Genomic DNA, 43,447 nt, shown 5'->3' with positions numbered 1-43,447 from the left:
ATTAAATTGGTCGGCGAGAGAGGATTCGAACCTCCGACCCACTGGTCCCAAACCAGTTGCGCTACCAAGCTGCGCTACTCGCCGTCAGAAATTGCTTCACATTATAACTATAAAATGGGGTGGCTAATGGGACTCGAACCCACGACAACTGGAATCACAATCCAGGGCTCTACCAACTGAGCTATAGCCACCATAGAAGCAGGACGAAATATTACGCATAAAAAATAATATTGTCCAGCATATTTTTTAAAAATAATACCAATTGGTCATATTAAAAGCGTTAAAAGGTTATTCTTTTAGCATTTTTCAAAAAAATTAGGCTTTATGCGACATAATATCAATTATCTGAGTGTCAGTTGCTTTCATACTATTGCTAACAATCGCCCCTAAATTATTAATTGAAGTTTCAACACTATCACAAACAATACCTTCATTACCTGTAACACGAATTCGGTTTAGCGCCATTAATACAGCTTTAAATCCGGATGAAACCGAGGTTGAAACTTTCATTGCACAGCTATTTGACGCACCATCACAAATTATTCCAGACAAATCACCAATCATGTTACATATGGCCATATCAACTGCCTCATATTGGCCTTTACCCAGTAACCACGCCATACCGGCAGCCGATCCCATGGCTGCTGTTGAGGCTGCACAAAGAGCTGATAATGGCGGAAATTTACTATGAATATAAATGGCAATGGTATGCGATAAAATAAGCGCTCTCGCTAATTGTTCTGGCGTTGACTCTAAATAATCGGCAACAACAACGACTGGCATAGTTGCAGTAATACCTTGATTGCCTGAACCTGAATTACTCATAGCTGGTAACGTTGCACCACCCATGCGAGCATCTGATGCAGCAGTAGTACGAATAATCACTTTAGACAATAGATCATCAGCTAATAAGCCATTTTTAGTTTGTTCATGTAATGTCGCCGCAATACTTAAGCCATAATCTCGTCTTAAGCCTTCCTGAGATAAGGCATCATTTAATTCTGCTGAGTGTAAAATAAATTCGATATCAGCAAAATCAGCCTGCGAGGCAAATTCATATATCTGTTTTACCGACATCAATTTGATGATAGCCGCATCTTTCGAATCATCTTGCTTTTGGTTATCGGCTTTAAAAATTATTTCGTCATTTTTTTCAATCAAAATCACATTAGTATGTGAGCTTTCAATACAGACGCGGACATGATCATGATTAGTATAAATATTAGCTTCAGAATAAATAGCGGTATTATTATCGGCAATTTGCACATTAATTTTATGCTCATTGAGCATCGTTTTAGCTTGTTCGATCTGTTGCTCAGTAATATTTTTAAGGACTTCAAGGCCTGCCCCAGCATCACCACCAATGGCGCCGATGGCCGCTGCAATAGCTAATCCCACCATACCAGTGCCTGGAACCGTAACACCCATGCCATTTTTCATTAAATTGGGCGAGACATAAGCATCAATGTGGCTAATTTTATTTTTATCAATATATTGAGTTGCCGTAGCAGCAGCTAAAGCAAGTGAGATAGGTTCAGTGCAACCAAGTGCTGGCAAGACTTCATGTTTCACCAATTTGATTAATTGTTGCCACATTACTTGTTGTTCCATTTTTTATCTCCATATTACTAACCGTAATGTTAGCAAGTGAAACGTTTAGCCATGAAATTAAGTGATTATTTTATTCTATTTAACTTGAAAACTGAATGTTAAGCTCACATATTAAAGAGTAAGTGAACATAATTTATCAGTTCAATACTGATTTTATTAATACGTTAAACCACTATAAACAGATTTTTATTCAATCACTTTTTGTTTAAAACATACACGACAAAAATAGACTAAATCTGAAACATCTATACTTAACTGCATAGTAAATAAATTAATCAGGAATAGTTCAAAATATGTAATATTTTAGTAAAACCACCTGACTTTTTTTTTATTATTGCAATAATGTAACTATCAAAAATTAAATAATAATGGCGAGATATGATAAATATTTTATTAATTGATGATGATGTAGAATTATCACAAATGCTTAGCGAATATTTAACCAATGAAGGTTTTAATATTAAAAGTGTTTATTTAGGTAAGGATGGTATTGATGAAGCGCTATCAGGTAAATATCGTGCAGCAATTTTAGATGTTATGTTACCTGATATTAATGGCATTGATGTCCTAAAAAGCATTCGTCAACAATGTAATATGCCAGTTATTATGTTAACTGCCAAAGGTGATAATATTGATCGCGTATTAGGGTTAGAATTAGGTGCTGATGATTACATACCAAAACCATGTTACCCACGTGAATTATTGGCGAGATTGAGAGCGGTATTACGTCGGTTTGACGAACGTTCAGTCGAATTAGTTGATGAGAAAAAATATCATTTTAATGGCTTAACTTTAGATCTACCACAACGACTTTGTACTTGGAACGGTCAACCAATAGATCTCACCTCTACTGAATTTAACTTGTTAGTTTTACTCGTTAAACATAGTGAGCGAGTGGTAACTAAAGAAGAATTGTCTGAAATAGGTCTGGGTCGTGCTCGAGAATTATATGATCGCAGCGTCGATGTTCATATCAGCAATATTCGCCAAAAACTACATCAAGTAGCACAAAATGATGTGACCATTGAAACAATAAGAGCGGTTGGCTATCGTATCCGTTAATCAAGCCATAGGTTTGCTATGAATCGTCGATTATTTTGGAAAATACTGGTTATATTTTGGATAATTTTTTATCTTACTTTCCAATTAACTTGGATTGCTTTCTCTTATTACATAGAAAGTAGAAATCAACGATTCTTAAATCATATGCCGACTAAAGTGGATATGATTGCTCAATTATTGCATGTTGCCGGTGAAGATGAAACACTCAATTTTATTGCACATTTGCCCGAACGTGAGCGAGTTTTATTGTCAATAAAATTGGTGTCTCCGCAATATGATCAAGTTAATATCATCACAGATGAATTAGAACCTAGCTCTTATGTATATCAACGGATGGCTGTGGCACCGGATGGCACCCTCTATTCGGTATCATTTAAAGACGATAAAACCGATCACAGCAATAACAAAAATAAAACTTTATTTAATATGCCGACCCCTATTTTGTTAATGGGGATCTGTGTTGGTTTAGTATTCAGCCTATTTTTAGCATGGAACTTAACTAGACCAATGAAATTACTAAGACAAGGATTTTTCCGTGTATCGCAAGGTGATCTGTCGGTTCGGTTATTTAAAAAGTTAAAACCTCGTCGTGATGAACTGAGTGAATTAGGTAAAGATTTTGACATGATGGTTGAGCAACTCAACATCTTAATATCTGATCGTCAAGCGCTACTTCATGATGTTTCTCATGAACTCAGAACCCCGCTGGCCCGCTTACAACTGGCAATTGGTCTTGCCCAACAAAATAAACAAAATATTGATACAGCTTTAGCTAGAATTGAGTTAGAGTCGCAACGATTAGATCAATTAATTGGTGAGATTCTTAATTATTCACGTGCAGAAATGAATAATCGAACCGATGAATACTTTGACTTAAAAGAGTTAATTGGTGTAGTGGTTAATGATGCCAACTACGAAGCCAATCACCAATCTATTGAAGTAGAGTTTAACTTATCATCCATTAATCACTCTATTGTTAAAGGTAATTCTGAACAGATACGACGCGCAATTGAAAATATTATTCGTAATGCTATCCGCTTTTCTAATGCAGGCCAAACGGTTGAGGTATCATTAAAAGAAGCAGGAAAATATTTACAAATTGAAGTTAAAGATCGTGGTCCGGGTGTCGATGCCAGCAAATTATCGAGTATTTTTGAACCCTTTGTCCGTATTCAGTCAGCACAGTTAGGTAAAGGCTATGGACTAGGTCTAGCCATCGTCAGAAAGACCGTTATTATGCATAACGGCACTATTCAAGCTAATAATCGCGATGGTGGTGGTTTAGTGGTAACAATCAAACTACCTTATTGGCGAAAAAATTAATAACAATCCGGATTAACGGTTAATACATACTCTTTTACCAGACTTTCTAAGGTAATTTTATCGTAACCAGTAAAATTCAGATTTTGCATAATCATCTGTGGATTGCTATCAAGTATTGCTTTATATTCAGCAATATATTGTTTGGCGATTGGTTTATATGACCAATGCCACTCTTCTGGCAAATAGCCCCCTTTTCGTCCCTCACTGAATGGTTGACAAAAACCATATTTCGGTAAGTTTTCACGAAGCCATTGATACAAAATAATTCCCTGTTTATCATTTTTAAAATATTCAGACGATACACTAGTAATATCAATATCTGTTCCCCAATGATGTCTTGATGTACCAGGCATTGAAGATAATTTTAAAATTTGTTCAGCAATTTTTTGTGGATTATTCAACTTAGGTAATAATGCATCCCACTTACGTTGCCAAATACCATTTTGATAGGTGTAATTACGCGTAGCACTCACTACAATAAAAGGAATATTAGGATAAGATTTTTTAAAATCATTATAAGCCTTAATCAACTGCTCAGTTGGTTCCTTCTGTAAATACATACCTTTTTTGTTTACGGGTAATATTGTTGAGTCGAGAGCAATATAATTACTATCTTTTTTTTCATCAAATTGCCCAGTAAGTTTATTTAATGGAATAGATTGTGCCATAGCAAACGTTGAACATAAGAGTAAAGTTAAAGTTGAGCTAAAATGAGTAACTGTTTTCAATGTTATTATTTTTTTCATCATTTAGATTCTAATTAATATTATATTAGCCAGACAGGGTGAAAACCAGTATAATCCTTTCCCTAAAAATTGAAATAGCCATAATGTGTAAAAACGAGGCCATATGTTAACATCAGCTACACACAAATCGTCTGATAATTGTTTGGACGTGACAAATACAACTAATCAAAACACCATCAATGCAACTAACGAAAAAATAAACTTACTTAACTTTACCAGACAACAGTTAAGAGAATTTTTTATTTCGTTAGGAGAAAAACCATTCAGAGCGGATCAAGTGATGAAATGGATCTATCATTTTGGGATAGATGATTTCGATCTTATGACCGACATTAACAAAAAATTACGTGAGCAATTAAAAAAATTAGCTGAAATTAAAGCACCTAAAATTGCCATCGAGCAACGTTCATCCGATGGCACTATAAAATGGGCTTTAGATGTAGGCAATAATCAAATGATTGAATCAGTTTATATTCCTGAACGTGATCGTGCGACCTTATGTGTTTCATCACAAGTGGGCTGTGCTTTGGAATGTAAATTCTGTTCAACAGCGCAACAAGGTTTTAACCGTAATTTAACCGTATCTGAAATTATTGGCCAAGTTTGGCGCGCATCAAATGCCATTGGCGTAACAGGTAAATTAGCCGATCGACCTATCACTAACGTTGTTATGATGGGAATGGGTGAACCTTTACTTAACTTATCCAATGTCGCACCAGCAATGGAAATTATGCTAGATGATTTTGGTTATGGTTTATCCAAAAGACGCGTGACACTTTCTACTTCTGGTGTCGTACCCGCTTTAGATAAATTAGCTGGCATGATTGATGTAGCATTAGCTATTTCATTACATGCACCAAATGATGAAATTCGTAGTGAGATTATGCCAATTAACCAAAAATATAATATGGCAATGTTACGTGATTCAATTTTACGTTATCTTTCAACCTCGAATGCTAATCATGGTAAAGTGACCATCGAATATGTATTACTCAACCAGATCAATGATAGTGTTGAACATGCCCATGAGTTGGCTAAATTCCTGAAAAATGTACCAAGTAAAATCAATTTAATTCCATGGAATCCTTTCCCTGGTGCGCCTTATGCGCGATGTTCAAACACCCGAATTGATCGGTTTATGAAAACATTAATGGGGTATGGATTTACGGTTATCGTTCGGAAGACCCGTGGCGATGATATTGATGCAGCTTGTGGTCAACTTGCTGGCGAAGTTGTAGATCGTACCAAACGAACGCTTTATAAAAAGCAAAATCTTGTTCAACAAACCGCCTAAAATAACCGAGGAGTTGTACATGAAAAACGCATTAATAGCATTAAGCAGTTTGGTCATGCTAATGCTATCAGGCTGTCAAATGAATGGTCGTGAGGATTTTGACCCAGAAACCGCTGCGTTAGCAAGAATGCGATTAGGTTTAGGTTATTTAGCCAAAGCCAATGAATCTGAAGATAACGTTAAAGCAGCACATTATAATCTAAAATTGGCAGCTCAGTATTCACCCAATAACCCTCAAATCATGCTAGCAATGGCAATGTTTGATCAACATGTTGGTGAATATAATGAAGCAGAGATGATTTATAAACGAATCACATTAATGCAACCAGGTAATGGTTTATATCGTGTGCACTACGGCTCCTTTTTATGTGGTAGAGATCGTTACCAAGAAGCGAAACAACAATTTGCCAAAAGTCTAGAACTAGATCGGCACCGCTGGAAAGCAGATACCTATGAGCAATATGGTTATTGTGCTATCCAAAACGGCGATAAGAAAACGGCAGATCTAATGTTTAAACAACTTTTTGCATATGATGCCAGTCGTCGAAGTAATGTAGCAAAAACAGCCGAACTTTATAAAAATAAAGGCGACAACAAGATAGCTAACTATCTATTTTTAGTATCAAAAAAATAAATTATAAGTACAAAATTAAAATTAACATCACTGGAAGCAAGAGTATATATCATGAGTTTTTTGGCTATTTTACTGCTAGCATTAGCCATGTCTACAGATGCCTTTGCGGTAGCGATTTGTCGTGGCGTATCACTAAAATCAACGCCGTTTTTAGGCGCATTAAAAGTGGGGATCTTATTTGGTTTTGTTGAAGCCATCACGCCATTACTAGGCTGGTTAATTGGCTATATTGCCCTACAATATATTGAAAGATGGGATCATTGGATTGTTTTTACCGTCATGCTATTGTTAGGTCTAAACATGATTTATCATAGTTTTAAAGAAGATAACGATGACAACTGTGATGCAAAACCACTTCCTTCATCGAAAAAATCATTTCTACTATTAGTTCTTACTGCGATTTCAACAAGTATTGATGCATTTGCTGTTGGTGTCGGATTAGCACTTGCCAGCGTTAATATTTATATTGCCGCCACCATGATTGGACTTGCAACCTGTATCATGGTTACATTGGGCTTATTGCTAGGTAAAAAAATTGGCTGTTTAATTGGTAAACAAGCATCATTTATCGGTGGCATCGTTCTTATTGTCATCGGTTCAATCACATTGTACCAACATCTCGCTATATAATTTTATTCTTTATTAAACAAATTTAAATATAAAAAAACCACTCACATATTGGAGTGGTTTTTTATTTTGACGGGCTAAATAGGGGAATTACATCATTCCGCCCATTCCTCCCATGCCGCCCATACCACCAGCAGCACCTAAGTCAGCTTTATCATCTTTAGGTAAATCAGTAACCATACATTCAGTTGTGATCATAAGACCTGCTACTGATGCAGCATATTGTAATGCACTACGTGTTACTTTAGTTGGATCTAAAATACCCATGGCAATCATATCACCATATTCTTCAGTTGAGGCATTGTAACCATAGTTACCTTTACCGCCTTTAACCGCATTGACCACAACAGAAGCTTCTTCACCGCAGTTAGTAACGATTTGACGTAATGGCGCTTCCATTGCACGAAGAGCAACTTTAATACCAACGTTTTGATCTTCGTTTGCACCTTTAAGGTCTAAAATTGCAGAAGCAGCACGAACTAACGCAACACCACCACCAGCAACAACACCTTCTTCAACTGCTGCACGAGTCGCATGTAATGCATCTTCAACACGTGCTTTTTTCTCTTTCATTTCAACTTCAGTTGCTGCACCAACTTTAATTACTGCAACACCGCCAGCTAATTTAGCCACACGCTCTTGAAGTTTTTCTTTATCGTAATCAGAAGTTGATTCTTCGATTTGTTTACGAATTTGTTCAACACGTGCATTAATTAATGATTCTTCACCAACACCGTCGATGATAGTTGTGTTATCTTTATTGATAACCACACGTTTAGCTTGACCTAAATCTTCAAGTGTTGCTTTTTCAAGCTCTAAACCAATTTCTTCAGAAATTACAGTACCAGCAGTTAAGATTGCGATATCTTGTAACATTGCTTTACGACGGTCACCAAAACCAGGTGCTTTAACCGCTGCAACTTTAACAATACCACGCATAGTATTCACAACTAATGTTGCTAATGCTTCGCCTTCAACATCTTCAGCGATAATTAATAAAGATTTACCTGCTTTAGCAACAGCTTCTAATACTGGTAATAATTCACGGATATTAGAGATTTTTTTATCCGCTAATAAAATATACGGGCTATCTAATTCAACAGTCGCAGTTTCTGGTTTGTTGATGAAATATGGAGATAAATAACCACGGTCAAACTGCATACCTTCAACAACATCAAGTTCATCTTGTAAACCAGTACCATCTTCAACAGTGATAACACCTTCTTTACCTACTTTTTCCATTGCTTGAGCAATTAAAGTACCAACTGTTTCATCAGAGTTTGCTGAAATAGTACCAACTTGTGCAATCGCTTTAGAATCAGCACATGGTGAAGATAATTTTTTAAGCTCTTCAACAGCTGCAACTACTGCTTTATCAATACCACGTTTTAAATCCATTGGATTCATACCAGCAGCAACCGCTTTTAAACCTTCATTAACGATAGCTTGCGCAAGTACAGTTGCAGTAGTGGTACCGTCACCAGCTGCATCGTTTGCTTTTGAAGCGACTTCTTTAACCATTTGTGCACCCATGTTTTCGAATTTATCTTCTAATTCGATTTCACGAGCAACTGATACACCATCTTTAGTGATAGTTGGCGCACCAAATGATTTATCTAATACAACATTACGTCCTTTTGGACCTAAAGTTACTTTAACTGCATCAGCTAATACATTAACGCCTTTAAGCATTTTAGCACGAGCGTCATTTCCAAATTTTACATCTTTAGCTGCCATCTTCGTATTTCTCCTAAATTCTGTATATAAGTTAAATTATCTGCCAGTTATTCTTGAACAATGGCTAAAATATCGCTTTCTGATAAGATAAGCACTTCTTCGTTATCAATTTTTTCTGTTTTAACGCCATATCCTTCATTGAAAATTACGATATCACCAACTTTAACATCTAATGGTTGAACTTGACCATTTTCTAAAATGCGACCATTACCAACAGCTAAAACTTCACCACGTGTTGATTTACCTGCTGCTGAGCCAGTTAACACAATACCGCCAGCTGATTTTGATTCTACTTCTTTGCGTTTAATGATCACACGATCATGCAATGGACGAATTTTCATTAGTTATCTCCTAGCACTAATTTTTACTTAAGTAATTATTAACAATAAATCATAAAATTATGATATGTATCATATAGTGCATAATAGATGGGGATTAATTTATATTCTTCAAGAGAATAAAATAAAAAAATTTTCTAATTGATTAATTATTCATCATCCTTCCGTTCAAATTCTCCTTCGATCACATCATTATTTACTTGTACATTGCGACTAGAAGAAAATGAATAAACTTTAGTAGGAAGTTTTTTAACAATAAAGCGCACAATATATTCCTGAACATATGGAATTAATAAAATCCCCCCTAAGATATCCGTTAGAAAACCTGGAATAAATAAGAAAAAACCAGCAAATAATAGCGAAACACTGTTAATAATTTCTTCTTTTGGGTTTTGTTGATTAGCAATCTTTTGTTGCATAAGGCTTAAATTTTTTAACCCTTGCTTTTTAATTAATGAAAAACCAATAATCGAGGTAGCAATAATTCCGATTAATGCAAGCAATACCCCCACTGAATTAGCAATTGCGATAAAAAAACTAATCTCACAATAAACATAAATAAAAAATATAATAAAACCAATAACTCGCATACAAAAATTCCTCTAAATATAGAGCGACATTATTTTCAATTAGTTATTAAAATGGTGACAATTAGCTAAATTTCAACCAAACAGTATATATTTTTAAAAATATCTTACAAAAAGGATTGACGAATAATCTCTAATCGTGTTTAATACAGCTTCATTGTTGCCCGGATAGCTCAGTCGGTAGAGCAGGGGATTGAAAATCCCCGTGTCCGTGGTTCGATTCCGCGTCCGGGCACCAATCACCAAATTTTAAGACCTGCTTCTAGCAGGTTTTTTTATGTCTAAAGCCTTTTCCAATAAACCTTGCACCTTATTTCACTATTCAACCGAGTTCAACTTAATTAACCCAAAATCAAGTGAACAATGGCTTTGAACATATGGACTTCTCGACGATATTTTTTAACTAATACGATAAATTAATACCTAATTCCATGTAATATTAATCCTATAATAAAGTAAACCATAATTTATCATCATATTTATTAACCTTAATAAATAAAATCATTCGGCATAAAAACTTGAAGAGTTAAATTATGCTGAATTAGAAATTTATGAAGTAGTTATTGATGTCGGAGATTATGTTAATTCTATTACTGACTTAATTAATTTATCTGATAACTTAAATTGCAGAAAGTGGCTGTATAGTTTAAAAGAACTAGGTAATTTAAGTAACTACTTTGATTATGAACGTTACAGTCATGATATTACACGCTAAAAAAATAGTACATTTTATTCGGATAATTATATTTATTACACTGGTAAAAGTTTTTGTAATGATTATGATGAAAAATGTGTACCAGAAGAGTATTGTGGTGAAATCATTACAATATTTGTATATTTATTGCGAAATCGCCGCAAAAATGATACTGTATTTACTTACAGTGGCGGAGTATTAGGTCGTTTCCTAAGAAACCAAAGGTATAAATTTAACTTCGATTTAAATAACGTTTCTTATGTAACAGATATTAATCCACTATGTTAAATAGAATAGAATTAGATAAAGTGAAAGAACCATCGCCCGAGGTATTAAAAAAGCTATAGGCTCGTTATAAAATAAATTTACTAGAATTATATGAACTTTCAGAATAAATTGATAGTAGCTTATGTATATCTAAAAATCAGAATCCTTTTTATAATTGTGAATTATTGGGTGAGAAAAAATAAATTCGATTCAAAATATAATGAATCTTTTTGCTAAAAAAGATAGGCATGAAACTAATGGAGTTAAAATGCAGTATAAATTAGGTGAGCTATTTTGTGGTCCAGGTGGATTAGCTTATGGGGCAATAAATGCAAGTAGTTTAGACGAAAAACTTACTATAGTTCATGAATGGGCAAATGATTATGACAGAGATACTTGTGCTACCTATGCTCACAATATTTGTGATGGTAAAAGTAAGTCGGTATTTCATGAAGATATAAGAAAGTTAAATATGGAAAATTTAACACCTATTGATGCATTAGCATTTGGTTTTCCGTGTAATGACTATAGTATTGTAGGAGAACAAAAGGGGATTGATGGAGTCTATGGACCCTTGTATTCCTATGGAGTTAAAGCATTAAAACATTTTCAACCTGATTGGTTTTTGGCTGAAAATGTAGGAGGTCTAAGAAATGCAAATGATGGAAAAGCTTTTACGCAGATTTTATCTGAATTAAAAGATGCGGGTTATGTAGTTGTTCCACATTTATATAAATTTGAAGAATATGGTATTCCCCAAGCTAGACATCGAATAATTATTGTTGGAATTAGGTTGGATTTAAGTAAAACCGTATCTTTCAGAGTACCATCCCCTCGTCCTTATTTAAAAGTAGATAATACTTGTAAAAATGCTATAGAAACCCCCCCAATTCCTACTGATGCATTTAACAATGAAATGACAAAGCAGTCTAAAGTTGTTGTTGAAAGATTGAAACATATTTTACCTGGACAAAATGCTTTTACAGCAGATTTACCGAAAGCATTGCAATTGAATGTTAAAGGGGCTAGGATGAGTCAAATTTATAAAAGACTTGATCCTTCCAAACCTGCATACACTGTTACAGGTAGTGGTGGTGGAGGTACTCACATATATCATTGGGAAGAGCCACGGGCTTTGACAAATAGGGAACGAGCAAGATTACAAACATTTCCTGATTCTTATGAATTTTTAGGTTCCAAAGAAAGTGTGCGAAAACAAATTGGTATGGCTGTTCCTTGTCAAGGCGCAAAAATAATATTTGATGCTATTTTGAATAGCTTTGCTAAAATTGATTATGATTCTGTTGAACCTAATATAAGTGAATAGGTAAATGTTTAATCAGGATTTAATTAATAGGATATTGATAGAGCCAATTCGTAGAGGAGCCAATCGGCTATTAATAGTTTCAGGCTACGCTTCTCATACGATGGCATCTTGGCATTTAAAAAGAATTAAAGAATTAGGTTTACCAACAATTGATATAGAATTAATTGTTGGCATGGCCTTATATGATGGATTAAAGGAAGATATTCATCAAGGTTTCAAAGATATTCATGAAAATAACGATGATATCTATTCTAATTTTCAATGTCAGTACATAATTGAACACGCTCCCGTTCACAGTAAAATTTATATTTGGCTAGATAATGATTTACCAACAGAAGCATATACAGGGTCAGCTAATTATTCTCAAGCAGGTTTCAGTTTAGGGAGAAGAGAATATATGACACCTTGTGAGCCTTACCTGGCTTTTCAATATTATAATGGTTTGATTTGTGATGTGATGTTTTGTAACCATAATGAAATCGAAGATTATATTATGTTAAGAGCATCTCATCCTGTTTTAGAGAATGAAATCGAAAATTCAGCTATTATTTTTGATGACAGCATTGAAAATGTAACCCTTTCTCTCTTGGACTCAAAAACTGGTGAAACACACAGGCATTCTGGCCTAAATTGGGGACAAAGAAATGGTAGAGAGCCAAACCAAGCTTACATTCCTGTTCCTTCAAGAATAGCAAGATCTGGATTTTTTCCCCTAGAAAAAAGACATTTTTCAGTTTTAACTGATGATCATAAAAATTTGGTTTTAAGAGTCCAGCAACAAGGTGATAAAGCGATAACAACACCAATGAACAATTCGTTGATAGGAGAATACTTTAGAAATCGTCTAGGCCTTAACAATGGACAGTTCGTAACCAGACAACACTTAGAAGATTATGGTAGAACGGATGTAACTTTTTATAAATTAGATGAAGAACAATTTTATATGGATTTTTCACCGCATTAATAATCAAATTTGTTTCACGGAGAAATATAAGTGCTAAATTATTGGTGGGTAACACGACCTAAAAGACGTTTGAATTCAGTTCCAGAAGTATTGGCAACTTTTTCTGATATTTCATTAAATCAAGAATGGATTGGACAACGAGAAATTCATATGTCATTAGAAGACGCCCTCGAAGAAGCTGGATTAAAACGTACTGGAGATCGGCGAGATCAAACAGGTGGTGGAGGTAGAACCTATAAAGCTTGGTTAGTAAGTTTAGGTTTAATTTTTGTACAAGAAAATACTAAAAAAATAAAATTAACCTTAGCTGGGGAAGCAATAATGAATGGTGATTCTCCAGTTGAAGTATTAAAAAATCAAATTATCAAATACCAGTTCCCTTCTTCTTATTCATTAAGTAGCGGAGTAAATGTTTCGGTTCGTTTTAAAATAAGACCTTTCAAGTTTTTGTTAAAATTATTATCAGATTCTAGAATTGAAAGTTTATCAGAAGAGGAAATTGCAAAAATTGTCGTTGTTGAAGCAGAAAATGAAAGTGCTAAATGTTTTGAATATATTGTTCAACAAATAATTAAATTTAGAAATGATGGTGATGCAATTTTAGCTAAAAATTTTTTTGAAAAATATTCTTCAAGCCGAGGCTCAAAAAATAGTTTTGATCACCTATTAGACATTGCTAACACTATAATTAACTGGTTGGAATATACTCAATTAGTCAAAAGGGATACTGAAGACCATAGGATAAGAATTATTGAGGATAAAATAGATGAGATTAATCAACTGTTGTCTGATTCTCCATTCATTGACCGTCCTGAACAACATGAATATTTTCAAAGAAAATTTGGTGTGGATCCAAAACATCGAAAAGATACACGTAATTTGTTAAATATACATGGAATTTCAACGAGAGTTATTGCAATTAATAAAATCAAACAGGCATTTATTACTGAATCAGTAAAAATGCCAATAAGTAAAATTACTAGTACTCTCATAGACAAAATTTGTGAAAAAACAGGATTTTTACCTGATCTAGTCGAAGATTGCCTACAAGAATTATATCCACAAGGAGCTATTGGTGCTTTTTTGTCAGAATATTTTGAAATGGCTTTCAAAGGTAGAGAGCAAGCCACTGATTTTGAATTAGCAACGGTAGATTTATTTCAAAATGTTTTTGGTTTTACAGCTAGGCATGTAGGACCAAAAGGTTTGACACCTGATGTGTTATTACTTTCTGATGATGAAGGTTATTCGGCTATTTTAGATAATAAAGCATATAGTAAATATAGTATAACTAATGATCATCATAACAGGATGGTCTATAATTATATTGGTCAGCTTAACAATTATTATAATGGTACTTATCCACTTAGCTTCTTTTCTTATATAGCCGGGGGATTTGGCTCCAATATAAATATACAACTAAATAGAGTTGTTAACGAAACCGGTATTAATGGAAGTGCTATTAATATATCTACAATGATAAATCTAGTTTATGAGCATACAAGTAATCCTTATACACAACAACGAATTAGAGATATATTTAGTCTTAATAGAAGAGTATTACAAGCTGATTTATGAGTTAGTTTATTATTTTATCTTTTATTTTTATAAATATTTTATAAATTATTATAACATTGTTTTTTTAGTTTTTTTAATAAATGATTATTGGTAGCATGTATTTTTAGAGGGAATAATTGTGTCAATTATAGGCACCATAAATTTATCTCTATTGAGCTCAAAAACCGGGAAAACACATTTAAGTTTTGTTTTAAATTGGTGACATAGAAAAATAGAGGGCCAAACCAAGCTTACATTCTTGTACCTGTAAACATAGTAAGAACTAGTTTTTCCCCATCAAGTGATGAGCTTTTTGAAATATCATATGATGATGGAAAACGCCTAATATTGCGTTTAGAACAAGACAACGTTAAATTACTGTACAAGAAAATAGTTCAATTCTAGGTAAATACTTTGGAAACCACTAGGCCTAAACAATGGGCAATTCGTAACTAGACAATACTTATCAAAACTAGAGATAGTAAATTTCATTAGATTTTTCTAGGCTTTGAAATTAATTGTTGTCTTGCTGTTTATTTAAAAATGAATGGGATGTCCTACTGTCAATAAATAATATTTAAAATAAGATATCATCCTTGCATTTTTATAAATTTAAAAGAAACATTTTTATCCCAGTTGGGATGACATGATGTTTTTTGTAATAATAATTTCCCTGCTCTATTTATTCTTTCTTTACCTATATCACTGATATATTTAAATCTATTTTTAAATTTTTTGTTCTTAAAATTGCAATGCTCTGGTGATTGAATCATTATAAATTTTCTATTTCCACCATCTTCCGAATTCAATTCCAATGTAGCATGTGCAGTGGTTGCTGAACCAGCAAAAAAATCGAGAATAATATCATTATGTTTTGATGCTATCTGTAATATTTTTTTTATTAATGAAACAGGTTTTGGTGTATCAAAAACTAGTTCATTGTTAAATAAAGATGTTATTTCTTTATTAGCCTGTTGTGTGTGACCGACTTCATCGTATGACCAAAACGTTGTGGGTAGTACTCCTTGTTTAACCTCATTCAAATATCTTTTTAATTGTGGTGCACCAGTACCTTTTTGACCAAAATAAATTCGATTTTCTTGAAGCCATTTATTCATTGTTTCTTTAGATGCTCTCCAACTATTTCCATTTGGAGGATAATACTCTTTACCAGTATTAGGATTAACAATTGGATATACCCTACTAAGAGAAAATTTTTTTACTAATAAATTATCTTGTCGCCAAACACCTTTACCATCGCCATCATCGTTTTTATAAGGTTTATTAAGATTTTCATTCCTAGGCAATAAGTTGATTCTGAAATTACTTGTTTTTTGATAAACAATAATATATTCATGAACAGTGGACATCGTATAAGAATCATTGGATTGAGAATATTTTTTTTGCCAAATAATGTTAGCTATAAAATTTTCTTTGCCAAAAATGTTATCGCAAATTAAACGTAAATTAACTAATTCATTATCATCAATACTAATAAATATTGCTCCATCTTCAGCTAATAAACTTTTGGCTAACTCTAATCTTGGTGACATCATCTCAGACCATGTGAATCCTTTATAATCAGAAAAACAATCATTATATACATAAGAATTGCCAGTATTATAAGGAGGATCTATATAGATTAAATTGATTCTATTTTTATACTTATCAATCAAATGTTCTAATGCAAACAAATTATCACTTTCTATATATAAATGATCTTGATTTATTAATTTGTTAATTTTTTTCATATATAATTATCAAGTTATTAATGCAAAGCAGGTATATAACTATAATTTAATTTTTACACTCAAACCTCCAAAATAATTGAATATAACATTAAAAGCAAGCGAACTTTTGACAAAGAAAGATATACATTTTATGTTTATATTATCAAAACTTAAAAATCACCTTCCCCAGGATATAAATAACATAAGGAATGTTTATGAATAAAAATTATAAACTCCTTTTCCTTCTCATTAACCGATTATAAAAATTTATACTGTAAGCCAAGGTTGAACCTAATTTTTTTGCAATTGGTTCTCATAGTTTATATGAAAATTCTATTTCAAATTTGATGACACTATTTATTGAGCAGAATTCTCATATTCATCCATTCCTGACATGAGTTTTATTATCGCTTTTAGAGTTTCCTGAAATAAATTGTGTTTATCTCAGTGAACTATCAGTAAAAAAAGATGATGACAGATAAAGAGATTAAGTTCCTACGGATACAACTTCGGATACATTCCTCAACCTCAATTCCTCCAACTCAATAATACCAATGCTTTAAGCTGTATCTTCGATTCCGCGTCCGGGCACCAATCACCAAATTCTGAGACCTGCTTCTAGCAGGTTTTTTTATGTCTAAAGCCTTTTCCAAGCTACCTTTCAAGGGATTTTCTTTGTCAACTGACATCAACTGAGATCACCCCATATCAAGTGCAAAATCGGATACAAACTCGGATACATTTGGTTCGATAGTGACGTGTATCTATAAATATTGTTAACTAATTTAATCAGTTAAAACTTTATTAAGACGCTTATAATCTTGACGATAAGCATTGAGGTTTCTAACTAGATAATTAGCAGCAATGATTATTTAATACTATTAGTTGAAGAAATTAAATCTGATCAATTTGTAGTGATATAAATAATAGGCAATATTGATGTATATGTAGTTACTTCTATTACTCTGTTTTCATTGTCGAGACGTTAAGAATTCAAGCGGTATCATAAGTAACATGACATCAAAATTTCAGGGGTTTTGACTACAATTAGTTGTATTTACCACAGCCTTTTATCATCAAATAAACAATTAAAACTTGTTGTATTTGAGATTGGATAAGTGACATAAATCGCTTTGCTAGATTTTTTAGAAGGAAAGTTCATAATTTTAAGATTTTCATAAAACTGATACCCTAAAACATATCCCAATAGATAACCGATAAAGACTTTTTTGCCATCATCTGTTGTTACTTTGTCATTGATAAAAATTCTGGTGTATATATCTAAAGACGAATTTATTTCGGCATCGATTATTTCACTGTCTGATTTTTGTGACATAGAAATAATATTATTTTTAATCCAAGCTAAATAATCGCAAGTGTTATGAATAATATCACCATTTTTTCTATTGAACTTAGGATATTTAAATAGATCTAGTTGTCTAAGACGATTAATTAATGCTTGATGAGAAGTATATTTTCGTAAATTACAACTTTTTGATAAATAGATATTATTAGGGATCTTTGATGACTTTATCTCTACCAAATAAACGTTATTTGCTCGGCAAAACTCAATAGTATCATCAGTTAACATGCCATAATGGCTGGCAAGAATTGTTTCCGTTATTTTTTGCTTAACAAGTGCGATATTGGGATTACTTTTTTCATAGATAAGACCATCAAAAGGAGCATGTTTTTTAAATAAATCAGTCCTAAATTGGTCATAAGCCGTATATGATAATTGTCTCACATTATCATTTTGACAATTTTGGTACTCAATCAAATCAATAAATAATTCCTCAACAATTTTCCCTTGTAGGGTATTTTTATCTATCTCTTTTTGATTTCTGTTTGGTTGCCAAGTATTTTGCGTGTTTTTAGCAATTTTCTCTAAATTTAAGTTTAATTTTTCTAAATCATCCTGATAAGTAAAAATAACGATATTTTCATCAACATTAAAAAATTTAAATCGATTGGTTTCTATTATATTAACCATTGCAAAATTACTTAGTTAGTTCATGGGTTTAACCTTACTTTCAATAAAGTTAATTTCGTTTTCAGCTAAACTATATTTAATATAAAGTTGCTGATCGACATCTGAAATAGATCTACTCCAATCTATATCTGAATTTTTAGTAAAATTTTGCAGCGGAACTTTTGACCATGTGATCTTTGATTGATTATTCTGGGTTGTTTTCATAATACCTAGCATTGAACGAGCAAATTTTGACTTAAGGTATTTAAGTAATGCTTCAGCTTCAAACTCAGTATCAAATTCTCCTAGACTGACAAATGTTTGGTTATGTCCGATTGCGGGAGATCCAACAACTGGTGTACTCAATATCTCTCCAAACGCCCCTGTTCCATTAGCACCTGGCACAAAAACTTTCCATTTATCTAAATTAGCATGATTAGCAATATATTTTCTTTTCAACCAATAATATATACGGGCACCTTTTGTGCGACCGTAGATTTGAATATAATCCTCGTCATCATCTGGCTTGGTGGTAAAAAATATTTCTGGATAGCGACTAAATACACTAGAGGCGACAGCTTTTGCATGAGCCTTATCCGTTCGGCCAATCAAATAAGGATTTTCAATAAACAAACAATCTGTAAATCGATAACTATCGGGGCTATACACAAAATTACTCATATTTTCTTTAGTTATTGATTTAACTTTATGAAATATAGATCGCAATTCCTTGAAAGGAATAAAAGTATCAATTTCACCAAAAATTTTATTTTTATCTCTAAAAATAATTACGATACCGCCTTTAATATCAACATTTGGGAAAACTTCATCACTTTTAGCATTGAAATATTCAATATTGATATGTTTGTCAGTCAGCATTTTCTGATTCCACTTTTTCGGTGTTGCCCCTTGATTTGCCAAGAATCGAGCCGGCGAAATCAACGTGTATTTACTTGCGACCTTTTCAGCTAAATCATAAAAATAATGATATATAGGAACAGCTTGATTATTTTCGCCGACATTCATATCTTGATAGGGAGGATTACCGACAACCACATCGAATTTCATTATCTATCTCCTTCGCCAAAAAAAATCACTTCCCCTATATCCCAATTCATAATTTTTACACGCTTACCGTGGTTTTTAAGCAATTGTTGTGCATTGTTTTCTTGACTAAAAGAAGTTAACTGCTTGTCACACAATGAGGCTTGTTGTTCTGACAAAGGAATAATCTGTTGTAAAGCATCCATCTGGAATAAATTATAGCTAATAACTTCGGCCACATTTTTCAAAAATTCATATAATGGTTCTTCTTGCCACTTAGCAAAATAATAATCACAACATGTGTAAAATAAATTCTCTCGAGCTAATAAAAGCGAGTCGCCATTCCATTCAAAGCCATAACTGGCTTGATAAGCTTTGATAGCGAATCTTTGCCATTCTTTTTTATCATTTATTTCAGCATTGATACGTTTTAGTTTCCTATCAACAAAACCTACTCTTTTTTGCAGTGGTATCATTTGTCCAGAATTCATATCATAGCGAGTAACCATATACGGCGCTTCACCACATGATATTTCTAACCATTTTCGCTTAATATAAGTATCCAAATCATCATTAGCGTATTCTTTCTCAAGAATATCATTTTGTTTTTGCACAACCCAAATTGGTGTAAATACTTCCGCTTTTGATTTAGTTCGTTCTTTTTGCTGCTCTCGCGGTTTTAACGCCCGAGGCATGATGATTTTTGCCATGTTACCTGTGATTAACTCAGGTCTTATCTGAGCAGATGGTGAATAGGCTGTATGGTTATATTGGCTATAATTATCATTGGCCCAAATAATATTATTTATCTCATCAGCTGTAGATGTCGTTCTATCAATTAATAATATGTTGAATATTTCAGGCATTTTTTCTCTTATGTTGTTTTCTGAAATATCAGTAATCTGATAGTCACGATTCAATTGCTCATCCTTATATAACTTATTATTGGGATTAATTATTCTGTTTGGCATACAACTCGTTTCATCCAAAGATATAAATTTTAGATATGTTGATAATAGTTACAGTAATAGATCCTATAAATAAATCAGATTGTTGCTGTAATTTCCTCAAATGCTCCATGTTTTAGCATACAATATTTCATTTAAACTAAGTTTATAAATACTCAATTTAAGGATGCGTATAATTCACCAGTATAATCATTTAAAGCTAATTTATCTAATAACATTGCTTGTCGTGGCCTAGTGAAGGTGGATAATTAAAGGAGAAGATAACAATATTACTTAGTTGGTTGTTATTTCTGAAGAAATAACAACCTAATTATATATAATGCGAATAAATTAATTTTTAATTAATAAGTTTTTGGCGAGTAAAAAATTACCAATTGTTGCACTACCATTATTTTCAACTGACGGTGTTTTTATATATTTATCAATATTTTCAATGGTGACATAATTATTTAATAATCTTTTAAAATGCGTTTTTATTCGTTCTAGCATATGATTTTGGCTCATCACACCACCACCAACAATGACTAACTCAGGTCTAATCACTAAGGTCGCATTTAAAATAGCTTGGGCAATATAGTATGCTTGAATATCCCAAACATCTGAACTAGCATCTAATTCTTGGCCTTTTTTACCCGTTCTTGCTTCAATACTTGGCCCTGATGCTAGCCCTTCTAAACAATCACCATGTAATGGACAAACACCTTTAAAATTGACATCTAACGAATGTTTTTTTATTAATTGATGCCCCATTTCTGGGTGACCGACGCCACCTATAAATACGCCATTTTGAATAGCGCTTCCTCCAATTCCAGTGCCAATTGTGTAATAAACCAAATTATTACATGAGTTTAAATACATTTCACCATAAGCGCTTGAGTTAACATCCGTTGTAAAAAAGATAGGTATATTGAGTTCTTTCTGTATTGGTAAAACAATATTTACATTAGTCCAACCTTGTTTTGGAGTATTCAGTATACATCCATACTGGTCACTAGAAATATCAAGATCTACCGGCCCAAAACTGCCTATTGCTAAAGCATCAACACTATTTTGTTTAAAAAACAGAATGACCTTTTTTATCGTTTCTGCATAAGTTGTGGTTGGAATAGTTTCGCTAATAATTATTTCATTATTTTCATTGCCAACAGCACAAATAAACTTTGTTCCTCCCGCCTCAACACTACCATATCGTTTCATTATTTATCTCCATTAAATATTATTCATTACAGTCAATTAGGGTTATCTGCTAACCAAATTGAAATGTAAATTTTTCATCCTAGTAATTATTAAAATGCCTTACAGTATTTTTGTTTATTATATATTACTTAAATCAAAATGCAGCGACGTCGTAAAACTCTCTAATGGTGCTAAAATCAATCCCCCCTCTGGCTTATTCATTGGCCATCCTAAACCAGGTTCAATACCGAGAACATATTCATTTTGACCAAATTGATTCCACTGTGTCAGATAAGGGAGCTCAGTTGAGTCATATTGACAGTCCAGCGCAATACCAATAGTTTTATTTTCAACCCTAAAACGGCATTTTTTTTCTGGTTTTGGTCGATGAAAATAGACCTGCTCATCGAAAATAGCTTGAGGCGGTAATACATCAAGAAAATGCGCCAACCCCTTATCTGCGACTTCATCTCGGGGTAACGTGGTTACTGTGGGTAGCTTTATTGTCGTATCTGGTGATAATAGTGGATAACCAAAGTTAATATGATATAAAAGTTGAATATTTTCATGCCTAAATGCTTGGTTAGTGATTGTGTCAGTGATAGTAAAGGATGAAGATTTTAATGAAGTAGTTATTGTTCTTTGTAATTGAATATTTTCAGAAAAAAACACAGCTTGACGTATTTTACCCTTCAACTGAATAATATAATCATCATCATCCCAAAATTCATTAATAGAAAAATTTTCTGTACGTAAATTAGAAAATGGGCCATGTAAACCATTAATAGTCGATGGCGGACCAATATGCGTTAATCCACAAGTAGTTAATAAACCACAATGAAAATTTTTTAAAAACTCATATCCACTATTATTCACGCTCTCTGGATTTCTGATCCCTACTTTTGATATTGGCGCAATGGGTATGCCTTTATAACGACATGCTGAAATATCCATTCCTCGATCAGGTAATACAGTAAAACTTAACCCTGCTGCGGTATTAACCTCACAAATACGAGAATTAAAACCAGGGCCATCATTTAAAATAGAACTCGTTGCCCCAGCAATTTGTTTAATATCACCAACATACTGTAGCAACTCTTTAGCAGTCATATTTTTAAACCAACTCATAATAGGCCCCTTTATCATCAAGCAGTTAGAACTTTTATCGACCTTTTATATCGCTCAATATCCTTTTTATCAACAGTTTGAGTTGTTATTAAATAATCCACTTCTTTTAATTGTGCGAAACTGGATTTTGAATCAATATTGAATTTAGTTGAGTCAATTAGCGCAATAGATTGTTGGCATTTAGCTAAAAATCTTTTTTTGTCGACAACTTCATTGTAATTATAATCAGAGAACCCGTTTTTTAGTGAAACACCTGATGCTGAAAAGAAAAACTTATCAATATTAAAAGCATTAATAACGCTATCATCAAAAGAGTTTTGTATGGTATTTGATTTTGGTTTTAAAACTCCGCCAATGATAATAACCGTCAAATTCGGGTTTTCTTTTAGCTTAACAGCAATATTGATACCCGTAGTAATAATAGTAATTTTAATATCAATATTGACTAATTTATTCGCAATTTCATTACTAGTTGAACTAGAATCAATCAGTATTGTATCTTTGTGTTTAATTAAAGATATAGCCAAACTAGCAATGCTCTGTTTTTCTTTTAGATTAAGTGCTTTTCTTTCATCATAAGGGGTTTGATGTATAAATTTATTCGATAACACAATCCCACCATGCGTTCGCTCTATATCTGGATAATTTGCACAAATTATATCAATATCACTACGCACTGTAGGCATTGATACATCTAATAACTCTGCTAACTCTTTAACAGTAATCGATTTATTTTCTATTACTTTCTTTAAAATAATCTGTTGTCTTTCTTCAGCAAACATAATTAGCCACCTTATATTTTGATTTATCTGCATAATACACAAAAAACAAATTAAAATAAAACAAAAAAACAAATAACAAAAAGAAAATAAAAAAAATAATTGACACAAATAAGAAAAGATAAAATAATAAAAGAAAAGAAAGTAAAGGAAAGTATTAATAACAGCAAATTTAAGGAGCAGCTCATGTTAATCACTGGTAAAGAAATGCTAGATATAGCAAGAAAAAATAAATTTTCCGTCCCTGCGTTCAATGCTGGTAGCGGACAATTACTGACTGCCGTAATGGAAACAGCAGAACGTTTAAACGCACCATTTATGATGGCAATTCACCCCGATGAGCTTGCTTTCTTAAAAGACAGTTTTATCAGTCAAGTTATTTATGAATGTAACCACAGTAAAATACCCGTTTGTATTCACTTAGATCATGGTGCCAACATGCAACAAGTTGCACATGCCATTCAATTAGGCTTCACATCAGTAATGATTGACAGTTCACATCAACCATTTGATGAAAATATTAGAATTACTAAAGAAGTCGTAAAACTAGCACATAGCGTTGGTGTGTCAGTGGAAGCAGAGTTAGGTACCATTGGCGATACTGGATCCACCGTTGAAGGGGGAGCAAGTGAAATTATTTACACCGATCCATTAAAAGCCAAAGAATTTGTTGAAGAAACAAAAATTGATTCTCTTGCGGTAGCCATTGGTACATCACATGGTATTTATCCAAAACACTTAGTTCCTAAATTACGTTTAGATATTCTAGAAGAAATTTATAAGCTGGTTTCAATCCCATTAGTACTTCATGGGGGTTCTAGTAATGCGGATGATGAACTTGCTGCTTCGCTAGATTTAGGAATTGCCAAAATAAACATCTCTAGTGATATAAAAATCTGTTTTGCTAACAAATTACGCGAGATGTTAAATGGAGGCAATAACGAGATTAGAGAGCCTAATGTTTTATTCCCACCTTGCATGCTAGAAACGCAAAAAGTAGCAGAGCAAAAAATTAAATTATTTAAAGCAGATAATAAAGCATCATTATATTATCGATAAGTTTTAAGACTATATAAGAACAAATAGCTAAATGCTTGTTCATATTAATAAATGTAAGCTAAAAGCCGGTTAATTGTCGACCGGCAACAAGCAACGGATTATTACATTTAATAAGAGGAAGAGTTTATGTCATTAAATAAAATTTTAGATGAACAAGTCATTGCCACAAATATTGATGCAAAAAATAAAAATGAAGCATTACTGATTTTATCAGAGAAACTACTTAATGCTGGCTATATTAATGATATTAATTCATTTCTGGAAGATATCTATTATAGAGAATCATTGGGAGCAACAGGTATAGGTAATTATATTGCAATTCCTCATGGTCAAAGCGATAGCGTACTACGAAATGGTATTGCTATCGGGAAATTCAACCAAGAAATTGAATGGGAAACTCTTGATGATAAAGGAGTTAAATTAATATTTTTATTTTCGGTCAGCGCTAATAATGACGGTGCTAATGAACATCTCATGTTGTTAGCACAACTAGCCGGTAAGCTTGGTAATGATGATGTTATTGATAGATTGTTAGAAGCAAATGATAGTCAGGAAATTAAACAAATTTTCACTAGTTGCTAATAACAAATTTATCAACAAGGAATTGTAATAAAAATAGGACAAAGGCTATGAATATTATTGGAATCGCTGCCTGTACCGCAGGAATTGCACATACTTATATTGCAAAGGAAAAATTAATCACTGCCGCCAAAAATGCTGGGCATAACATACATATTGAAACTCAAGGTACGATAGGCGTGCAAGATGAAATTCCCGATGAGTTAATTGAAAGTGCTGATATTGTTATATTAGCTATTGATGTAAAAGTATCTGGAAGAGAACGATTTGCCAACAAAAAAATCATTGAGGTCCCCACAGAAATTGCCATAAAGTCCCCCAATAAATTAATTAAGAAGATCGAAGAAGCTATTTCTCAATAATCTTACAGGTGAGGTTGCACATGAAGATGTTCAAATTAATAGAGTTAAAGCGTCATGCTCTAACAGCTATATCATATTTAATACCCATTGTTGTCAGTGCTGGTTTTTGTCTCGCTATAGGTAGTTTATTTGGTGGGCAAGTAATGAATAGTTTCCATGATGATTTCCGATTAGTTGATGCGCTTTCAACTATGGGGGTTCTGGTTCTTGGAATGTTGCCGGTGGTGATATCTACGGGTATATCTTATTCAATCGCAGATAAACCAGGTATTGCTCCCGGTTTTTTGACTGGACTAATTGCGATTAATATCGGCGCAGGCTTTATCGGTGGTTTTATCGGTGGTTATATTGCTGGTTATATTGCTTTACTTCTCAGAGAAAAAATTAAAGTACCACATTGGGCGGAAGGGCTAAGACCGGTTTTAATTATTCCTTTATTATCGGCGTTTGCCATGGGTCTCATAATGTACTACGTTGTCGGCACCCCAATTGCTGCATTCACTGAATTACTTATGGACTACTTAAAAAATCTTAATACGAGTGAAAAAATTGTATATGGATTAATTATTGGTGTTCTTTCAGGAATTGATTATGGTGGCCCAATCAATAAAACCGTGGTCATGTTTTTACTTTCATTAGGTCCAAATGGTTATGAACCAATGGCAGTTATGATTTTAGCCTCAATGGTAACGCCTTTTGGAATGACAATCGCTTACTTTATGCAAAAAATATTTTCTAAAAATATTTATACCAACAATGAAGTTGAAACATTAAAAGCAGCATTTCCAATGGGGGTCTGCCAAATCACAGAAGGTTGTTATCCGATTATCTTTAATGACTTACTCAGATGTTTAGTAGCAACTGGTGTCGGTGGTGCTGTTGGTGGTGCAATTAGTATGGCGTGTGGTAGTGCTACACCAGCACCTGCTGGTGGGCTATTTGCAATGGTGACAATGGTCAATCCTATCCAATGGTTTATTGCCTTAATGGCTGGCTCACTTGCTACCGCAATTATATTATTTGTACTGAAAAAACGAGTCAATCTAGATGATAACAATGAACTCACTATTGATGACGAGAAAGATATTGACTTAGATTCAATCAAAATCAGCTAAGTCTATAAAAATTGGATGGTTATGGAGGTCATTATCGATTAAACCATAACCATCTAAATACTAAATATAGACTTAGTTTTAGTTATATGAGGTGTACTATGTTAGTTAGTGAAGATTATAAGAATAATGTCAAAGAGTTATATAAAAAATCTCAACTTATTCTAACTGAACAAGAGTTAAATAATATTGAGTTTGCTGATTTCGGTTTAAATAATATTGAAAATGAAGGTTTAAATTTAATTATTTATATTAATACTGACCGATATTGTGCCAAAGAAATGGTATTACTACCTAACCAAACCTGCCCTGAACATCGACATCCCGACATCAACAACAGCAGAGGAAAACAAGAAACATTTCGTTGTCGATGGGGTAAAGTATATTTATATGTTGAAGGTGAAAATAAGGGCAGTATATCTTGTACTTTACCACAGGGTGGTAATCAACAATACTATACTGCTCGCCAAGAGATTGAATTACTCCCCGGTGAGCAATATACCATCGACCCCAATATTAAACATTGGTTTAAAGCTGGGCCTGAAGGTGCTGTAATAAGTGAATTCTCATCAACCAGTTATGATGAATTTGATATTTTTACCAACCCAAATATCAATAGAGTTTGCCAAGACCAAATCACATAAGTGAAATAAACTTGTCATGATAATGACTTAAATTTTACCGTGCTATAAAGCAACCTAAGAACAACCATAATAAAGGGTTTATTTATCCTAATTATCCGTGAAAATAAGATTAAATAAACCCTATACACACCAGGTAACCAACAAATTAATAACATTAGCTACTAACTAAATCTGACTATAAACAATGACACTAAGCAATCAATCTAAAAACAAAAGACCAGCAATTCGCATTAAAAGTACTGCTGTATTAAAAAAATAACCGCCGATAAATCATATTAACAACATTCTATCTGTAAAATCTAATCAAGTTAAAACGTTATCCTCTTGGTAGCCTGTTTAAACTGTTTAAAAAACTTCTTTAATTATTATTCGAAAGGCAAATAGCTATTTATCCTTTGATAGTATTGAAAAACATTTTTAAAGCTACCTTCCAACAAATTTTCTGTGTCAGCTAATTGATAATGATCCAATATGTTTAGAACATAATAAAATTTGTTGGCTAAATATTAATGAACTAAATCATCTTGATTGGGCTGAAGCCGATTTACCGATTGTTTCATATTTGCAGAATATTGAAACAGATCCAAATGAATAATTAACCATCGAATATTAAAAGCAAATGATAAAGTTACACAATTTGCAATAATCTTCTATTTTGGTATTAATTATCGATATAAACATCAATGCTGACTTTTGTTTGCTTGATTTAATGTACAATACGAATGATATGTAGTATTAAATAGAGGATTTCTTCATTTGAAATCATGATATTGAGCTGATTAATCAAATATTTTTTAATGATATTTGCACATTTAAACTCATCTGGATATTGCCTAATCACCTGTTGAAAAACAAAATCATTATCAGATTGTAGCTGCTTCTGCTCAAAAATACGCTGAATAAAAAACTGCATATGAGTTAAAAAGCGTGAATAATGTAACGATTGTTTATCTATTCGAATTGCAAAATTAAATTGAATAATATTGAATATATCCTTCAACATTTTAACGGACAATAACGTATGCTGCATAGTTTGTTGATGTGATTGGCCGTTAACTAAATGAAAGGCTATGTTACCTGCTTCCTCCTCAGGTAAACTAATATTAAGACGTTGGTTTATATAGGTTATGCCATACTTTGCAACTTCAAACTCTTTAGGATAAAAGCTTTTCACTTCGTATAACAAGCGATTTTGAATAACCACTCCTGAATAATATCTTTCAATAGCATAATTGAGGTGATCTAATAAGGTAAAAAAGAGTGTTTCTCTAAAAGTCGTTTGTAATGTTTTGCTCGCATAGTCTAACAAAAATCTCGTTAACTCGATGTAATCATCAGGTAATGATTCAATTAAGTTAAGATAACCTTGAATATCTGTTATTTGTTGTAAAACAAAACATTTCTCAATCTGCTCAGCATCAAGCAGATCACCAACTTTAGCATTAAAACCGATCCCTTTTCCCATCAGGATCACCTCGTTATTATCACTATTTTTGGATAATACTAGGCTGTTATTTAAAATTTTATCAACTTTAAATGTTATCATAACGGTTACGTCAATTTATCCAACTGCCCATTAGCCTTAATTAATTTCTGATACCAAAAATAACTCTTTTTCTTGATACGTTTCATATCTTTTAAATCAAATTCGCCTCGATTAACATAGATAAAACCATAACGCTTACCATAACCTTGATGAGTACTTACCACATCAATAACAGACCATGGGCAGTAACCAATAAGTTCAACACCATCGGTGATAGCCAATTGCATTTGGGTTATATGTTGGCTAATAAAGTTGATGCGATAATCATCGTTAACAGTATTATCTGCATTAAGTTTATCTGGAGCACCAATGCCATTTTCAGTGATTAGAATTGGTAAATTGTAACGTTCATAAACTTTTCTTAAAGTTAATCTTAAACCAATAGGATCAATTACCCATCCATAAGCCGTTTTATCGACAAAAGGATTTTCCGCCGCTCGATAAACGCCCTGTTCACCCAGCATGATTTGTTGATCGCCAGCTCTGGCTGATATATCGGAAGCATTTCCTTTACTGGCGGCAATTGTTGCTGTTGAATAATAATTCATGGCAATAAAATCAGGTTGAGCATTTTTTAATACAACGAGATCCTCTGCCAAAATTGTTGGGCAAAGCCCTCTATCCTGTAAATAACTTAAAAATAACGCATTATAGCGCCCCAAAATAGCGGTATCGAGGAAACTCCAACATCGAATAGTTTCCCAATTATGAGCAGCAATAGCATCTTCAGGTCGGCAAGTTTCAGCATACATTGAAGTAATATTTAATGCTGGCCCAATTTTAGCATTGGGACAAAGAGTGTGGCATAGCTGCATAGCTTTAGCCTGAGCGATAAACATATGGTGATTTTGTTGATAAAGTGTTTTCTTATCTGGTAATTTACCATTTTCAGGAACACCAATTGCACCAGGATGAAGAATCATGGTGTTTTGTTCATTAATTGTTAACCAATATTTAACTTTTTTACCAAAATTTTGGAATAGAACTTCAGTATATCGGACAAAAGCATCAATGGTTGATCGTTCACTCCATCCACCTTGTTTGTCCAATTTATAGGGTAAATCAAAATGATATAGAGTTACTATTGGTTCAATATCATAACGTTTAAGTTCATCAATTAAGTTATGATAAAAATCTAATCCTTGTTGATTAACGTCACCAATACCATCTGGAATAATACGCGTCCAAGCAATAGAAAAACGATAGGCTTTTAAGCCTAATTCGGCAAAAAGTCGTACATCTTCTTTATAATGATGATAGTGATCACTTGCTACTTTAAAATCGGCTACATCTTCAGGATGGCAATACATATCGACAATTGATGGAGATTTTCCATCTTCATCCCATGCCCCTTCAAACTGATAAGCCGATGTTGATCCTCCCCATAAAAAATTTTGAGGAAACGGTTTTAATGTTTTATAGAGCATGATTATCACCTTGATTTGATTTTTTAACTAATATCAGATCCTCACCGATTGTGACCATATTTTTCTTAATATTTTCAACAAAATACTCATCTGAATATAAAATAATTATTGGGGTAGTTGTCATATAACCAGCTTGATTGATAGCCGCTAAATCAAATTCAATTAACTCATCACCAACATTAACCCGCTGACCTTGTTCAACTTTAGCTGTAAAAAATTGGCCACCTAACTTAACGGTATCCAGTCCTATATGGATCAAAATTTCAATACCCTGATCACTTTTTATACCGATCGCATGTTTTGATTCAAGTAAACTGACAACCTTACCGCTAATTGGTGCAACAACTTTACCTTGATTAGGCTCAATGGCTATACCATCACCTATCAAATTTTTTGAAAAAACATCATCTTTTACTTCTGATAGAGGTATTACTTTTCCTGTTAAAGGACTACTTAAGATAACATTACTCAAATCAGCAGCAACAAAGTTATTTGTTGATGATAATGTTGAATCTGTATCAATAGTTTTAATCAAATCATCCTCATCAATTGGATCATCAAATCCCATAAACCATGTCAATACAAATGTTACAACTATCGCAATACAACATGTCACCAGAGCATGAACAATATTCATCGGATTATCACCTATAAATGCCGGTAAACCAGCTAATCCTGGCGATACAAAAGCATAACGTAATAATCCAGATACCCCTGCATAAACGCCAGCAACTCCACCACCTATCATTGAAGCAATTAATGGGCGTTTTAGCTTTAAGGTTACGCCATACAATGATGGTTCGGTAATACCTAATAATGCGGTGAAACCAGCAGAATACCCAAGTTGTTTTAGATTTTTATTTTTAGTTTTGATTGCTACACATAATGTAGCTGCACCTTGTGCTATATTTGAGGCTAGCATACCAGGGCCATTAATCATTTCAGAACCATTACGACTTAACTGTCCTGTTGCAATTGGAGTCATTGCCCAAGCTGTACCAGTGATAATTAAAAATGGCTGTAACCCGCCCATTAACATTGGAATTAACCAACTAGCTTTACTATTTATATAACCCGCCCCTTGTGCAACTAAATCATTTAGTAAGATGCCAAATGGACCAATAATGACTAATGCTAATGGCCCTGCTATCAATAAAATAAGCATTGGTTTGATAAAAAATTTTATCATTGATGGAGTCACTTTTTCAGCAAAGCGCTCAATATAAGACATTGCCCATACGGTAATAATAATAGGTAATACAGAACCTGAATAATCGGCTAATTTAACCGGGATACCAATAAAAGAAACATCTTGACCCAACACCATTAATTTTCCTAAATTGGGATGTAACATTGCACCTGCAATAGTCATAGCTAAAATAGGATTACACGAAAATTTACTTGCAGCACCATATGCTAACAAAATAGGCATAAAGAAAAATGCCGCATCAGCCAACATGTCCAACAAATAATAGGTATGGCTATCTGGCGATAACACCCCCATTAATTTACATATAGCTAATAACGCTTTAATCATCCCCGCACCAGTTAATGCAGGAATTACAGGCGTAAATGAAGTGGATATAATGCCAATAATATATGAAAGTATCCCTTCTTTCTTTTTGCTTCTTACCTTGCCATGTTCTTGGTTAGATAAATTCTGACTAATAGCTTGATACACTTGTTGGACTTCGTTACCGATCACTACTTGGAACTGCCCCCCACTATCTACAATACTAATAACACCAGTTAATTTCATGATTGCATCACAATCAACGATATTTTTATCAAAAAGATCAAACCGTAAACGAGTTGCACAATGAGTCAAGGAATTAACATTATCTTTTCCCCCAACTAACCGCAAAATTTGTATTCCTAACTGTTGATAATCCATATATACACTCACTCTAAAAGATCCAAAAAAAAAGACCAAAACAAAAACTCACCTTCTAGATAAGTTTTTGTTTTGGTCCTGCCTGAATTAAATCAGTAACATGCCTTAATGGATCCGATAGTATATATAACTAATATTGATTTCAAATTAAAATTCAAGAAATGTGATCTATATCTTATTTTATACAACTTAGATAATTACATTGCTATGCGTTAATTAACCGCGAACTTTAATATTTTTGCTAATTTTTAAGGCGCCTTCAATTTCAGCTTTGTGCAATCAATTAAGCTCTTTATTTAATAAAATAACCCAAATAATCCACTGTGAATAATCACGAATTATCTCTAAATAACAATATTATGATTCAAATTAGAACAATCATCTTTTTACATAATTTTTCTTATCTTATCAGATAACAAATTGTGATATTAATGGTTTTGTGTTAGTTTCTCTGTCTTTACAAATTTACATTAGTCATTGACTTAGCAAGGTCTAACTATGCCCAATTCATCTGCTAAAAAAGTTGCTTTTGCTGCTTTTATTGGTACTACCATTGAATGGTATGATTTTTATATCTATGCGTTAGCATCAGTCTTAATTTTTGGTCAGCTTTTCTTTCCTTCAGATAATCAATTTGTGCAAGTTTTAGGGGCATTTGCCTCATTTGCAGTTGGTTTTTTATCTCGACCATTAGGCGCAATAATTTTTGGTCATATTGGCGATCGATTAGGGCGGAAAAAATCACTAATTATCACCTTGCTATTAATGGGGATTGCTACAACGTGTGTTGGTTTGTTACCCTCTTATCAACAAGCAGGCATCATCGCACCGATACTGTTAGTTGGATTACGTATTTTACAAGGTATTGCTGTCGGTGGTGAATGGGGTGGCGCAGTATTAATGGCTAATGAACATGCTCCCAAAGGCTTAAAAAACTTTTTCTCATCGTTTGCTCAGTGGGGGAGTCCGGCAGGTAATATTCTCGCATTATTGGTCTTTTCTTATATCATTAGCTTGCCTACGGATAAACTTATAGATAGCGGTTATTGGCGTATCCCATTTTTAGTCAGTTTTGTTTTATTAATTGTTGGTATTATTGCCAGAATTACCTTAACCGAGTCACCCGTATTTATCGAATCAGCTAAAAAGCAAGCTAGCTTGAAACAAAAAGAGTCGGTGCCAATTATTGAGGTGTTTAAACGGGCAACGCCAATACTGGTATTAGCCATATGCGCCAATGTACTGTCATTTAGTGGTATTTTTTCTAATACACTAATGATTGGTTATACAACAATGGCTCTAGGTGTTGAGAAGAAGATCATCGTTGATGCACTATTTTGGATTGCAATGGTACACTTTATTGCGCAACCATTTATCTCTTATTTTTCAGAAAAGTTTTCAGCAACACGCTTTTTAATTATTTCAGCAATATTAGCGATGGCATCCGTATTTTTGTTATTTCCCATTATTCAAGCAGGAACAAAAACTAGCTTTATTATTGGTATTTCATTAAATGTACTTTGTTACAGTGGTTTCTATGGGATAATAGCGGGTTATTTAAGCCGAATTTTCCCTGCTAGAATTCGCTATACAGGCTTATCCATGAGCTATCAAGGTTGCGCAGCTATTTTTGGTAGCCTTATTCCATTGATCGGGGGTTATATTATCTTTACCTACCAAACTTATTGGTTACCATTAGCGCTATTTTATTGTGGATTAGCAATGCTATCTATTATCAGCATCTATCTTTTAAGCCATTATCACTATTATGATGAATAAAAAGGCAACGACTTATGAAAACCGTTTTATCAATTCAATCTAATGTTGTTTATGGCTATGCAGGCAACAAAGTTGCCACATTAGCCATGCAATTACAAGGCGTTGAAGTCATGCCGATCCACACAGTACAACTATCGAGTAATACGGTTTATCCCGATTATGATGGTATTGTGCTGGGGGCTCAGCAAATTACACGGATCGTAAATAGTCTTGAAAAAATTGGCGTTTTAAAATCAATTGATGCCGTTATATCAGGTTACATCGGCCTTGCCGAACAAGGTGAAGAAATTATTGAAGCAGTAAAAAAGATAAAATATTATAACCCTAACGCCATTTATGTGTGCGATCCGGTTATGGGCGGAGACATTAATAAAGGAAGTTCGCTGCCGCAAAATATTATTGATTTTTTCACTAAGCAAGCGATTAAACATGCAGACTATATTACGCCGAATCTATTAGAATTACAGATATTATCGAATATCGAAATTAAAACTTTCAGCGATGTACAAACGGCAATCAAAAAACTGCAACATCAACCTATCCAAGCAATTTTAGTGAAAAATTTAGTCCATGCTGGCAAAACTACAGAATTGTTTGAAATGATATTAGCCACACCATCGCAAAGTTATCACCTTGCCCGTCCATTATATGATTTTCCTTATCGTCCATTGGGCGTTGGCGATTTAATCTGTAGCTTGTTCACTGCTCATTTAATCAATGGCAAATCACAATTAAATGCATTTGAACTAGCGGCCAATGCAGCGAATCATGTATTAGCTGTTACCAAACAAAAAGAGGTTAGAGAACTAGCGATTATTGATTCACAGGACTGGCTGAAAAAACCTGATTTACAGTATCGAGCAACACCATTATTATAAAAACAGCATTTTAAAAATAATTTGATTTAGATTATTGGCATAATTAATTAACAACACTAATAATAGATTAATATGTCATGTAAACAGGATGGATGAGATGAAAGGTTACCGAATTAGTTTGATTGCAACAGCGTGGTTGGCAACTATTGGGGTTGCTACTGCTTACGAAATTGATTGCCCAACCCGAATCAATATTAAATCCGATCATCCCGAACTTGAAGCAACTCCTGAGGGTTGGCAAGTTTCAATGAAAAAAAACCGTAGTTTACTACTCAGTGGTATTGGTGTTTATTCCGATGAGCCAGTTAAATTATTTGAATTAAAACCTGAAATTGGCATTATTGATGGCAAAAAACATGACCTCACATGGCAAATCAATTCAGCCTATGATGAAAATGGAAACTACGTTAAATGTAGCTATAATGGTGAGGAAGTCCAATTGGCAAAAAAAATCGATTCATCGATGAAAAGTTGCTGGGCGATTTATGCAAATGATGAAAATCAACACACAACAGCCAAACTTATCTGTAGTACCAGCAAATTGCAAGAAGTGGAATAAGTTTCACTATTTAATATTAAACCTTTGAATTTACGTATCTTCAATATAGCGTTTGTTATACTTAATCAATTTGATAATTGTATTATCACCTTATCAAATTTAGCATATTTTAATCTATGCTTAGATGTCATTAATTGAACTAATAAGAAATATATCAAGATTTGTAACAAGAAAATAAGATATTAGTAGTTTTAAACAATAAAAAAATTATACCTTTTCCTGTATTCATTATTTGTAAAAATAATTAAGGAGTCTATGCCATCAAAAGGTCAACGATCATGTATCATTCTCTATTACCAATTGAGCAACATTTTGCCGCTGAGCGTTTTTTGCTGGCGTTGCCAGATTTGGTGGCGACAACGCCTTTATGTCGACGATTTAAACCAGCTTCATTGTTCATAAATATTGCGCCAATGACGTTAAGCAATCAACCACATAGCTTTATTGCAGATAAGTTTAACCTTTCAGCGCGAGCAGCACGGCGGTGGGATAATGTTATCCGTCAGTTGTTAGCACAATATGAACCGGATCTTTATCAAGCGATTCTTAACCTTCCTCAAGCAAAACCAACAGAAGTTTTTCAGCAAGCTAAGGCTTTTAAGTTGTGGCTTACTGGACTACTTAAGACGGCTGTCATGCCTTGCGATTATTGCCACTCTTTGAATACTATTCGCATTGGCCATAGGCTTAATTTCCGTTGTAAAACCTGTCGACGAACCTTTAATCCACTGAAAAAATATCAACTTAATAAGTTATCTCACCATGAACGATGGTTGCCGTTTATTGATTTATTGCTGCAAGGTGAAACATATAAAACCATTCAGCAACAATTAGACATTAATACCAATACCGCAGCTAAATGGCAACGCTATTTTTTTACATTGATGGAAGAACAAGGATTTACACTTTTGGTTAACTATTGCCGAACAAAACGACGCCAGCGTTATCGTCAAACTTGGTTAGATATTAATGCGAATAGTCCACATATCAAAGCAAAATAATATTATTATATTTGTAAAAAATATTGAGGAGTCTATACCGTCTTATATTACATCGCTAACTAATCTAAATTTACAAATGAACCACAGACTTATAGTACATATGGTGGTCTATAAAAAAATACATTGATGCAAATAGCATTAAATCAAAATTTATTAAATTAGTTAGTTTTTTTAAGGTACAAATTTAACTTATTAATATTTAGATTTAATTTTCAATTAACTTCTTTCCATAACCCATAATTTTATCTTCTTTTATTTCATATTTTAATTTCCATTTTTGATTCAGTTCTTTTACTATTTTTTGATTTAAGGTGGTATCATCAAAACTTGGTCTTTTAAATATAAATAGATTTGAAAAAAGACTTTGATTTGTGGGATCTTGTTCTAAAATTTTAAATACTTGATAGGTTTCTTCAATATTTAACTGATTTATTTGGTTACATAACAAAATATATTTATCGTCTAGTGAAAACTCTGTAGTTTTTAGTAATTCGATTAATAAACTATAAGAAATTTTTCTAAATTCTAAAATTTCTTCCTGATATTCAACGCACAAATGCTTGATTGTTTCTTTTATTTCATTAGTTGTAGAATTATAAAATTGATGATTGGTTATATAAATTAGATCATCAACATCAAAATTATTTTTTAAAATATAGTTTTGTAATTTTATTGGATAGTTTCTACTTTTAATTGAAATTGGTTCTTTTGTTAGAGCTAATAATGAAAATTTCTTATTTAAGCTTATTTCTTCTGATAAAAGACTTATGATTTCTTCATCATTTATTAACAAAGAATCTTTATTTAGTTTGTTAATATAGTCGTTAAAATTATGGATAATAAATTCTTGAATATTATCTGGATAATTTTCTCTTATAAAATCTAAATCTTGTTCTTCTCCTAGACCAATAACTTTAAGCTGAATCAGCATTGATACGTTCTCTTTACTAACGTCTGTATCATTAAAGTTTGAACAACACTTACCATTAAACCATGCAATTAACATACTATATTTATCAGGATTTAAGACAGGATTTAGGATTATTTGTCTAAAGAATAAATTTAGATCATCTTCATCTGATATTAATTTTTCTAAATCAGCCTGTTGTGGTGATATATTTTCGTTATCATTATTAATGAAATCGGCTAGTTGAACATTGATTTTTCTTTCCTTATTTTCATCTTCATCTTCATCTTCCAATTCATAATTTAAAAAATAGTAAACAATATTCTCTGCTGAATATTCTATTTTTTGCTTTTCAAGTAGCTTATTCCAAACACCTTTATCGGTTACTTGTCTCAATAATTTAATAGTTAATAAATTTTTATCTATATAAGCTATTTTAACAGATAAAGATATTGCATCATGATTCAGAATAAATAATACGGTATCCTCATTATCATCAATTATAGAGATATCTGATTCAACAATAGATAGGACCAGTGGTTGAGGATTACTTTGAAAATATACTTTAACTGGCGCATCATCACTTAATGTTAATAGGGTTTGTATAATTTCAGAATCGAAAACTGTTAGAGTATATCTATTTTCTAATATATGTTTTACATTAACATAATTTAGTTCATAGTGATTGTTTGCTTCAACTAATGTTAAGAGTTCTGGGGTTGAATGCTCAATTTGTTTGAACCGAATATTCATTATTGAAAAAGCATCGATTATTTTGTTTAAATGATTTTGAGAATTATCAAGTAAATTAAAAACTCTATTCCATTCTTCATCAATACATAAAAAATCATTTCGCTCTTCAATAAACTCTTTTAGAGCAACCAGTCCATGCATTTTTTCTAATTCTATTAGTTGATTATGAATAAACGAAAGATAAACATAGAGTCTTGGGTCAAATATATCAATAGATTTCCATATATCCCATAATTGAATATTTATTTCTTTCACGAATAAACATAGATAATTAGGTTGATATTTTGTGTTGTTATTTATTAATAAAGTATAATATCTTGCTAGATATTCATTAATAAAATTAATTTCAGGATGCAACTTTAATAAATTAATAAATTGAGATAAATCACTTGTGTTGTTGGTTGCTAATATATGATCTAGTAAAGAATAATTTAACACAGCAATCTCATTAAACTTACTTGAATTATCGGAATTTAATCTTTTTAGTACTATCTCAGTTTTTTTTAATTCAAGCTGCCAGTCATTTAGTATTCGCTCGTTAATATTACGCAAAAATAGTGTATCATTTTGCGGTAACCCTTGTTCATCATAGAAGCTAGTATAATCATTATAATTCTCATCAATATAACCTTGAATAATGAGTGTGCGTAAAAGCGGGAAATAACATGAAGATGCTAATTTTTCATATTCAGATTTATATTGTTCATGTTCTATTTTGTAGTCTTTATCGCCAGACTTAATGTAAATATGATGTTTAAACAAAGTATCTATAGTTATATTATTATTCTGCTGAATCTTAATTATTTCAGAAATTTTCTTAGGTGATTTTAATAGTAATTTTTCTTTTTCTAATGTTCTAATTTCTACTTCGCGTGTTAATCTTTTATTTTCTTGAATAATTTTAAATTTTTCCTTTCTATTTTTATATTCGCTATTTTGCTCAAGATCATTAAAATACTGTCTGCAATCTATTTCTTTATAAGAAGTGTTCTTTTCATAATATCCATTATTAATCTTATAGTTATTTTTTTTCAAACTAGAAATCAATTCTATTCTATTTAAAGCAGAAATTTTTGTTCCATCATCAAATTCATACTCATTGAAGTAAATTTCGGATGGAAGTTTGATATATAAAGCATCTAACTCATCAATACTTTCTAAATGGTTCGTTTCTAAATCTTTAATTTCCTCTTTTTTTAACTGGATTTTACTATCAAGTTGTTCAATTTGAGTTTCATTGTCAATGTTTTTTACTTGCGTTAATGATTCAATAATTCGATGAACAACGCCGTTCCCTAAACCTAAGCGCGTTAAAGAATAATCTTCTGGAAAAATATTTTTATAAACAATAATGGCTAATAGGTTTTCTTTTTTAAACCAACTGGCTTGGTGGGGTAATTTTTTCTTATAAATGATATATTCGTTACAAATATTTTTAATGAGTCTAATATCATCTAGATATAAGGATAAAGTGTCTAAAAAAGTTATTGAAAAATCACTATAAATATTTTCATTTTTAAATAGTTCTTCCATTTTTCCTAATGAATTGGAGTTATCCATAACCGGAACAATAGGTAAAATGTAATCAAAAAACTTAGTGCGCTCCTTCGATTCAAAAATTTCATCTTTAATTAGATAGATAAATTTGATTGGTTTTCCTTTGGTTGGTTTTCTTTTGCGCTTTTTTTGTCTTTGATTATAGATATAATTTAATTCTCTTAATTTATTAAGTATCAAATTATCATCATAACGATCAATATCTTCAAAAACAATAAAATCTAATTTTGATTTACGTAAGATATAAATAATCTCATCCAAATATTTATCAAAATAAGAAACATCACATTCTGATGATGAGATATCAATCTCATTCTGAAAGATTTTTAGTTTTCTAATAAGATTTTTTCTATGTTGCAGATCGATAATTTTATAAGAAACAAAAGTTATCAGAGTAAATAACGAACCAATAAGTATCAAAGTTAATTGAGTCGGCTCTTCTAACCATTTATTTAGTAATGTTTTATCAATATAAATAAAGCAACAAAAAAACAAAGCAATAATGCTCGCCCAAACTATATTAATCCAGTTGTTTGGCTCAGCTTTAACTTTAAAATCTGTGGCGGGAATTTGCTTTGGATCGATTTGATGAATAAGTTGGTTAATAATTTTTCTTTCTAACATTAATTCATCATTAAACGTGAATTCATCATCTGGGTTTATGTTTTTTATTTTTGACTTTAGATTAGGTGAAAAATATGAAAGAGATATGTGAATACCTTTAAGATTTCCATGGTGTTTTTCTTCGTAAGTTTTAATTACACTGCTTTTTCCTGAGGCATAAGGCCCACTAATAGCAATGTTAAGCAAATCATCTTCTTTGAATACAAAATCGAGGGCTTCGTTATAACCAATCATTTCATCAGCTGAAAGAGTTGTTGGTGTGAGTTTTTCAAAGGTGATATTTTCTTGTTGAGCTATTTGTTTCGCTCCATTTTGATTATCTTCCATTCTATATTCCTTGCTATGATTTTTTTAATCAATCATTTCATTTATAAAACGTACTTTATTTTAATAATTTACAACTCTTCTTTAGCCTTGATCCTCTAGTTTTGCTATGTTTATCCGATTGCAAATTGAAAACACTACTCAATGTTTAAATGCTATTGGGATTCAGCCATAATTTTTCGGCTAACGAAGCGAATATTAGTTTTAAGAGTAATAATGTTATTGATAAAATTGATGTTGTTTTAACTATTCATTATCTACCATAACACTTTGTAAAATCACTTAAAAAGTAATATATCATATTTTGTTTATACCTAGCAGTGATTAATCCAAACAGGTAATCGCTGTAGATAATTTGTAATTGTAAATACTTTATTCATCATAAAGAGCATACATGTTTAACCTTTTGGTAGATTAATTATAATTCTAATCTTCAAATAAAATCTTTTAGACTTTTTTACCTTTCCCCCAAACTTTTGTAAAAAATATTGAGGAGTCTATACCGTCTTAATTTTTCTTAGTAAAAAATAGATGCGATAAAACACAGTAAGGTTATGTTGAGCAATTTTAATTGCTGGTGATAATCATAGGTTAATGGGTGCAATCGATCCTTGTGGTGATGGTTTAGCTGCGGGGTATTAATGATTTATTAAAATAACAAATCAAATCAGAAATGATAAAACTAATATAATAAAGATAATGACATTAGTCATTGTCTTTATTAACTCGCTATATAGATGCCAGTTTTTGGAGAAACTGACATCTTTTTACATCATACTTTAAAGGTTATCCAAGGTTTAAGTCTGACAGCGGTTTCGATTATACCGGCATTCTCTTGTGCTTGAATGACTGGCGTAATCGGTTTATATGCTGCAGGCGCTTCCTCAAATAGTCGCTCTTGTTTTAAAGTAACGCATTGCCATGGCAATAAGGCGTTATCAGAGGCCAATTTTTTATTACGCATCGTTTGCCTTTTTTCAGCTCGTCCAGCGCCATGCGAACAAGACCATAACCAATCAGGATGACCTTTTCCTATTGCAACATAAGAATAATCGCCCATAGAGCCTGGTATCAATGCTATTTCACCTAAATGTGCAGGTGTTGCACCTTTGCGATGAATATTCATGCCATTTTCAGGAAAAATGACATTGTGTGAGATATCAACCAATAGTTGACTAGCATCTTGCTTAAAGAGTGTACTAAACGTTTTACGCACTAGCTCAGTGATCACAATGCGATTTATCCAAGCATAACGAGCAGCAACGCCCATCGCTTGCAAATACTCTTGAGCATGATTGTCTGTCAAAGCAAATAAACCTGATTTAGGATATTTTTGATCGACCGGCCATAATGCTTTAGCTTTATCTTGCCAACGCTTGCCAATATAAAAACCGACATCACGTGATCCAGTATGAATCATCACTACAATAGCATCTTTCTTTAAACCTAATTGATAAGCAACATGGCGATCAATAATTTCATCAACAATTTGTAATTCAACAAAATGGTTACCTGAGCCTACTGTGCCTAGACTTGCCGGACGAATAATCGCTCGTTTTTCAAAAAAGGCTTCGGGAGCATACTGACTATCTGCCGAAAGTAAATCATTGCCAGAAATTTTACTATTTTCATGCGATAGCCGCTCAAAATCGACACTATTCCATAAACCTTGTTGCGGTAAAGCTCCTAACCAAGCTGCAAGACCTTCATCAAACAGCGCCTGAAAAGAAGTGGGGGTAACTGGCACATCGCGCTCATCGTGCAATAACACTTGTTTCAATTGTTCAATGAGACTTGATTTTTGTTCATCCACCTCATTAAGACTTAAGCCTGTAGTAAACAGGCGCATCCCACAATTAATATCCGTGCCTATCGCCGCAGGAATAATTAAATCAGGAGTCGTGGCAACTATACTTCCAACTGGTGCAATCGTACCAGGATGAAAGTCTGGCGTAGCCCTTGCAGCGCAAACTTTGCCATCACTATTGGGCATGGTTACCGATGCAAAATCGAGTAATTGCTCAACCGCTTTTTCTTCTAAAGGTAACGGATTAGGTAATAATACTTGTGCCGTAATATCTTGTTTATTAAATGTGTAAATATCATTATTAAAATGAGTTTCAATCCCACTTCGGGATAAACGTTTTTGTAAACGGGTAAATGTAGACATAATAGCCACCTAGAAAACAATAAAATACCGTCCTCTCAATTTGAGAAGATAATTACTGTTTCCTGCAGCAGCACTATTCAGGAAAGCGGCCGTATTCTAGACTAAAGTTTATTAAAATGTAAACTGATAAATTATTTTTTATTAGATCATCAATTATTTCTGTGTATTATTTCCCAACTCAGGCCAAATTTAGCTAAGTATTTTTTTAGGCGATCAGCATCGTTACTGCGCTGTTTTTTACATCTTGAAACAGCAAATAGAACTCGGCCTGCTTCAGACAAGGAGGCGCTGTTTTGGCATATTTCTAATACTTTTTCTAACTGGCAACGATCAAATTCATCAATTTCAGTTGGAATTAAATCGTTATAGCTTTTGGTTGTTTGCTGCCAATTTTGCTGTAAACGACCGATTTCTTGCTCAACCTGTTGTAATGTAATATTGGCTTGTGGTGCTAATGTCGCCATACGGGTAATCGAACTATTGAGCTCACGAAAATTGCCTTGCCATTTTACTTGAGGAGAAGTGGCAAATTTCAGATAGGCATTACGGGATTGTTGATTAAATCGTGGCATAATGCCGTATTCTTTGGCATAACGGGCTAGCTCAAAATCAATATTGGGTTCTGATGAATCCCCTAATGATTTTGGTAAAAATCATTAAGTTAAGGTGGATACACATCTTGTCATATGATCAAATGGTTTCGCGAA

The 43,447-nt window shown here is 32.8% G+C and carries 35 protein-coding genes, 3 tRNA genes and 1 pseudogene; 19 read left to right on the top strand and 20 right to left on the bottom strand.

The features are described 5' to 3' along the window. Window positions 1-7: 7 nt before the first annotated feature. From H3T54_RS11560 to H3T54_RS11550, 3 genes are all read right to left on the bottom strand, one after another. Window positions 8-84 (bottom strand) — tRNA-Pro (locus H3T54_RS11560). Window positions 85-115: 31 nt separating this feature from the next. After that, a tRNA-His gene (locus H3T54_RS11555) sits at window positions 116-191 on the bottom strand. 124 nt (window positions 192-315) lie between these two features. Beyond that, window positions 316-1,611: a serine dehydratase subunit alpha family protein gene (locus tag H3T54_RS11550; protein ID WP_110448767.1), complete on the bottom strand. Its 1,296-nt coding sequence runs from the start codon at window positions 1,609-1,611 to the stop codon at window positions 316-318. Window positions 1,612-1,992: 381 nt separating this feature from the next. On the opposite strand from H3T54_RS11550, the gene H3T54_RS11545 reads away from it, so the two are divergent. Together H3T54_RS11545 and H3T54_RS11540 are read left to right on the top strand one after the other, a co-directional pair. Then, on the top strand, window positions 1,993-2,673 hold the full coding sequence (locus H3T54_RS11545; RefSeq protein WP_034901087.1) for a response regulator transcription factor: 681 nt from the start codon (window positions 1,993-1,995) through the stop codon (window positions 2,671-2,673). Window positions 2,674-2,691: 18 nt separating this feature from the next. Beyond that, entirely contained in the window at window positions 2,692-3,996 is a 1,305-nt protein-coding gene (locus tag H3T54_RS11540) for an ATP-binding protein (RefSeq protein ID WP_110448768.1), read from the top strand. Here the strand turns inward: H3T54_RS11540 and H3T54_RS11535 are convergent. Further along, the gene (locus H3T54_RS11535; protein ID WP_198222632.1) at window positions 3,993-4,742 is read right to left on the bottom strand and encodes a M15 family metallopeptidase; all 750 of its coding nucleotides are present in this window, start codon (window positions 4,740-4,742) and stop codon (window positions 3,993-3,995) included. The two genes, H3T54_RS11540 and H3T54_RS11535, sit on opposite strands and share 4 nt — an antisense overlap. Before the next feature lie 103 nt (window positions 4,743-4,845). Here H3T54_RS11535 and H3T54_RS11530 point away from each other — a divergent pair, with 103 nt between their 5' ends. Genes H3T54_RS11530 through H3T54_RS11520 form a run of 3 tightly spaced genes read left to right on the top strand, consistent with a single transcriptional unit; the run spans window position 4,846 to window position 7,300 of the window. Next, the gene (locus H3T54_RS11530) at window positions 4,846-6,036 is read left to right on the top strand and encodes a bifunctional tRNA (adenosine(37)-C2)-methyltransferase TrmG/ribosomal RNA large subunit methyltransferase RlmN (protein WP_198222630.1); all 1,191 of its coding nucleotides are present in this window, start codon (window positions 4,846-4,848) and stop codon (window positions 6,034-6,036) included. Between the two features lie 19 nt (window positions 6,037-6,055). Next, window positions 6,056-6,670 carry a hypothetical protein gene (locus H3T54_RS11525; protein WP_198222628.1) on the top strand — a complete coding sequence of 205 codons (615 nt, stop codon included), beginning with the start codon at window positions 6,056-6,058 and terminating at the stop codon, window positions 6,668-6,670. A gap of 51 nt (window positions 6,671-6,721) precedes the next feature. Continuing rightward, on the top strand, window positions 6,722-7,300 hold the full coding sequence (locus H3T54_RS11520) for a manganese efflux pump MntP family protein (RefSeq protein WP_110448771.1): 579 nt from the start codon (window positions 6,722-6,724) through the stop codon (window positions 7,298-7,300). 87 nt (window positions 7,301-7,387) lie between these two features. Here the strand turns inward: H3T54_RS11520 and groL are convergent, their stop codons facing one another. From groL to H3T54_RS11505, 3 genes are all read right to left on the bottom strand, one after another. Next, window positions 7,388-9,034, bottom strand: coding sequence for a chaperonin GroEL (gene groL / locus H3T54_RS11515; protein WP_065613631.1), 1,647 nt, complete (start codon window positions 9,032-9,034; stop codon window positions 7,388-7,390). 47 nt (window positions 9,035-9,081) lie between these two features. Then, window positions 9,082-9,375, bottom strand: a complete 294-nt coding sequence (locus H3T54_RS11510) for a co-chaperone GroES (RefSeq protein WP_034901049.1) — start codon at window positions 9,373-9,375, stop codon at window positions 9,082-9,084. A 146-nt stretch (window positions 9,376-9,521) separates the two neighbouring features. Further along, window positions 9,522-9,962, bottom strand: coding sequence for an FxsA family protein (locus H3T54_RS11505; RefSeq protein WP_110448772.1), 441 nt, complete (start codon window positions 9,960-9,962; stop codon window positions 9,522-9,524). A gap of 159 nt (window positions 9,963-10,121) precedes the next feature. Here H3T54_RS11505 and H3T54_RS11500 point away from each other — a divergent pair. The 5 genes and pseudogenes from H3T54_RS11500 to H3T54_RS12130 all read left to right on the top strand — a co-directional run. Continuing rightward, window positions 10,122-10,197: transfer RNA gene (locus tag H3T54_RS11500), tRNA-Phe, on the top strand. Between the two features lie 991 nt (window positions 10,198-11,188). Next, the gene (locus H3T54_RS11495) at window positions 11,189-12,247 is read left to right on the top strand and encodes a DNA cytosine methyltransferase (RefSeq protein ID WP_198222626.1); all 1,059 of its coding nucleotides are present in this window, start codon (window positions 11,189-11,191) and stop codon (window positions 12,245-12,247) included. 4 nt (window positions 12,248-12,251) lie between these two features. Then, window positions 12,252-13,211 (top strand): restriction endonuclease PLD domain-containing protein, encoded by a 960-nt coding sequence (locus H3T54_RS11490; protein WP_198222624.1) that lies wholly within the window; start codon window positions 12,252-12,254, stop codon window positions 13,209-13,211. A 30-nt stretch (window positions 13,212-13,241) separates the two neighbouring features. After that, complete coding sequence (locus H3T54_RS12135) at window positions 13,242-14,789, top strand: restriction endonuclease FokI C-terminal domain-containing protein (RefSeq protein WP_198222622.1); 1,548 nt, start codon at window positions 13,242-13,244, stop codon at window positions 14,787-14,789. A 231-nt stretch (window positions 14,790-15,020) separates the two neighbouring features. Continuing rightward, a pseudogene (locus H3T54_RS12130) lies at window positions 15,021-15,173 on the top strand (hypothetical protein); the annotation flags it as partial. A 185-nt stretch (window positions 15,174-15,358) separates the two neighbouring features. On the opposite strand, the gene H3T54_RS11480 reads toward H3T54_RS12130, so the two are convergent. The 7 genes from H3T54_RS11480 to H3T54_RS11450 form a co-directional block, all read right to left on the bottom strand. Further along, window positions 15,359-16,519 carry a site-specific DNA-methyltransferase gene (locus tag H3T54_RS11480; protein ID WP_198222620.1) on the bottom strand — a complete coding sequence of 387 codons (1,161 nt, stop codon included), beginning with the start codon at window positions 16,517-16,519 and terminating at the stop codon, window positions 15,359-15,361. A 1,036-nt stretch (window positions 16,520-17,555) separates the two neighbouring features. Next, the gene (locus tag H3T54_RS11475) at window positions 17,556-18,491 is read right to left on the bottom strand and encodes a hypothetical protein (RefSeq protein WP_198222618.1); all 936 of its coding nucleotides are present in this window, start codon (window positions 18,489-18,491) and stop codon (window positions 17,556-17,558) included. A gap of 15 nt (window positions 18,492-18,506) precedes the next feature. Beyond that, window positions 18,507-19,538 (bottom strand): Eco57I restriction-modification methylase domain-containing protein, encoded by a 1,032-nt coding sequence (locus H3T54_RS11470; protein WP_198222616.1) that lies wholly within the window; start codon window positions 19,536-19,538, stop codon window positions 18,507-18,509. Then, on the bottom strand, window positions 19,538-20,485 hold the full coding sequence (locus H3T54_RS11465; protein ID WP_198222614.1) for a hypothetical protein: 948 nt from the start codon (window positions 20,483-20,485) through the stop codon (window positions 19,538-19,540). Before H3T54_RS11465 ends, H3T54_RS11470 begins: the two co-directional genes overlap by 1 nt. Before the next feature lie 327 nt (window positions 20,486-20,812). Continuing rightward, on the bottom strand, window positions 20,813-21,682 hold the full coding sequence (gene scrK, locus H3T54_RS11460) for a fructokinase ScrK (RefSeq protein ID WP_110448789.1): 870 nt from the start codon (window positions 21,680-21,682) through the stop codon (window positions 20,813-20,815). 114 nt (window positions 21,683-21,796) lie between these two features. Then, window positions 21,797-22,786, bottom strand: a complete 990-nt coding sequence (locus H3T54_RS11455; RefSeq protein ID WP_198222612.1) for a DUF4432 family protein — start codon at window positions 22,784-22,786, stop codon at window positions 21,797-21,799. Between the two features lie 17 nt (window positions 22,787-22,803). Next, complete coding sequence (locus H3T54_RS11450; protein WP_181414714.1) at window positions 22,804-23,568, bottom strand: DeoR/GlpR family DNA-binding transcription regulator; 765 nt, start codon at window positions 23,566-23,568, stop codon at window positions 22,804-22,806. 183 nt (window positions 23,569-23,751) lie between these two features. Between H3T54_RS11450 and H3T54_RS11445 the strand changes: the two genes are divergently transcribed. The 5 genes from H3T54_RS11445 to H3T54_RS11425 all read left to right on the top strand — a co-directional run bounded on the left by H3T54_RS11445 (window position 23,752) and on the right by H3T54_RS11425 (window position 27,321). Further along, entirely contained in the window at window positions 23,752-24,624 is an 873-nt protein-coding gene (locus tag H3T54_RS11445; RefSeq protein ID WP_198201528.1) for a ketose-bisphosphate aldolase, read from the top strand. Window positions 24,625-24,750: 126 nt separating this feature from the next. Further along, window positions 24,751-25,206, top strand: a complete 456-nt coding sequence (locus tag H3T54_RS11440; protein ID WP_086364191.1) for a PTS sugar transporter subunit IIA — start codon at window positions 24,751-24,753, stop codon at window positions 25,204-25,206. 47 nt (window positions 25,207-25,253) lie between these two features. Then, a complete protein-coding gene (locus H3T54_RS11435; protein ID WP_086364192.1) occupies window positions 25,254-25,565 on the top strand; it encodes a PTS fructose transporter subunit IIB in 312 nt (103 codons plus the stop codon). Window positions 25,566-25,585: 20 nt separating this feature from the next. Beyond that, window positions 25,586-26,680: a PTS fructose transporter subunit IIC gene (locus H3T54_RS11430; RefSeq protein ID WP_086364193.1), complete on the top strand. Its 1,095-nt coding sequence runs from the start codon at window positions 25,586-25,588 to the stop codon at window positions 26,678-26,680. Window positions 26,681-26,778: 98 nt separating this feature from the next. Beyond that, on the top strand, window positions 26,779-27,321 hold the full coding sequence (locus H3T54_RS11425; protein WP_110448794.1) for a D-lyxose/D-mannose family sugar isomerase: 543 nt from the start codon (window positions 26,779-26,781) through the stop codon (window positions 27,319-27,321). Between the two features lie 706 nt (window positions 27,322-28,027). Here the strand turns inward: H3T54_RS11425 and H3T54_RS11420 are convergent. From H3T54_RS11420 to H3T54_RS11410, 3 genes are read right to left on the bottom strand one after another with little or no spacing between them, the layout of a single operon-like run. Continuing rightward, on the bottom strand, window positions 28,028-28,867 hold the full coding sequence (locus tag H3T54_RS11420; protein WP_198222610.1) for a PRD domain-containing protein: 840 nt from the start codon (window positions 28,865-28,867) through the stop codon (window positions 28,028-28,030). Window positions 28,868-28,872: 5 nt separating this feature from the next. Then, window positions 28,873-30,294: a glycoside hydrolase family 1 protein gene (locus tag H3T54_RS11415; protein ID WP_110448796.1), complete on the bottom strand. Its 1,422-nt coding sequence runs from the start codon at window positions 30,292-30,294 to the stop codon at window positions 28,873-28,875. Next, window positions 30,284-32,188, bottom strand: a complete 1,905-nt coding sequence (locus tag H3T54_RS11410) for a beta-glucoside-specific PTS transporter subunit IIABC (protein WP_198222608.1) — start codon at window positions 32,186-32,188, stop codon at window positions 30,284-30,286. Before H3T54_RS11410 ends, H3T54_RS11415 begins: the two co-directional genes overlap by 11 nt. 498 nt (window positions 32,189-32,686) lie before the next feature. Here H3T54_RS11410 and H3T54_RS11405 point away from each other — a divergent pair, with 498 nt between their 5' ends. From H3T54_RS11405 to H3T54_RS11390, 4 genes are all read left to right on the top strand, one after another. After that, window positions 32,687-33,967: an MFS transporter gene (locus H3T54_RS11405; protein WP_198222606.1), complete on the top strand. Its 1,281-nt coding sequence runs from the start codon at window positions 32,687-32,689 to the stop codon at window positions 33,965-33,967. Window positions 33,968-33,981: 14 nt separating this feature from the next. Next, window positions 33,982-34,845 (top strand): pyridoxal kinase PdxY, encoded by an 864-nt coding sequence (gene pdxY, locus H3T54_RS11400; protein ID WP_198222604.1) that lies wholly within the window; start codon window positions 33,982-33,984, stop codon window positions 34,843-34,845. Between the two features lie 97 nt (window positions 34,846-34,942). Then, window positions 34,943-35,404, top strand: coding sequence for an STY0301 family protein (locus tag H3T54_RS11395; RefSeq protein ID WP_198222602.1), 462 nt, complete (start codon window positions 34,943-34,945; stop codon window positions 35,402-35,404). A gap of 278 nt (window positions 35,405-35,682) precedes the next feature. Beyond that, on the top strand, window positions 35,683-36,405 hold the full coding sequence (locus tag H3T54_RS11390; protein ID WP_198222600.1) for an IS1 family transposase: 723 nt from the start codon (window positions 35,683-35,685) through the stop codon (window positions 36,403-36,405). Between the two features lie 205 nt (window positions 36,406-36,610). On the opposite strand, the gene H3T54_RS11385 is transcribed toward H3T54_RS11390, so the two are convergent. The 3 genes from H3T54_RS11385 to H3T54_RS11375 all read right to left on the bottom strand — a co-directional run bounded on the left by H3T54_RS11385 (window position 36,611) and on the right by H3T54_RS11375 (window position 43,312). After that, window positions 36,611-40,573, bottom strand: a complete 3,963-nt coding sequence (locus H3T54_RS11385; protein ID WP_198222598.1) for a hypothetical protein — start codon at window positions 40,571-40,573, stop codon at window positions 36,611-36,613. A gap of 769 nt (window positions 40,574-41,342) precedes the next feature. Continuing rightward, complete coding sequence (locus tag H3T54_RS11380; RefSeq protein WP_198222596.1) at window positions 41,343-42,740, bottom strand: RtcB family protein; 1,398 nt, start codon at window positions 42,738-42,740, stop codon at window positions 41,343-41,345. Between the two features lie 149 nt (window positions 42,741-42,889). Beyond that, window positions 42,890-43,312 carry a hypothetical protein gene (locus tag H3T54_RS11375; RefSeq protein WP_198222594.1) on the bottom strand — a complete coding sequence of 141 codons (423 nt, stop codon included), beginning with the start codon at window positions 43,310-43,312 and terminating at the stop codon, window positions 42,890-42,892. Between the last annotated feature and the right edge of the window lie 135 nt (window positions 43,313-43,447).

The sequence above is a fragment of the Gilliamella sp. B14384G10 genome, assembly GCF_016101685.1.
GTDB lineage: Bacteria > Pseudomonadota > Gammaproteobacteria > Enterobacterales > Orbaceae > Gilliamella > Gilliamella apis_A.
This window is presented reverse-complemented; position numbering and strand designations above follow the sequence as displayed.

Bases quoted from the DNA above. Each gene is read 5' to 3' on its own strand.
- H3T54_RS11385 (WP_198222598.1), bottom strand. From the start codon at position 40,573: ATGGAAGATAATCAAAATGGAGCGAAACAAATAGCTCAACAAGAAAAT.
- pdxY (WP_198222604.1), top strand. From the start codon at position 33,982: ATGAAAACCGTTTTATCAATTCAATCTAATGTTGTTTATGGCTATGCA.
- H3T54_RS11495 (WP_198222626.1), top strand. From the start codon at position 11,189: ATGCAGTATAAATTAGGTGAGCTATTTTGTGGTCCAGGTGGATTAGCT.
- H3T54_RS11480 (WP_198222620.1), bottom strand. From the start codon at position 16,519: ATGAAAAAAATTAACAAATTAATAAATCAAGATCATTTATATATAGAA.
- H3T54_RS11390 (WP_198222600.1), top strand. From the start codon at position 35,683: ATGTATCATTCTCTATTACCAATTGAGCAACATTTTGCCGCTGAGCGT.
- H3T54_RS11410 (WP_198222608.1), bottom strand. From the start codon at position 32,188: ATGGATTATCAACAGTTAGGAATACAAATTTTGCGGTTAGTTGGGGGA.
- H3T54_RS11395 (WP_198222602.1), top strand. From the start codon at position 34,943: ATGAAAGGTTACCGAATTAGTTTGATTGCAACAGCGTGGTTGGCAACT.
- H3T54_RS11380 (WP_198222596.1), bottom strand. From the start codon at position 42,740: ATGTCTACATTTACCCGTTTACAAAAACGTTTATCCCGAAGTGGGATT.
- H3T54_RS11450 (WP_181414714.1), bottom strand. From the start codon at position 23,568: ATGTTTGCTGAAGAAAGACAACAGATTATTTTAAAGAAAGTAATAGAA.
- H3T54_RS11435 (WP_086364192.1), top strand. From the start codon at position 25,254: ATGAATATTATTGGAATCGCTGCCTGTACCGCAGGAATTGCACATACT.
- H3T54_RS11525 (WP_198222628.1), top strand. From the start codon at position 6,056: ATGAAAAACGCATTAATAGCATTAAGCAGTTTGGTCATGCTAATGCTA.
- H3T54_RS11490 (WP_198222624.1), top strand. From the start codon at position 12,252: ATGTTTAATCAGGATTTAATTAATAGGATATTGATAGAGCCAATTCGT.
- H3T54_RS11470 (WP_198222616.1), bottom strand. From the start codon at position 19,538: ATGAAATTCGATGTGGTTGTCGGTAATCCTCCCTATCAAGATATGAAT.
- H3T54_RS11375 (WP_198222594.1), bottom strand. From the start codon at position 43,312: ATGCCACGATTTAATCAACAATCCCGTAATGCCTATCTGAAATTTGCC.
- H3T54_RS11520 (WP_110448771.1), top strand. From the start codon at position 6,722: ATGAGTTTTTTGGCTATTTTACTGCTAGCATTAGCCATGTCTACAGAT.
- H3T54_RS11510 (WP_034901049.1), bottom strand. From the start codon at position 9,375: ATGAAAATTCGTCCATTGCATGATCGTGTGATCATTAAACGCAAAGAA.
- H3T54_RS11425 (WP_110448794.1), top strand. From the start codon at position 26,779: ATGTTAGTTAGTGAAGATTATAAGAATAATGTCAAAGAGTTATATAAA.
- H3T54_RS11505 (WP_110448772.1), bottom strand. From the start codon at position 9,962: ATGCGAGTTATTGGTTTTATTATATTTTTTATTTATGTTTATTGTGAG.
- H3T54_RS11465 (WP_198222614.1), bottom strand. From the start codon at position 20,485: ATGCCAAACAGAATAATTAATCCCAATAATAAGTTATATAAGGATGAG.
- H3T54_RS11535 (WP_198222632.1), bottom strand. From the start codon at position 4,742: ATGAAAAAAATAATAACATTGAAAACAGTTACTCATTTTAGCTCAACT.
- H3T54_RS11440 (WP_086364191.1), top strand. From the start codon at position 24,751: ATGTCATTAAATAAAATTTTAGATGAACAAGTCATTGCCACAAATATT.
- H3T54_RS11530 (WP_198222630.1), top strand. From the start codon at position 4,846: ATGTTAACATCAGCTACACACAAATCGTCTGATAATTGTTTGGACGTG.
- H3T54_RS11475 (WP_198222618.1), bottom strand. From the start codon at position 18,491: ATGGTTAATATAATAGAAACCAATCGATTTAAATTTTTTAATGTTGAT.
- groL (WP_065613631.1), bottom strand. From the start codon at position 9,034: ATGGCAGCTAAAGATGTAAAATTTGGAAATGACGCTCGTGCTAAAATG.
- H3T54_RS11415 (WP_110448796.1), bottom strand. From the start codon at position 30,294: ATGCTCTATAAAACATTAAAACCGTTTCCTCAAAATTTTTTATGGGGA.
- H3T54_RS11405 (WP_198222606.1), top strand. From the start codon at position 32,687: ATGCCCAATTCATCTGCTAAAAAAGTTGCTTTTGCTGCTTTTATTGGT.
- H3T54_RS11550 (WP_110448767.1), bottom strand. From the start codon at position 1,611: ATGGAACAACAAGTAATGTGGCAACAATTAATCAAATTGGTGAAACAT.
- H3T54_RS11540 (WP_110448768.1), top strand. From the start codon at position 2,692: ATGAATCGTCGATTATTTTGGAAAATACTGGTTATATTTTGGATAATT.
- H3T54_RS11430 (WP_086364193.1), top strand. From the start codon at position 25,586: ATGAAGATGTTCAAATTAATAGAGTTAAAGCGTCATGCTCTAACAGCT.
- H3T54_RS11455 (WP_198222612.1), bottom strand. From the start codon at position 22,786: ATGAGTTGGTTTAAAAATATGACTGCTAAAGAGTTGCTACAGTATGTT.
- H3T54_RS11420 (WP_198222610.1), bottom strand. From the start codon at position 28,867: ATGATAACATTTAAAGTTGATAAAATTTTAAATAACAGCCTAGTATTA.
- H3T54_RS11445 (WP_198201528.1), top strand. From the start codon at position 23,752: ATGTTAATCACTGGTAAAGAAATGCTAGATATAGCAAGAAAAAATAAA.